The following is a 57,671-nucleotide window of genomic DNA, read 5'->3' on the forward strand; positions in this document are numbered from 1 at the left end:
CTCGCATGTCCACGAGCAGGCCGTTTCGGTTCTCCATCAGCGCGTGCAATGCGAAGGACAGCCGGGCCTCTTTGCCCACGCCCTTGCGCATCAGCTTGGCCTCGGGGTCTGTCTTGGACTCGTGGGTCTTGTTGCTGCGCTTGCTTCCCTTGAAGTCCGCGAAGCCGTTGTTGTCGTTGTCGCTGTCGTCTTCGTCCTTGGGCCGGAAGCTCTTCATCGAGGCCCACGCGTCGAGCAGCGTTCCATCGACCGAGAAGTGGTCCTTGCTCATCAGACGGCGCGCCTGCGCCTCGGCGACCACGTGCTCGAAGAACTTGCGCGTGGCCTGGTACTCGAGCAGTCGGTCTCGGTTGTCCGAGAACGCGCAGTGATCGAAGGGCGTCTCGACCATGTCCATGCCCAGAAACCAGCGAAACAGCATGTTGTAGCGCAGCTGCTCGCACAGCCGGACTTCGCTGGGGATCGAATACAGCGCCATCAGGAGCATCGACTTGAGCAGGCGCTCGGGCGGCACCGAACGCCGACCACGCTTCGAGTACATGCGGTCGAAGGTCCGATCCATCCGCTTGAGAGCGGCGTCCGCGACCTCCTTGATCTCGCGCAGCGGGTGATCCTCGGGGATCTGCTCCTCGATGTTCATCAAACACAGCATCGAGGCTTGCTTCGGCTGACGGCCACGCATGACTTCGATAGATCATGCGCGGTCGTTGATGTCGAGGTCTTTTTCCGATGTCCTGCTAGGGCTCCGACAGTAGAATCCGCGCGACTTTGAGCAGTGTCTGGATTTCCTCTTTATCGCGCCCAACCAGCAAGTCCGCCAACTCCCGCTCGACGGGGAGCATGCCGATCTCATAGCTCGCCAAGATGGTCGACAGCCGCAGCCCGAGGCCCGTCGCCAACCCGACGAGCGTGTTCAAACTCGGCGAGAACGTCCCATGCTCCAACCGGCGGATGGTGTCGTTCGACAAGCCCCCGCGTGTCGCCAAGGCCTCCTGCGACAGGCCCCTCGTCTTCCGGAGCCGACGCAGATGCTTGCCGAACCCCTTGGGATCGATCGCATAGCCCTCAGTCACGCGCTCGCCTCCGGCGCTGGGAGGCGGCACAGCTGCGCAGGAGCACACGGAAGAAGTGCAGGATGGTCATCATCCCCGGAGGACGGCCACCTTCTGAAACGTTCGGACTTTTTTCGTTTTTCTTGCCCCGGACGTCGCCAGCGCCCCCGCCCTGCTCGCCGTCGAGGGCTCCCAATCGCCGCAGAACGGCCGCAAACCGGGCATCAGGGGCCTCCCGGGTAGCATTCGCCCATGCAACGCCCCTTCTTCCTCTCCTCCCTTCTGGCGGGCTCGCTCCTGGTGCTCAGTGCCGCCCCTGCCCATGCGCAGTACCGCGATCTCTGCGACAGCTCGAAGGTCTGCGAGTACACGGGCCCGAACGCGCCGGTCCTCGACGCAGACGTCTGCCTGGATCCCACGGGAACCGTCCGGCTAAAGGGCTCGGCGGGCTGCAGCCACGCCGAGATCCCCTTCCACGCGCGCTTTGGCGAGGTCTATGAGCCGCTCCAGCAGCTCGTCGTCGCCTACATCCCGCTCCAGAGCGCTTGCACGGTCCCGGGGCTGTGCGAGGCCAAGGAGGAGTACAGCCCCAACACAGGCACCGCGCAGGCCCTGTGCTGCATCAACGGAGTCTGCTGGCCGGGCATCGACGGGTGCCAGGGGACCCTGATGTGGTGCGACGACGGGGTCTGCAACGAGGACGGGACCGTCACCTGCTTCGAGGGGACGGCACTGCCCTGACTCGCCCGAGCAGCGCCGAGACCTTGTCCGAGGCCGAGAGGAAGAGCTGGGAGTCCCCCGACTTCGCGGCCAGGTGGGAGACCAGCAGCCATGCCTCGGCGGCCTCGACGGGTTTGGCGGCGGCCTCGAGGTGCGTGGCGACGGCGACAGCGAAGCTGATGAAGTCTGTTTCTCGGTCCTGACGGGCAGCTTCGAGGTAGCTGTCTTGGAGCGCCTGGAGGGCTTCTTTGTGATCTCGAGCTCGGAGGGCCTCGACGAGCTCGAGCTTGGGGAGCTCGTCGGGCAAGACCACGGGCGCGCGCTCTCGTACGGACCACAGGTAGACGATGTTGAGGCTGAGCAAGCCGACGGTGACGATGCTCCCGAGCACCCACGGCCAGCGCCGGACCTTGCTCGCGCCGCCGAGGACGTCCAGTAGCCCGCCCATCGTTGGCCACCTGTCGCCCGGGAGCGGGGACATCCCGCGTTCCAGCGCCTGGCGAACCCGACGAGGGAGGCGCTCACCGCCTCGCGGAGGCGCCTGGATTGCGTGGAAGCGGGCCTCCAAGTCCCGACCGTCTAGCGCGAAGGGGTTGAGCCCGCTGAGTGCCTCCCACAGGCTCACGCAATAGGAGAACTGGTCTCCCTTCTCGCCTGTTCTCTGTCCTCGCAGAGCTTCTGGGGGAAGGTAGGCGAATGTGCCGTAGACCTGGTCGGGTGAGCCGGCCTCCCCTTGGAGCGACTCGAGGTTCCGGGCCAGGCCGAAGTCCAGGACGACAGCACGGCCCTGGTCGTCCAGGCGGACGTTCCCAGGCTTGAAGTCCCGGTGGGCCATCCCATGACGGTGGGCGGCTTCGAGGCCCTTACCCGCCTCGAGGTAGCGCTCGAGGATCGCCTTCGTACTCTTGCCTCGGCACCACTCGCCGAGGGTCGGCCCCTCGAGGAGCTCGAGGACGAGCCAGCGATAGTCGTCCTTGGTCCCGTGGTCGTGGATACGCACGATGTTGGGGTGTCGCAGCTGGGCGAGGAGCTTGCCCTCCCGCTCGGCGACATGGGGATCGCCCAGGGGCATGACCTTGACGGCTACTTTGCGCTCCAGCTCGTGATCCTGGGCCAGGAAGACGGTGCCGTAGCTGCCCTTGCCGATGCGCTCGAGGAGCTCGAAGCGGTCCGCGATGCTGACGGACTGCGGGTACTGGTCCGCCCCGAAGGCCTTGAACATGCGGGCCTCGTAGAAAGCATCCTCGATCGAGAGGATCGCATCGGGGGAGCTGTCTTCCATGCGGACGCGTGGCCATGGTAAACGACCGACCACCCGCATGCAGAGCGACGCCGAACTCTTCGCCGCGGCCAGCCAGGGCGACCAGCATGCCTTCGCCGTGCTGGTTCATCGGCATCGCCGCTGGGCGGAGCTCTACGCGATCAAGTGTGGGGCTGGGTCTGAGGCTGCTGATGTCGCGCAGGAGGCCTTTCTCAAGCTGCTTCGATCGAAAGACAAGGAGCTGCGGAGTGACTCGCTGCGTTCGCTGTTGAGCGTGGACATCCACTTCCAGGTGCTGCGGTTGCTTCAGAAGCAGGCCAGGCAGATGCAGCTCGAGGGGGGATCGGCGATCCCCGACCAGGAGACTGGCCTGAGCCAGGTTGCCCGTCGGCGGCGGTTGGCGGCTCGGGTGGTCGAGGCGATGGAGCGTCTGCGGAGCACGGAGCGGCGGTTGCTCGAGCTTCGGCATGTGGAGGGGCTGCGTCCGGTGGAGATCGCGGAGCGAACTGGGCGGACGGACGCGGCGATCCGGGCGGCGCTGTTTCGGGCGCGGCGAGCGTTGCGGCTGGAGCTGGGGCTCAGTAGCTAGCCTATTCGTTCATAGAGCGTGTCCAAATGCTGACCGCCAAGGAGCGAGGAAGTGTGCTCCGTGTAAACTCTGGGCAAGTGGCACTTGAGCAAAGTATCAGCAGAAAGGCTCCTGCTCGTCATCAAGATTGGGATCGAGGGACTCGATAAAGTCGTCGTCTTCCAGGTAGTCAAGCATGCGATCGTGCAGTACAGCATCATCTCCTGATGACGGGCGCTCCGAAAATTTATCGCTTTGACGCACCGCCAGTTCGGCCCCCTCGCGTGACATCTTCCCGAAATCGATAAGGGACTTGATGCACACTGCCGTAGACATCTTTGTGCCTGCCAAGAATTCTACGAGCTCGTCGGTGCTGGCTCCTGCGGCAGTCATTTGGGAGAGGTTTTCTCGGATGCGTTGGGTGGTGTGCTCGCCCATGAAATCAGGTGGCTTGATGGTATAAGAAGTGAATCGAGATTTTCGAGGGTGCAGCACGCTCTCCAATGAATTTATAGTTGGCAGCCTGGGCTGGCCCTTAGTGTTGGGTCAATTATCCTCACGATTGTTCCGTGAGCAATTTCGGCATGGCCTTGACGCACGGTGAAGTATTGACCGACGTACATTCTTTGGGCGTGCTGCTCCGGTGCAAGCAGTGTTAAATGTGCCTGTGCGGACTCGCCAGGGTTGATCTGAGACTTTCCAATGTAGGTGTGCACTGCGTCGTGTAAGGTCGTGCCACCATAGAAGTCGTGGGGCACACGAAAGCCTGACTGGACGGGGAACTGTCGACCTCCATCTTTAGTAGAGGTGAAGGTCAGCGTGACTTCGATGTGGGGAGACATGGCGCTTACAGGAGAGGAGTGTAGTTTAGGATGGACGGAGGGGACAATAACTGTAGGAGATCCGTCGGCAATACGACGGTGGGCACCGCGCCGTCGACCAGAAGGGTGTTGCCCTGGGGTATCATGTCGAGGCTACTTCGGGGTATCGATGTCTCAACGATTGTCATTGGTTCCTTCGAGAAACGGTGCAAAAGCTTGGCCTCTTCTGCTGCACCATCCAGCGTCGTTGAGAAGTACTTGACCTCTATCCCGTAGGGGTTTCGAAACTCTCCTGTTGCCTGGATATCGGCCAGTTCGGCGGGCTCCACAGCCCGGTAGAGCGGTACTGAGTCTTCTCCCCCTACAGCACTTGCAACTTCCGTTGAGCCACGAGCGCCCGCACTCGATGCTGATTGAGCTGAGAGCTCAGTTTGAGACTGGAGGACAGGGACTTCACTCGCAGATGGCTTTGTGCCCCACAGCCCAGGCCCTGTTGAACCAACCGACCTCGCAGTTGCCTGAAAACCAAGGCCAAGCCGAACGAGAGTTGCCATCTCATCAGGGTCTGCCCCGGCCAAGTTGTTTTCCATCGATGCGCGTAACATGACGTGGATTCCGTCCTCGACATGTTTTCCTCGAACTGACTGGGTCGCCCCCTGAACGACGAGTGCCCAGCCCTCGATGATTCCGACGGTTGAAGCTCCTCCAGTGGGGGCCTCCGCAAATGCTGAAATCGTGATCATTGCGATTCCCGCTGTGACTTGCGACATCGCCTCGATCTGGAACCCAGACCGAAGGATTATGTTTGCGGCATTCGCGTCTCGGCGGGCAGCGTGGATGTCCTGCCAGAGTTCTTGGCGTCGAATAGCGATATCTCGCTCGGCGTATTCGATGGTGGCGAGAAAATCGAGAGTGTCGCGCGCGGCCTGAGAGTGTTTGCCTCCCGACAAGAGTTGTACGGCGAGCAGTGACTCACGAGCAGCTGCCTCTTCGCGCCACTGGTCGAGTTGTTGTTCGCTGCGACCGATTTGATAGGCGCGCTCGGCGAAGTTGCCCCACTGGTCCGAGTAGATATGGTTTTCTGATTCTCCTGCGAACCCAGTAGGGTCGACAAAGTTGGTCGGGTTGCCACGGACGTAAGCGAAGCGGTTGACGCCATCCCCAAGCCCGATGGGGTCGGCCGCGGTCCACCGCCCGAGCCAAGGCGCGTAGTAGCGCGCCGAGTGGTAGCTGAGCCCCGTCTCCTCATCCCGCTCCATGCCCGTGAAGCGGTAGCGCTTGGGCGGGACGTCGAGCTGACTGTCCACCATGCGGTACGCGCTCGTGCCGTAGGGGTGGTACTCCTCGTGCGAGATGATGGCGCCGGTCTCGGAGACCTCCGTGGTCGCCGAGCCGAGGTGGTTGCTGAGCTGAAAGCGCCAGCTGGGGGTCGGGTCGTTCGCGGCCGCGCCGTCGAGGACGGTGCGGGTCTCGACGAGGGCGCCGCCGACGTGGAGGGTCTGCCACTCCTCCTCGAGCTGGCCGTTGACACGCTTGCGGTAGCGCTCGATGGCCCCGACGTAGACGCGCTCTTCGGTCGTGCTGCCGGAGTGCACGACGAATTTCCGCACGCGCTGGCCCCCGGCGTACTGGCAGTAGACGGTCTGGGAGCCGACCTCGACGCGGTGGAGCTGCTCGAGCTCGTCCCAGGCCATCGCCTGGAGGTGGGGCATGGTGGCGAGGTTGCCGTGGGCGTCGTGGGCGTAGCTGTGGCTGTAGGTGGGGGTGTCGCTGTAGAGGGGGCCCTGGGAGTCACCAGGGGCTGAGGTGGCGACGAGGCGGTTGCCGGTGGTGGCGTACTGGTAGTGCCGCGTCCAGCCCGAGCCCGTGCTGGGGAGGTGCTGGACCTTGGTCAGGTTGCCGACGCCGTCGTAGCTGTAGCGCTGGGTGTAGCGGCGTAGCGCGTTGGGGTCATTGGCCATGGGCGCGGCGGCGCCGTCCGGGGGGAGCTGAGCGTGGGTGCGCTGGCTGGTGCCCTGGGAGGCGTGCTCGCGGCCGGTGGCCTCGACGAGGCGGTAGAGGGGGTCGTAGACGTAGGAGTTGGCGGCGTGGACGACCTGATTTTGGAAAAAGACGGTCTGCTGGGCGTGGTCGCGGATGTCGGTGATGTTGCCGACGGGGTCGTAGTGGTAGCGGAGGTCCTGGAGACGCTCGCCGTCGCTGGTCCGGGTGGTCAGGATGTGGCGCAGACGGAAGGTCAGCGGGTCATAGTCGTGGGTGGTGACGGTGGCGTTGGCGGCCCGGGCGACGCGGGTTTGACGGCCGTGGACGTCGTAGGTGAGGTCGGAGAGGACGGGGCTAGCCGTGGCCGCGCCGCGGTGGTGGCAGTCGACAGAGGCGAGCAGGCCGCGCTGGTTGTAGGCGTAGGTGACGGTAGAGCCGTCGGGAGACAGCGCGGTGAGCAGCCGGCCGAGGGCGTCGTGGGTGCTCTCGCTGGCGAGGAGCTCGTCCTCGCCCTCGAGCGAGAGCGCTGCCGCGGCGGCCATGGCTTCGATGGTGGTGTGCGGGGCGAGGGCTGTCCAGTCGTTTTTGGCCTGGGGGTCGGCGAGCAGGCGCTGCTCGACGCGGGTGGGGAGGCCCTTGAAGTCGTAGGCGACGACGGTGGATTGACCACCGCCGCCGTAGCTTCGGTAGACGCGGCCGCGGTGGTGGGCAGCGTCGGGGTTGGGGAGGGCGTCGCCGTAGAGGGTGCGGGAGAGCAGGACTTCGGTGCCGGACGCGAGGTGGACGTAGCTGTCGACGGGTCGGCGCAAGGCGTCGAAGGTCGAGCGGAAGCACTGGCCGCGCTGATCCCAGCTGCGCAGGGGCTCTCCGGCGATGGTGGTCAAGCCCCAGCGCGAACCGGCGTCGACGCTCGACTCGGAGAGCAGCTGGCCGAGGAAGCCGTAGGTGCGCTGTTCGGCGATGTTGCCCCGGGCGTCGATGATCTTCGTGGGCAGGCCGCGGATGTCGAGCTCGGCGCGGGTCTCGAGGAGTGCTCCGTCGCCGAGGTCATCGATCGCGAGGAAGGGCCGACCGAGGCTGTCGAGGACGGCGCGGCTCGGGGTGTCGCGGTGCTCGAAGGCGAGCTGAGCCGCGCGCTTTTCCTTTTGCTCGTCTTCGGTCGCGCCGGGGAGGGCGATGCGCTCGGCGTACCAGCTGCTGTCCGCGACGGTGTCGTTGGGGTCGTAGCTGACGAGGGTCCAGGGGGTGGTCTCGACCTTGGAGAAGGTCCCGTTGGGGAGGTCCGTGCGGACGACGCGGCCGATCGGGTCGTAGTGCATGAGCGGGCTGACGCCCTGCTCGACGAGCTCGGCCTCGTCCTCGTACTCGTGGGTCGAGGAGAAGTAGGGCTCGTACTGGCGAAGGACCTGGCCCTTGTTGTCGAGGATCGCGCGACCGTTGCCGATCCACCGGAGGTTCGGGGCGGTGTCCTCGAGGATCGGCAGGCCGTCGCCGCCGAGGATCAGCTGGCCGTCCGCGTCGCGCTTGGGAGCGGGTCCGGGCTCGGCCTGGGCCTTGACGAGGATGGTCTGTCCCGCGCCGCCGAAGTAGGCGTAGCTGTGCTGCCAGGCGGTGTTTGGATCGCCGTGGGTCTCGCGGGCGCGGGCGTGGGCGCGGTTGGGCAGGCCCTGGTCGCGGAAGCGAAACAGCTCGTATTCGAAGACCGCGGTGGGCTCGTCGAGGGTGTCGCCCTCGCCGTTCGGCCCGAGGATCGCGGACTTGACGACCACGCCGCGGGTGTCGAAGGCGACCTGACTGCGGGTTCCGTTGATGTCGGTCTGCTCCCAGGGGCTCAGCAGGCGGTAGTCGTTTTGAACGTGGACGGTGTGCCCGAGGGGGGAGCTCGCGCTGACGGGGAGCAGCGCGTGGGCGTCGACGGTGGTCGTGTACTGGTTCCCGAAGGGGTCGACGAAGGTCGTCCCGGCGTAAAAGAGGGCGGGATCGGGGATGGTGTGGCCGGAGACGAGCCACAGGCCCCCGTTGTCGGCCTCGTAGCGGTAGCCGCCCTCGGACTCGAGCAAGGCGAGGCTGGGCGCGTGGTCGAGGGCGCCGAACACTGCGGTGAACTGCGACTCGTCGAGGGCGCGGGTGAGGCTGTCGTAGGGCAGCGCGCGCACGCCGTGCTGACCCTCGGGCAAGGGGCCGGAGAGGTCGTCGGCGTAGTAGCGGACCCGCCCGTGGCCCAGCAGGCGCTTGTGGACGGTGTCGGCGGGCGGCGGCTGGTCCTGGGTGTAGGGGACCTCGAGCGCGCTCGCGCATGCGCTGCGGAGCGCCTCGAACTCGACACGGGCCGAGGCCGAGGGAGCGACGCCGAGCAGCTCGAAGGACTTCGACTCCAGGCCGATGCCCAGCCGGAGGCGGTCGGGGTCACCGTGGTCGTGGGCGACGCTCGCCTCGCTGAGGGTGACGTGGGCCTTGCTCTGCTCGGGGTGGAGGTCTGGGGCTCCTGGGCGACGCGGGTAGACGAGGGCGGCGCTGCGCAGCACCGTGCCGAAGTCGTCGACCTCCAGGGTCATGCCGTGGCTGACGCGTGGATCGGTCGGCTCGCGGTCGTAGTGCGTCGTCAGGGTCTCCCTCGAGTGGACCAGGAACACGCCGTGGTCCCGATCCCGCGGGCCCTTGGGTTGCAGGCAGGACAGGGCGAAGTTGGCCTCGCTGACCGTGTAGGGGTGCGGCTCCTTGATGGGATCGCCGTCGAGGGCGTAGACCTCGCTGCGGAGCACGCGGCCGCGAAGGGCACGCGCTGCTTCCCGGGCTTCTCGAGGCGTGAGTCCGTCGGGCCAGACCGAGTCGGGGAGGACGAACGCGCTTGGATCGCCGGCGTAGTACTCCTGGGAAAAGATCGCCGAGACGCGCTGCCAGCCCGCGAAGGCTCCGGTGTGCATCCACGTCTTGGTGTGCACGGGCGGCTGGTGGAGCTTCTCCTCGACGGTGTTCGAGGGGGCGTGCTCGAAGCTGAACAAGCTCGCGTCGGCGTCGGAGAAGGCCTCGAAGGACTCGGTGTCCCAGGTCTCGACCATGCCAAAGCCACGGAACTCGCGCTCGTACGCGTCGTGGTAGCCGTGGTGGTAGGCGTAGTGGCGGACGGCCTTTTGCTGGCTGATCTGGTCGTGGGTCTCGACCCGCGCGACGAGCTGCACCGGGTAGGGCAAGGAGGTGGCCCAGGGTCTCCCGGCGGCGCGGTCACGCAGGTAAAAGGTCGTCGAGGGCTCGTAGTGGGTGCGCGTGACGAGGCCCCGGTTGTTGTCGACCTCGACGAGGAGGTTGGGCTTTTGGGGGCCGTTGAGGTCGAGGTAGCGGAGTTGAAGGCCGCGCTCTGCCCCGAGGGGGCTCGACCACACCAGGCAGGCGGTCCCTCGGCCTTCGAGGTCGATGACGTCGACGGTGCCAGCGGCGTGGGCCAGGGGGAAGGCGTTGAGGCGCTGCGCCGAGGAAAAGGTGTTGCCGGACAAGTTCTTGCGGACGAAGCAGCCGCGCGCGCCGAGGTAGATCAGATCGCTGGGCCCCGTGCCGTCGAGATCGACGAGCTTGACCCGCGCGGGCGAGAACTGGTCCGGGTGGTCGAGGAGGGTGTCGCCGCCCATGGCCGTGCGCACGCCGAAGCGGCCGTAGCCGAGGTTGGGCCAGTAGTGGACGCCGCCGCTGCTGATGCACACCAGATCCGCGAGGCCGTCGCCGCTCATGTCGGCGAACAGCACGGCGCGCTGGGGGTCGCGGAAGATCAGGCGGGGGGAGCCGTGCTGATCGCGGGGCAAGGGGACGCGCTGGGCGGCCTCGAAGCCCCGCTTGCCGGCGCTGCGGTACCAGTCGAGGTGCTCGCCTCGGGGGATCAGCAGGTCGGGGAGACCGTCGCCGGCCAGATCGAGGCGCTGGGCCTCGGGGTGGCTGAGATCCGCGGTCGGGAGCTGGGCGAAGGGGACGAACTCTCCCCACTCTCGCCCGGTGCCGTCGGGGTGCAAGGTCGCGCTGCCATCTCGGCGGTCGACGTAGCCCGCGAGGGGCGAGCGCATGTCCACGACGAGCTTGGGCCCGGCTCCTTCGAGGGCCGAGAGGCCGGCTCCAGCGGACAGCTGGGCGGCCGTGGGCTTGGGGAGGACCTCGGGGGGACCGAAGCGGCCCGAGCCGAGGTTGCGCTTGTAGAACCACGCGCCGCCGTGCTCGGCGAGGATGCCCGGGAGGCCTTCGCCGTGCAGATCCACGAAGCGGAGCGCGGCGCCGTCGATGCCGGTGGGCAGTCCCTCGAGGGCGCTCGCTTCGAGCGTTTTTGGGGCCCGCTCGGGGACAGACTCGGAGTAGCGAAAGCGCAGCGCCGGGAACTCGGCGGCCACGAAGCGGCCCGTGTCGGGGTTCTTCTCGTAGGCGACGTGGGCGATCGCGTCCACGCGGGTGACGCTCGGGGCCTCGCGGTGGCTCAGCACCGTCGCCGCGACGAGGTAGGGCTCGGCGTCGAGTTCGGGGATGCGGTGGAACATGAGCACGCGCCGGCACAGTCGACGGGTGCGCAGGTCGAAGCCTGGGCGGAAGCTGGAGAAGGCGTCGGGGCGCAGCGCCCAGGGGCGGACCGCTTGGGGCGAGATGGCGAGCTCGCCGTCGATCTCCTCGCCGTGGCCGCCGTAGTCGAACACGACCTCGAACAGCCAGTCTCCTGCGACGTGGGGGGTGCCGTTGCCGTAGAAGATGCGCGCGGGGTAGCGCTGGGCCGTCGAAGCTCCGCGCGTGGCCTCGGCCGGGCTCGAGCCGTCAACGCCTGCTCGGTCCTCGGGGGCGTACTCGTAGACGACGACGTGGCCTCGGTCGTCGCGGACCTCGTCGAGGAGCCAGCGGAACACCCGCTCGGGGCGCTCGGGGTCGTGGACGGTGCTGTTGCGGCTGGGGTCGCGGCCGTAGAGGCTGTGCACGTTGTCGCGGGAGAGGGTCCGCCAGTGCGTACGTCCGGTGCCGTGCTCGACCCAGCGCTCGATCCGGGCGAAGGCGCCCTCGACTCGCGGGCGATAGCGGTGAACCCGAAAGCCCTCGCGCTCGAGGATGACCCGCTCGCCCTGGGCGTCGCGCTCGGGGACGAGGTCCTCCGCGCCAGCGAGCACGAACACGTCGGCTTCGGACTCCGAGTCGTCGCGGTAGCGAGGGAGGCCTCGCTCGGTCTTGCGGGCGATCACCGGTAGCCCGAGGCTCCACCCGTGGCCGAAGGGGCCGTTGCCCGAGCCGGAGCTGTAGGACAACGCGAGCGAGGGGGCCAGGCCACCCGCGCGCCCGGGGCTGAGCGCGAGGGGGACGGATAGACCCGCCGAGCCGGTGAACATGTCGGCCTCGAAGGTCTCGCCCATGCCCCGCACGGCGCCGCCGCCCTTGGGGAGCTCGAGCTGGGTTCCGAACTGGCTCTTGTCGACGAAGGGGCTGTCTTCACCGGACCCGTCCGCGCCGGGGGCCGAGCTGGCTCCCCAAGGAGAGGGGCGCTGCTGTCCACCAGGCCGAGGCGCTTGGGGGTCCCCGTCGCCACTACCGGCACCGAAGATGTCGTAGTCGCTCATCGACTCACCCTTGGGTTCGGAAGAACACGACCACGAGCAGCTCGCGGGTCGCCTCGCCGTCAAAGCGCGTGTGCGCGGGGTCGCCGTAGCTCTGCGCGAGGCCCTCGGGGATGTCCGCCTCCGCGACGCTCAAGCTCCATGTCCCGGGGGCCTGGGCGCTCGCCTCGGCCCAGCTCGTGCTCATGTGCCCGTTGAGCTCGGGGTTTGCGTTGAAACTACACGGGGTCGACGATCCGTCAGGGGCGGTCACCGTCGCGTTCATGCTCGCGGGAGCGTCTCCGGTGAGCACCAGGCGAAGCCCCGTCACCTCGAGGCCGCTGGCCTTGGCGAAGACGTAGGGGAAGCGCTCGGGCTCGAGGTCGAAGCTGAACACGCGCGCGCTCTGGCCGTGCTCTTGGCTCGTGAACGCGTACCAGGCGTCCGCGAAGTCCACGGACGCGCGCAGGATCATCGCCGCCCCTTGCCCGCCGCTTTGGTGACCGAGGTAGGTCTGCGCCGCGACGGCGCTCGACAGGCTCGCCTGCGCGGCCTGGGCCTGGGTGGCCCCGCCCTCGCGCGCGGTGTAGCGGATCGTCAGGAGCACGTCGCCGATCGACTCGTAGTCGAACTGCCGGTGCTCGGCTGGCAGGTCGACCCGCCAGGTGCTGATCGCTCCGGCCCCTTCGAAGGGGAGGTAGCGCGGACCTTGGAGCGAGGGCTCGAACAGCCCCGCGCTGTCTTGGCCCGAGCTGGTGGCGATGCGCTCGACCTGACCATAGCGGTAGACGAAGCGGGCGTCCTCGGGACCCTCGGGGTAATCGCCTCCGGCGTTCACGCGCATGCGGCTGGACTCGAGGGCCAAGGTGCAGCCTCCGCCGACGTGGGGGCCGGCCACCGCTGGCATCGCCACGCTCACCGACTTGATGCGCCGGGACAGGTGCCCGGGGTGGTCCAGGTCGTAGAGCCACTCGGGCACGGAGAAGTAGCAGCTGCCGGTCTGGCGCAGGACCGCGAGGGCGTAGGGGTCGACGCGGGCCAGCGACACGACCTTGGTCAGCTCGTACTCGCGCTCGTGGTTGTCGAGGTAGGCCGCGTCCATGCGGCGCAGGTCCTGGACGAGGAGCTCGCCCGCGAGCAGCCCGGCGCGCTCTTGGTCCCAGTAGCCGTAGGCGATGAAGCTGTCGTCGCGCTGGAGCTCGAAGCGGTAGGCCTGCTCGGCCGAGAGCGCCATGCGGTAGGCGAGGTTGTAGGCCTGCTTGTAGACCTGCTGGATCGACTCGGCCATCCACGAGTAGAGCTCCTCGTCGGTGTAGCGGCCGTGCATGAAGGAGGCGACGGCCTCGGCGTTCTCGATGCGGCGCTCGTGGGCGTGCAGCTCGGCCTTGGCGGCCTCGTGCTGGGCCGCTGCCGCCTCGAGCTGACGATCGATCTGCTCGAGCTCTCGCTCCGCCACGTCGCGCTGGAGCGTCCAGTCCTCGCGCCGTCGCTGCTGTTGCGCGATGATCCCCATGGCCCCCGCGCGAGACCCGAGCTTGGCCGCTTCGATCTGGTAGCGGGAGGCTCGCTGCGAGGCGACCCGGGAGAACATCGTCCCGCCGATCGAGCTCTGGAGCACGGGGGAGCTCGCCGCCCCCTGCACGCCGAACTGGATGTCCGGGTACAGACCATAGATCGTCGCCACCAACAGAAGGTCGTCCGCGGCCGTGTTCGCGGCGTTGGACTGCTGGATGAGGGCGGTCTGCTCTTGCTCGTGGAAGTTGAGCCCGTCATCCAGCAGCTTCTGGAAGTGGTTGCGACGCTTGAGTGCGACCGTTCGAGCCCAGTCCAGGGCGCGGATCGAGGACAGAGCGCCTTCGATCTGGAGCTCGCGTACGGCTCGGACCCGGTGCAGGACGGCAGGCTCTTGGACTGCCCGGAGCTTGGCGAGGTGATTGGCGTCGCGCTTTTCGAAGCTCGACAACAGCGCGCCGCCGAGGCTGCGAACCTCCGCCGCGAGCTCGAGGGACTTGGCTACGAGTACGCGGAAGCGGTGCTTGGGTGCGCGGCCCGAGAGGCTCGTCAGCGCCGAGGCGAAGTCCCCCGTCTTGGCCGCGGCCGCGACCAGGGCCGCAGGATCGATCGCAGGCTGGAACAGCGCCAAGCGACGCTCGATGCCCTGGAGGTTCTGGCAGCAGCGGATCTTGGTCAGGCGGTCCTCCACCCGATCCCAGTATTCCAGGAGTTCCCCGTTGGGCGGCACGCAGAAGTACCACTGCACGGGGAGCGACTCGCTCTGGCTCCCGATGCCGGAGTTCGCGTCCTGCTCGAGCATGTTGGCGTGGGCCAGCGAACCCAGGGTGTAGTTCTCGAGGTTCACGAGGGCGTTGCTGAATGCGTCGAGGCCCTCGGATTCGAGGGCGGCGAAGCTCTTGCTGCTCGCTTCGGCGTCGTTCGTGGGCGAGATGCGCTCGGGTCGAGGTCCGAGCACGGTCCGCGCGAGGATGTACAGCTGCGTCGCCTCGTTGATCGACTCGATCGTGTCGCGGGCGAACAAGCTGTCGCCCCACGCGATCAGGTTGTCGAGGTACTGCATGATGACGGCGCGCTGGTAGACGCCGTCGCGGAGGCTAGCGAGCAAGTGCGGGTCGAAGGGCCGACGACGCCACCGCCAGACCTGGTCCTCGAAGGCCTCTCGTGCCGCGATCTGGTCAGCGGACTCGCCGTCGAGCTGAAGCAACAGCAAGAGCTCGTGGATCGTGTCGGGCTCGGCGCTGTCGAAGAAGGGGCGGATCTGCCAAAAGCGCTGGGGAGCTTCGCCCGCGCTGGCCGTGGGGTCGAAGATGCGACGGAGCCAGGTGTCGGCCTCTTCGAAGCGCTGGCTCGCCGTCAGGCGCTTGGCCAGCAGCACGGGCGCATGGAAGAAGAGCTCCCAGTTGTAGATCGAGTAGGCGCCCCCTGGGCTGAAGTCGACGTCGACGCGAGCGAGAGGCGCTTCGACGCGCTTGGGGGCGTAGCGTTGGTCGTCGAACAAGACCGCGTCGAGCTGCTGCCGTGCGAACGCGGGGTCGCCCTGGCCGGAGTGGGGCGCGAGCAAGCCCTGGACCCCGTGGGCGCGGGTTTGACCGAGGAACTCGCTGGCGTAGGGGTGCTCGAACAGCTGTACGGCGAAGCGCTTGCCTTCCCACGGAAGGGTGGAGAACGGCGCCGTCATGCTCGGGGTGATGGCGAAGGTCTCTTCGACGGTCTTCTCCTCTTGGGCGCCGAGGAGCTCGAGCTGGTCGGGGGCCCAGGGGGTCTGCGCGAGGCTTTGCTTGGTCTGGACGCCTGGAATGCCGGCGTCCCACTTGGTCTTGACCTGCAGTCCGTCGAACTTCAGGGTTGGCGTGACTGGGTCGAGCTTGGGCTCGACCAAGGTCACGACCACGGGCGTGTCGACGAGGCCGGCTTGCTCGAGCCAGGGCGCGGCTTCGATGTCGCCAGGGTCGACCACCTGGAGGGTGTCTTGGGCAGTGCCGAGCTTGGCGCGGTGGAGGTCGCGGGGCTCGAAGAACAGACCGTGCCAGCGGTCTTGGTAGAAAAAGCCCGTGCTTTGCACGAGGCCTGGCTGCTCGTCTTGAGCGAACATCAGCCGGAAGCCCGAGGGAGGCGCATCAAAGATGACCTGGGCCTGCTCGCGCCGCGGCCAGCGTTGCTCGCGGGTTTGAAGCTCGAAGTCAGGGGGAGAGCCTCCCTTCGAGCTCAGCGCTTGGCCCGAGCTCTTCAGCGTGGCTGCGTCGTAGCTCCACGCGTCGATGTCATGGTTTTCGATCGCCGAGACTCGGACCTCGCCTGCCGTAGGCTCGAGCACGAACACGCCAAACACGTGGAGCTTTGCGAACACGAGGCCCTCGGGCTGTCCCTCGAACTCGATGGGCTGGCGCACCGCGATCTCGAGCGCGGGGCTCCCCGTCGCTTGGCTGATGATCTCAGCTGTGGACAAGCGCAGGCGCCCTTGGAAGGACACAAAGCGGGATTGCGGCACGCGGTCGGGGAGGGTGAAGCCTGCACATGAACGGATCCCGCTCCATGTTCCAAAGCGTCGCTCGATCCAGCTCAGGCCGACCCGCACCACGCCCAAGCCGGCGTCGCCGGCCATGTCGTCGGTGACTTTCTGGATGTTCTCGGTCTCGAAGCGAAGCTGCGGCCAGAACACGTAGAGTCGTCCGCCAAACACGACTGGGACCGCGACATCCCCTTCGATGTCGACGCCGAGGTCGACCCACGGCGTCCAAAAGCGTCGGTCTTCGCGGGTGCGGTAGAGCCAGCGGTGCGGGGTGCCGCGGGTGCGCCCGAGGACGTGGAGTCGGTCGACCAACTCGCCTTGGGTGTGGGCGTCGAGCTCGCGTACGAGACCCATGACCTCCGGCCTGGCGATCGCCTCGAGCCCGACGAGGTAGTCGAGGAAGGCGCGCTCGGTCGACGCCTCGGTGGGCTCGTCTTGCATGAGCGCCGACTCGAGCTGCTCGAATAGGGGCGAGCGGTCGCGGCGTAGCTCGGGCTCGACCCAGTTCTCCGGGTAGAGGAAGACCTTTCGGTTGGCCTCCCAGACCCGGTAGTTCTTCATCCAGCGGTACTGGACGGCCGCGTCCGCGTCGAAGCTGAGCCCGGCTTCGAGGTTGAGGAACACGCGCTGGATGAACAGCTGGATCGAGCTCAGGGCGAGCTTGATGCGGCTGGTCGAGGCGCAGGCGCTCATCTCGACATCCAGGAGGTAGTGCGCGTAGAGCTCATCTTCGTCGGCGAAGCTGTGCTCGCCGTCGCCGTGGGCGATGAGGTAGGCGACCAAGGCGTCTCGCTGCATGGCGCGCAGGGAGTCTTGGAGCTGCTTGCCCGCGCTGGCCCAGCCGGCCTCGCCGTGGCGGGCACGCAAGGCGGCGCGCATGCCATCGGTTTCGCTCGTTGAGGGCTCGTCGGTCATCCAGGCGAGCCAGCGGGAGACAGGGACCCCTGTCTTGGAGACGAGCTCGACGGACTCGATGAGCTCGGTGAGGGCGACCTCATCGTCGAAGCTCGACGCGTTTGTCAGACCGAGGGCGATCCGAGTTTCCGTCACCGCCTCGGGCGTCCACCCGAGAGGCGCCCCCCGCTCGGAGAACAGGACATCGATCTCGGCGGTGTCCGTCGCGTCGCGGAGAAGCGATAGGGTGTCGGGGTGTGCGGAGAAGGACTGGCGCGCCTTGGCGACCGCGGCGAGACGTCGCCACTGGGCAAAGTTGACCGCCGAGGGACCGCTGGCGGTGAGCTCATCCAGGACGAGCCAGGGCTTCGGGTCAGGAGCGGCCGCGCCGTAGAGGTACTCGAGCGCGGCCGCATCGAGATCGTGGGCGAGCACGAGGGAGCCTGCCTTGTAGAGCCGCTCGAAGGCCTCACGGCTCGTCGTGGAGAGGGTGTCGTCCTCCGCCACGTTCGCGCCATCTTCGAAGGCAGCGACCAGCGGCTCGGCACCCGCGCGCATGTAGACCACCAGCAAGGCCTGCGTCAGCTCGACGGGCAGGCCCAGGAGCAGCGCGAGGTGTTGGATGGTCGCGGAGCGACGGCTGCGCGCCTCGAGGCGGGGGAGCAGCTGCGCCAGGACATGGTCCATGCAGGCCTCGGTCGTCGGCAGCCGTTGGGCTCCGACGAGCGCGCTCTGGGTCGTCGTGAGGTCGTCGACGAGATCGCCCAGCTCCGAGGCGATCATCGCCTGTTGCTCGGCCTCGGAGACCGTCGAGCTGCCAAGGATGATCGCCATCAAGGCGTCGAGGCGGTCGCTCGCGTCGGCGGGCTGTGCGGGGGCCAGCGCCTCGGCGAGCGCATCGCGCAAGCGCGGCGCCGTGGTGAAGTCGGGGAGCGCGTAGAGCTCGGAGATGCCGACGAGCTCGCGGTCGAGGGCCTTTAGCGCGTTGGTGACGGCGTCTTGATTGGGCCCGAGCTCGCTGGCGCCGTCGTTGTGGAGGATGTAGCGAAGGTGCTCCGCCCCAAGCGCAGAATCTGAGACCTCCCGCGCTTGCTCGATGAACTGGAGCGTCGCTTCGAGGTCTGCGAGGGCTGCCACACTGGAGGCCTCGTGGAAGGGGGAGCCGCCGAGTAGCGCGATCATGTGACGCAGCTGCGTCACCGTCAGCCCGAGCGCTCGGGCGAGCACGACGCGGCGGCGGGCGGCCGAGAGGATCGCCAGGGTGGTCGTCGCGTCTGCCGCGAGCCCTTCGGTGACCAGCCAGCTCGTGAGCGCGTCGAGTTCGACTTGGCCGAGCTGAAGCGCCGCCGAGACCGTCGAAGTACGCTCGGCGGAGCGTAGGCCTCCCGATGTGTCCGCGAGCTCCGTACCCTCGGCGTTCAGCTCGAAGGAGGCGATCTCCTGGGTCAGGAACAGCTGGGCGTAGGTGGACGGTGCGTCTATGTCGCGGGGATCCGCATGGGTGTCGAGTGGGGACCACAGCGACGAAGCGGTCAGAACATCGAGACCGAGGCGGCGGGCGATCGCGTAGGCCATCCCCAGGCGCTGGAGGTACTCGGCGTCGAGGCTGCCGGGCGTTGGCGCGAGGGCTCGCAAGCTGGCGTCGAGGGTGTGCGCCCCCCACCCGGTGTGGGCGTTGAGGCGAGCGAAACGGTGCCAGCGCTCGAGGTGCCCCTCGGTCAAACCCGAGATCGTCGCCTGGGTCAGGTCGCACACGTTGGGGAAGTCCGCGAGGACGAGGCTCAGCCCCGAGCCCACGAAGTCGGTGCGAAGCATGACCTCGAGCTCAGCGAAGCTGTGCCCCGAGATTTCGAGGAGCGTCGGGACGGCAACCAAGCTAGCCACGTCCTTGCCCGCCCACGAGTCCGACGTCGAAAAGCCTGGCGCGCCGGTCAAGGCCTCGAACATGGCGCGCGACAGTCCGAGCTGTGCGCGCGCGCGGACCTGGGGATCGAGGGAAGACGAGAAGCGCTCGAGCACGTCAGCCCGACTGAGCCCGTAGCCGTCGAAGTAGAGCTCGGCCTCAGCGCGGTGCAGATCAAAGGGGAGCCCCCACGGGTGCGCCGCGTTGCGCAGCTCGGTGTAGGCGCCCTCATCTCGGTGCTCTGGACCGAGCAGCAGCTCCGCTTCGGTCCAGGTCGTTTGCCAGTGCTCTTCCCCAACCGCGGGGCCCTTCGAGACCCGGGTCTCGAGTAGCTCGATCACCAGATCGATGTAGGGAAGCGTCGTGTTCGAGTTGGCGCAGTTGAGCAAGAGCGCCGTCAGGTCGGGCCGGCGGATGCTCAGCTCCGCGAGGGCATCTGGCGTCGTCGCCCCGGGTTGGTTGCGCAGGAACTGGAGGAGGTCGACCATGTAGGCCGCCGGGCTGAGAACCGAGCGGCAGTGCGTGCACGCGCAGTAGGACATGGCCCCAAACAGGCTCGCCAGATCGGGAGCCGCTTCGGCGCTTGGAGCCGCAGGTTGTGACAGCACGCCTTCGAGTCCCGGGCTCTGGAACGCAGGGGCGTACTTGGTGACCAGGGCCAAGGTCGTGCCGTGGACCTGGCCAGCTCGATCGTAGATCGCCCGCGCACGAACCTCGCCCACGCTCAGATCACCGCCTGGCCCCGCGAGTTGGGGGGCGAACTTGCGGGCAAACGCGGTCCATCCCATGGCCCGGACCTGCGCGGCAGAGCGGAGCCCGCCGAGGTAGAGCGGCTTGATCGTGTCGTAGGTCGACCCCCGCGGGGCCAGGTAGGCCAGGCGCTGAAGGCCCTCGACGTTTGCGCGGCATGCCTCGCGGCGCCCGTCGACGTCCGGGACTGCGTCGAGAGCTGAGGTGTTGGCGTCGAGGTAGCGCTGGACGATGTCCTTGCGGAGATCGAAGCCAGGGTTGGCCCCGAGGAAGGTCGTGAGGTCGTCGCCCCCGTCGAAGTTGGTGACGTCCCGCTCGATCCGCGCACGGACGACGGCGGTGGGAGCCGCGTCGGAGACGAGCCGAGCCAGGGTCTCGGCGTAGCGTTGCACACGTGCGGCTTGGTCCCACTGGGCCGGGATGACATCCGGCACGCCGACGCCTGCGTTGATCAGGGCCGTCCAGCCCGCGATGTCGATCGTCGCAAGGTCCTCGAAAGACTCGATCGGGTCCGTCGTGTCGTTGCGCCTGGCGTGTAGCGCGTCGATCAGCGGCTGGTGGCCGTGGGTCAGTGCCTGAAGTTGTAGGCTCCAGCGGTAGGTGTCGTGAACGGGTTGGCCGAGCCCGGGGTCGTCGAGGACCGACTGCCAGAAGCTGTCGAGGTCGCCCTCGTGGGCAGCGTACTTGGTGAGGAAGGCGCGCTGGAGGGCTTCGCTGCCTTCGTCGCGGTCCTGGCCGGCTGCGTCGATCGCCGCTCGGAATTTGGATCGCTCGCCAGTGCCCGGATCTGCAAACAACGAGGAGTCGATCGCCAACGCCTCGAGGGCAGCCACATGCGAGGCGAGCGCGCTCTCGCCAGGATCGTCGATCACGTTGCGGCTGATCGCGCGCGCGAGGGCGCGATGGTGTGCGGCCGGACCATGCGCCAGTAGCTCTGGGAGGCTTCTTGGCATCCCCTCGCGCAGGAGCGCGAAGTAGCAAGTCGCGGGTACGGTCGAGCCAACGGCGGCGAGCCGGTGAGCGTGGAGGAAGGTGGCGATGGCGGACGGCGCCCGTTGGGCCTTGTTGGCGAGGTAGTCGACGTCCTCGGGGCCGAGTTGCGCAAAGGGTAGAGGCGTGCCTCCCTGGCTCGCCAGGGGCTCGAGGGTGAGCTCCAGGCGGCGGAACTCCGACCGGCCGCGGTAGCCCTCACCGACGACGACATCAACTTGGTGCTCGCCACCGGAGAGCCCCCAGAGCGTCACCGAGCGACCGATCTCGAGACCTTGGCCGTCTTCAACGACAACCTCGAAGTCCCCCTGGTCGACATCTGACCACTCGAAACTCAACGAATAGCGACCTGCACTCGTGGACACGCCGCTGGGCTGTCTAGCGTCATAGTCGCGCAGCGTCGTCTTGCGCAGAATCTTGATGGTCTGCGCGGCGAGCGGCTCGCCAGAAGAGTCAACAATGGTGCCTTGGAAGGTGTACGTCGCCATGGGGGATCACGGCAGTAGAGCTGGCTCCACTCACCGATTGGTGGGCGGAGCAGAACTGCCGGGAGCCACCGTAGCAGTAGCCGGCGTACGCGCCAGTGATCTTTTTGTGGTGATTTCGCTTGGAGACCGCCGGACCCAACCTTCCGTGCCATACCTCCGGTGAGGTCATTTGAGTAATAAATAATGAATCGTTCTAGGATGGGACGGGTAGTCCCAGACGTACCTACGCCCCTTCGGCGTAGTAGGGGATCTGATAGAACGCGATGCGGCCCATGATGTAGGTCGCCGCGTAGCGGATCTGCGTGCTCACGGCCTCCTCGAAGGTCTCGCTGCGCAACACGGGCAAGATCGGGTCGAGCTCGAGCAGGGCCTCCCGCTCGTTCTCGGTGATCATCGCGGCGTTCAGCACCGTCAAGAAGGCCGACACCTGGTCGCGCTTGCCCTGGAAAATCTTCAGCAGCGTCGGCGTCTTGAGGCTGTGCGCGATGAAGCCGATCGCCTGCTGGGCTCGGTCGTACTGCGTGATCAGCCGGGCCTCGGGGTTGAGGTAGATCCGCGCGCCTTCTTGGATGACGGGCCCGGCCAGAGCGGCACCGATCTTCGCGACCTCGTGGAACAGCCCGACGACCTGCTCTCGCCGCTTCGTCTTGTGCTCCTCGCGGATCGCCTGCTCTTGGACCCGTGACTTCCCGTCCTGGAGGTCCCGGTAGCGGTCGAACATCTCGCGCTGCTCGTTGATGCTCTCCCGCATGATCTCGCGCGCGCCGCGAACGAGGTCGGGGGCCGCGGCGATCGAGCTCGTCGCCATGTCGAGGGCGCGCGAGACGTGGTCGAGCATCGCTTCGTTCGCGGCGGCGAGCCGGACGAGGTGGGCGTCGATCTTCGCGTCTGCCCGCTGCCGCTCGTACCACTCGGCCTCGCGGTTGGGCTCTCGCCGGGAGCGCGGCTCGATCCGCGGCCGGGAGGGCTCGACGCGCACGTTCGGCTGCTCGACTCGAGGCGGGGTCACGGGGATCTCGGGGTAGGTTGCGTCCTCCGTCTGGTCCACGAGGACGAGCCGGCGCCCGACGGCGATGACCTGCTCTCCATAGACGTCGTAACCAACGAGCCGGAAGTCGCACCACTCGCCGTCGGTTCGGGTCGTCGTCCACGCCGCGGCGACCTTCCACAGATCCTCGACGATCACGGAGACCTCGAGTCGTCGCTCCGCGGGGTCGATGGCGAGGTCGGGGAGCTTCCACTCGACGCTCGCACCCGGGAACTCTGTTGCTCCAGCAGCGAGTGGGTCGTCGCCAAAGCTGTACTCCTCTGGGTTCTCCAGCATGACCCGGTGGGCACCTCCGCCTCGCTTGCACATCAGTCGTACGATAGCGAGCTCTTCATCATGTGACTGGAGACCATTGACCCACGCCACAGGAATGGTGTCTACATTCTTCTTTTCACCTGCCATGTTCTTCGAGCCTCCTATCGGTGGATAATTCGACATGGGAGAGTCGGCAAGTGGTTTTTCGTATCGCTTGTCTCGCTTCAGGTCTGACGCGTTGTGAGCCACGAGATCGAGCCTTCAGTCAGTCGCGTTTAGAGCGCGCTCGAGCCATCTGCGAGCCTCGTTTGAGACGCGGCTGGTACTCGGCTAGGACACGATTGAGCCTCTCCCGAGCCCCTGTTGAGACTCGTCCGAGCCTCTCGTGAGTCAATTGGGGAGGAACCAAAAGCGGGCACATTTGCATGGTTCCAACCCATCGACTCGACCCGAGGGTGGCCTCGAACAATTGTCATTTAAATCAGTCGACGATCAGCCGGACCTGAGTCAGGCTCACCTCATGCGGTACGAGCAGGCGTCGAGCGCTTCGCGCCCCCATGGGAGGCCCGGATGACGGCGATGAAGACCATGGGCATCGTTGCGGCGACTCTCGCGGCGAGTGCCCTGATCGGCGGCGGAGCCTACTGGCTCTACCGCCGTTGGGGCGAAAAGAAGCAAGAGGCCGAGGTTGACCCAGAAGACCTCCCCAACGACCACGATGATGACGGCGTCACCGAGCCAGTCACACCGGACGAGGTTCGCCCTCGGGGAGGCTTCATGGACCGCACCACGCTCCCCGACGACGTGAAGCAAAAGTTCATCGACGCCTTCGGAGGCTACGCGCCGCCCAAAGACGAAATTCTCGACAACCTGACCCAGGAGGACGTCATCCTCTTCGGCGTGAAGTCGGAGCCCGTGCCCGGCTACCCCAGCGTGCGCGAGGAGATCCTCACCGCGAAGGTCCGCACGGTCGAAGACACGGTGATCCGCGCCCGGATCTCCGAACCCGCTCTGTACTCGGCCCACCTTGGGGCCCACGCTGGCCACGGCTTTCGCTTCGGCGAGATGGTCGAGGTCCCTCGAGGGGTGATCATCCTGGCCGCGCGGCCCAAGCCCAACGGCATCGAGAATTACGGCAAGTACGGCCGCCCCGCGGCGACCTTGAAGCCGAGCCACTCGACCAAGAAGACCTACGACGTCTACCCCGGGACCCCTTACGACCTGGTGATGCCCTACATCTCCGACGACATCGAGTTCCACGTCGACCGCGAGATGGTCCGCTTCGAGCTCGTCGGATCCAAGGGGCTCCACCAACAGATCGTGTTCAGCGAGGGCAGCATGCGCGGCGACGTGACGCTTCGGGCGCTCGACCGCGATCCCAAGACAGGCCTGGTCTTCGTCGCGCGCTGGGATCTCTTCATCGACCCCTGATGAGCGCCGTGGTGGCCTGCTCCTCGTAGGCCTGCGCGGCGCGCCTCCGACTAACTGAACCCCGCTTGGCGGCGCGACGCTCGAGGGCGGCGTTTCCTTCCACGCCCGCACCACGTTGAGGCACCCCGACCTCGGTGCTAGCCCAAAAATAAGCGCGTTCGGAGCAAAGCGAGCCCCCCGCACGAGTCCGAGTAGGTCGACGAGCTCGAGTTCGACCACCTTGACGTCGAGTTCGAGCCTCTCGAGCTCAATCAGCAGCACGATCAGCCGCGCGACCGACTCGGACTGGGCGTGAGGGCGCACGTGTCCCGAAGCCGACGCTCCTCGTAGCGCTGATGTCACTGAAGTTCAGACCTGCAGGCAGGCGTGGGCGGAGAGAAACTCGTTGATGTAGCGATGTGTCCCAAGCACCCGGACCCGCAGCTGGCGAGCTGTGCGTATGACCTGGGCTGGGATGTCGACGAAGGCTCGGCGAAAGCGCTTCCATTCCCACCGGGTGACTTCTTTGGGCAGCGCGAGCTGAGCTGTCCATTTGCCGAGGTTCCAAGCCAGTCGGGCGATCTCCAGCCACGCAGCGTTTCCCCGCAGCTGAGCGACCGGCATCCTCCACGCGGCGATCCCCGTGTGAAGACCAGCCATGATGTTCTCTTGATCACAGCGCTTGTAAGTCTCGTCGATCACATCTTCAGCCGACCAGCTGCTCGGGAGATTCGTGACCACGTAGCGATACCGGACCTCTTTCCACATCTCGCGCTGCGGCGACTTGCCCTTGGAGACGTCGAGTATTTGTCGGCGAATGATGATCCGTGTGCCGCCGGGACCTTCAGTCTCAGCGACCGCTTGCCTGGCAAGCTTCAGCTCCTTGTAGCCTCGCTGCCGAGCTCGGCGCTTGCGACGGTTTCGCTTCTTCTTTCGACGCTTGAAGCTTGGCTTGGCTTCGCGCTCGGCCGCTGCTCGCTTGGCTCGAGTTTGGAAGGAGCGCCACACTCGGGGTTGCTCGGCGATTGCTGGCCGATCAGGCGTCTCCCGCCCCACGAACGCGAAGTAGCAGCCATGTCCTTCGCAGGCATGACGAAGATCGGCGCGATCGTAGTCGCTGTCTGCGAGCACGAGGACGGTCTCGAATTGTTTGAGCAGACGCGGGAGTACGTCATCGAGGAGCTCGGCAGCCCCATCACTGGAGCGGACATTCCCGCCACGAAGCCGCAGCCCGACACACTCGCCATCGGCCAAAGATGCGACCAAGACGCTGTAGGACCACTTGCCCTTGTAGTTGAAATCTGCGCCCTCGCGGGTCGAAGACGTCTGCTCGAGATGACCATCGAGATGCAAGACCGCGAGCGGTTTGCGCTTGCGCTTGCGCGACCACGACCAGCGCTTCGGATTCTTCCACATCGTCTCTTGCACCTCATCGATGCCCGCACGCAGGCTCTCGAGTTTGCCCCTCGGGACGAAGCGCCTGAGGAAATCTCCCGAGGTCGTCGGGTCAGGCGTGCGTTCAGCGCCCAGGATCTTGAGCAACGCCTGGTCTTGCTGCAGCATCGCCATGTCTTCCAGACATGAGCCGCCTGCGTAGAGCATCAAGGCCTGACAGATGATGTGATCGGACTCGTGGTAGGGGAGGTAGCGCTTGAATACATCGACGTTGGCGTCCAAGGTCTGCGCCGCCTTCAAGCGCCGCAGCAATGCCAGCGGCAATGCCAGCCCGCCAAGGCTCGTGATATCGGGTCGAGCGTCATGCTCGAGGTGGATCTTGTGATGCCGCAGGACCGGCCCTGGGCGGCTGGGCCAGGGCAGCTCCTCGTGAGGAATCGACGTCCCGGAGTTGACGTGACTGGCGCGGGGGAGCGGTGTAGGCTTCTTCACTTGGAGTCCTCGAGGTTGGCTGTTGAGGTGGTTGGCACTTCCTCTGACAACTGCTCTCTGCGGGACTCCAGCTATGGTTTTGGATCTCACTCACGCGTCGGACTGACCAACGCGCTTACTTCAGGGCTAGCTTGGTCTCGCCCAACGGCGCGCCGTCCCAACTCCGAAAGGACAACAGGATGAGCGTCTACAAGAAGCGATGGACCGGCAAAGACGGCCGCGTCCGAACCAAGTGGATGGTCCACATCAAGCACACGGGCCCCGACGGCAAGCGCAAGGAGATCCGGCGAGTCTCGCCGGTCAACACACGCCGTGGCGCCGAGGCCTTTGAACGCGAGCTCCGGGACAAGCTTCTCCCGGGTGCGCGCGGGAAGGACAAGCGAACGCAACACATTCGGAGCGCGCCGACGCTCGAGGACTTCGCCCCGGAGTTCCTGGCTTTCCAAGCCAGCCCCGGGGCCTCGCGCAAAGGTCCCAACAAGCCCGGCGAGCTCCGCGAGAAGCGGCGCACCCTCGACAACCACCTCATCCCGGCCTTCGGCGAGCTCCGCCTCGACGAGATCCGGGCCCGCGACATCGATCGCTACATCACCCGCAAACACGCCGACGGCCTGAGCACCAGCACGATCTCCAACCACCTGATCGTGCTCAAGCGGCTGCTCAACGTCGCCCGGCGATGGGAGCTGCTCGATCGGATCCCGGAGATCCCCACGCCCAAGAAGCCCGCGCGCACGGACTTCTTGAGCAAGGACGAGGCTCGGGCCCTGCTCGTCGGGGCCGAGGAGCAGTGGCGATCGCTGGTGCTCCTGGGTCTGCGAACTGGGCTGCGGCTCGGGGAGCTGCGTGGGCTTCGGTGGCGAGATGTCGATCTCGAGGGTGGACAAGTCCGCGTCGAGCAAGCCGTCACCAACGCCGGGATCGGCACGCCCAAGTCCGGCAAGGGCCGGAGCGTGCCGTTGGCCCGGGACATCCGGGAGGCGCTCGCGGTTCGTCGAGGCCCTCGCCGGCGCAAGCCGGACACGCTGGTCTTCGCCCAGTCGGACGGTCGGCCGCTGGCCCACAACACGATCGGCCGGGCGCTGACCCGCGCGGCCGAGGCCGCGGGGATCGAGCGGCGCATCACCCCGCACGTGCTTCGGCACACCTTCGCGTCGCATGCGGTGCTCGCGGGGGTGCCGATCCGGATCGTTCAGGGGTGGCTCGGGCACGCCGACATCACGATGACGATGCGATACGCGCACCTGAGCCCGGAGGGGCACGGGGGCATGATCGACCGTCTGCTCGACTAGCTGCGGCTGGCTCGAGGGACGGCTCGAAATCCGCGCCAAGAGCGCGGAGCACAATGGGAGCACACGTTTGGGGAACCAACGGAAAACGGGCAGCTAGAGAGGTCTAGCTACCCGTCTGAAAGCTCCGGCAACAGGACTCGAAACGCTGTTGTACGGAAAAATCGACAACCTCAAAAACGGCGGTTAGACGCGCTCTCCTGGCTCAGACGGGCTCTCAGCGATAGCTGGGAGCCCGTCTGGCAATTCGGTGATCGAGTGGGGTTGAGTGGGGTTGAGTGGGTCTGAGCAGCAACTTTCTGGATGAATTCTGGATGAATTCTGGATGAGCCATGTCGACGAAAGAGGCGCGGTACTCGCTGACGCGGTCCAGTCAGTCGCCCTCGGGCGTGACCACGTCGGGCTTGGGCTCGGGGACCAACAAGTCGACGAGTCGCTTGCTCTGGTCGTTGCCGACGAGCGGAGCGCGGCCTTATGACCAGGGGGCTTCATCACCAGTACACGCGGGAAGCGGCCTGATCGCGGCAGGGAGTTTGGTAGCCTGCCCAGGATGAAACGGATACCGATTCTGCTCCTCACGCTTCTACCCCTTGCCTGTTCCGACGACCCTGCCACGAGAGACACTGCAGACGAGGCGGGCGACGCAGAGACCGTGGGCGAGGGTGCGACCGATGAGGAGCCAGGTAGCAGCGGTACGACCGACGATGGGACCAGCGAGGGAGCCAGCGACACCGACGACGCGACGACCAATGCTGAGACCGACGACACCGAGGGCGAAAATACTGACGTTGGCGAGACTGGAAGCGAAGCGGCGCCGACCAGTCTCGAAGTGGAGGCCGACGGCCAACGCATCGGCTATCTCATGTCTGTCGCCGAGTGGTCTATCTACGTTTGGGACGACGAGCAAGGTCTACTGTTCTCCGTGTTCGACGCGACCGGGAACGTTGGTGGGCCCAATACCTACTGGTACCCAACCGACGACTGCTCGGGGACGGCCTATGTACTCGCGTCCAGTGGTGGCGATTGTGGTGGTTCTGGGCCTAACCGTCGACGCGTCTGGGGAAACACCGATGGATGGGATGAGCCGAGCACATTGTTCACGACCACGGGAGCACCGACGGAAATCGATGTGCAGTCGTACGAGTCCGCGGGGCAGTGCATTCAAGGCGCGATCACGAGTTGTGTGATGCAAGTGGTCGAGACCAACGCGATCCCGACCAGCTTCCCGACGCCGATCACAATCGTCGAGTCGACGGGCTGAGCCACCGCACATGCTCACCGACGCTGCCACCTGTGGCATGAGAAGAAGCAGGTTACGTCTCGTGCGTGCTTCCTCGTGGCATCTGAAGTGGCATGCCGGACTCCCATCGCCTCACCCGCCTCGCTCAAGCCGCGACTGCTCCGCCCAAGAAGCCCGCGAGGTCATGTATTTCCAAAAAGTCGATTCAGCACTCCACTCTTCTCGCCTTGAGGAGGAAAGTACTCCCTCATTTTACTAAGTTGCTCGTCATTTGCCTCGAACTTGGCATCAGAGGCAAGATGCTGCTGGCCGAGGTCTTTTACCCATGTCGCACAAATGTCTTCTACATCCTTAATCCCTACGATCATCAATGCCTCCAACAACACTAGCGCTAATCCCTCCTTTTCTTCATGTGAATAAAATATCGAATCCAGCGTTCCGCGTGAGTCCTTGACTACACCCCACGCGGTCTCATCCATTAGCATGGTCTTGATCCGCGATGCCACCCAGTCAGCAGGCAACGACGCCATCACACCCAGGGACGCGTGCCACAGTGTGATCATCTGGTTGGAGTCAACCTCGGCGTCATCAAATATCGGCGCCAACACGTCTGCCGCCGATTCCAGGGTGCCTTGGACCGTCTTGACCCAGTCATGTAAAAGACGCGTCTCTTCCTCCGAGAGCGGTTGGCCGATGAACCATCGGGTGACGCTCTCGGCATACTCCGTTCCACCATTTTTCAAGAAGTGCCCCCAGATCCGACTTCGTGGGGAGTCTTTGTCACGCAAACCATCTTCTTGCCGAATGCTTGCGCAGTGCTCGGGGGCGGGGTTTGTGTTGAGACTTAGCAGCGCACCAATGACATCCTCGCTGCCCAAGTGACTGTTATACAAGAGCACGCCTTCATTCAGCCATATCGTCAGATCCAGATCCTCTGATTGGCTCAGGGCACTGGAGCCTGAGGCGAAAATTGATACCGCCCCTTTACTGCTCCTTTTTGATCGTACCCATGTCAGACCATGGCTCATGATTGCGCTGTAGTTTACCTGACCCTCCTGTGGCCAAAGTCCATTCATCGCCTGGTAGACGGAGGGTGTGGCTTGAGATCCCGAAGGAATACTAGCGACAAACTGTACCACATTTTGTGTAAATCCACGATCGCCCTCTGCGAATCGGTGCAGGTAGGGGAGCACGGGTGCAACAGCAGAGACGTATTGCGCAGAATTGCGATGTTTGGTTATGTGCGCAAGAAGTTGTTGCGCGGGACCTTTGGCGCCAGAGAATGCGGCGAGCCCCGAGGAACTCAACATCGTAGCTGCGGCCAGCGAGCCATTCTTGACCGCCTCCATCGCACCTGCGTCATTGACCTGGCCGGATATCAAACGTTGGAGGACGACATTCAATGATGAATGGCTCTTTTCATGGGCGATACGCGTCCCGAGCCATATGTGGACACTCCTCGGGTGGTCAGCTAGACTTGAGAGCCACTCACTTGCTAGCTGAGCCAACTGGTCAGACACATCGTCCTTGCCCTGGAGCCAAGGGAGGAGTTCGCCCAGATACAGATCCTCACCAGCTTTATCGGTGATACGGACAAGGTCCAACACGGAGTGACACAGTTCCAAGGTCGGAGACTTTGGAAGCAGGGTCGAAAGCGCTTTAGTGTACAGACCCGTCGCCTGAAGGGCCCAAGCTTCCGACTCTTGGGAGCGAGTTAGGCGTGGCATCAGTCCGTGAAGCAAGAACCCTTCGACAAACTGGCGATCATGCTCCTCTCCAAAAGACAGTGCCGACTCAACTGAGAAGGCTACCAACTCCTCCGGCAGACAAGTGGCGACAGTCGTCACGGTAGACCAGCATTGCTCAATGCCCTGTTGTCCGCCACTCTCCCTCGCCGTCGACACGATCCGCTGCAAAACAGAAAGAGACTTGGTAGCATCGATAGTCACGCCATCGGAATTCGCATGGGCGGACATTGTCTTGACAAATCCTTCCCCCCATTGGTCAGATATTACCTTCGCAAACTCGGGCAGCCAGCCTTCTATCATTGAGAATGGCAGTGTCGTCGACTCGCCTCCGGCACTAACGTTGCGGCGCGAGAGCCATCCCCAAAAATCCTGTTGGGTTTGCGAGTCCAATTGCGAGATGCTCTCGATCGCTATGCGAGCGATCGAGTTTGCAAATAACTTCGAGTCGCTCAATGTGGGATCTCCGCCAAACGCTGTAGGAACGCTTGCTAGATCACTCGACAGAGATGAAACAATTCCCACGCGATCGAGAGGCGAGAACCGATCTAGGGACTTCTTAATCGTATCTAGACCAACTCGCCATCGGAGTTCGTGGTGGAGATAAACCTCTTGGGCTAAAGTTGACAGGACGGGCTCGATCTGCTGAGACATGCGTGGCAACAGTGACCACATTGCGTGGGTTGCGCTATGCCGTCGAAAGTCGGTTTCATCTGCAAGGTCCGCATATAGACTTGCCAAGAGACTTGTTGCATCAGATTGTATTTGAATGTTGCCATCAGGGGATGCTTGAATGGCGTCGAGTAGCCCATGGACGTCTCCTGAGATAAGATTTCGCCTAACGTCGGGTGCCCGGTCAGGGAAACGGCGAGATACTCGGTCCTCTGCCAAACTGAGAAATGGGCCGAGTGAGACGGGTTTTGGGATCGACGCGGTGAAGGCGATAAACCGCCGCAGGCTATAATGTTGAGGTGCGAGCGAACCATCTTTCGATTGGTATTTGCTGATCAGCTCCGACGTTCGACGCCTCAACGACTGCCTGTCAAATGATGTCAGATGTCGGGAGAAAATGTTAGTGAAGCCCTCGAGTAAACCAGGATCTCGCTCAAGGTCAGCATAGAAGTCGGGGTAACTTACACGTAGGACGCACAGCGTTGCCATAACTTTCCAGTGCTCAGTTACAGTTCCTTTCCGTAGAACGCCAGTTTTGTTCGTGCCCAAGCCATCTGCCTCCTTCTTCCTTGCGAGCCACCATAGGTGTGAGAAAGAGTTGACGTGCTGTATTACTGCACGCGGACTCTGGATGTCTACATGTACAAGGATGTCGATCAACGTCGACAGAGAGACGCCCCGTGACATGAGGTCACTTGTTGTTTTCTGAAGTCGCTCAGAGAACAACCGGAGTGCATATTGACGCATGTCCGGTGTTTCTGTCGGCGGTATATCAATGCGGAACTGGAAGACCCGGTCAAGAAAGCGACGAGCCTCAATGCGATGTTGAACTTGGCCTGACTTTGTAACCTCAAGAGCTTGTGCAATACGCTCTTCGTCACAAGACAGAACGAAGACGAGACCTATACCTTTCTCAAGTTGGTCGTCCGGTATGTCTGTGAAGACTCGAATAGCTTCCAGGCAGGCAACCGTTTGCTCAGCCGGAATTCGGTCGAGATCGTCGACAAAGATAACAATTTTCGTGAAGTGGCGGGTCTTGCGAATAGTTTTAAACTTGCTAATTTGACCAATTAGGCGTTGCTGGTATTGTTCATCAACCACCTCCGGCCGGCGATGAGTCGTGTCGATTACCTCTAGGTCAGAGACCTTGAAGCCTCCAGCCAGTAACTTCGATGCGAAGGGAGATGCGACGAGTGCGAGCGACACCAGTGTGTAGGTGAGGCTAGCGTTATCCGTGAGTAAAATGGCGATCAGAGCAGGGGCGGCCAGAATCACGAATACTGCAAATATAAGGGGTAGGTAAGCTCCCGCGCGCTTAAATGTGTCCCTGACCTGCCGCCAGTAGCCTGCTGATTGAACTTCCGCACGCGACTGCTCTTGGAACAGGAATAGATCGAGCTCCGATACAGAACCGTTCAACCCTCGGTAGGTTTCGCGGAGCAAGGCTCGTTTGATGTCCTCTGCGGCATGTCGCCACGCGTTGAAAGTAATCGTATGAACAGTGTTTGAGTCTTTTTTTGCGACTCTCTCCTGATACATCGATTTGATAGTGGATTTTCCGCTACCCCAAGGCCCCAAAATGCCGACAGTGAAGGGGGGGCTATGTGACTCGACTACGGAGTCCAACGCCTCGGCGAGATAGCGGTGTCCGAACGCATCGTCAGAGGCAGAAACGACTTCGACATCATGGACAGTCTCTAGAGGGAAAGGGGGAGTGCTCATCAGAGATGCTCTTGGGAGATGTTCGTGCGAACGAGAAGTAGAGCCTGGAGTGTCGCTTTGGTAGCAAGGATGATGCAAGCGTCCAAAGGCACGCTGCCACTGAACCTCTGCGCCCTTCTGAACCTCCGTGGCCCCAGCACATCCACCTCTACGACGGCAACTACATCTGACTCACCCACACCAAGAGCGACAACCACTTCCACCGGGACAGCTTCGTCGACGCGGCGTGGACTGAGGCCCACGCCTGCCGCCACGAGGAGAGCTACAACGTCGTCCGCACCCACGGGCGGCCAACTCTTGCTCGACTCGACGACCACTGGCTGTGGTTGCTGTGGTCGAAGACGAGGACTGACGCGAGCGCCTGGGCGAGTCCTTCGAGCGGATTTACCGGCGCATCACCTTTCACAACAACGTGTGGGTCGACCCCAAGGTCGTCGAGCGCATCCGGGATCTGATGGTGATGAGCGCCAAGGGGCGCTTTGGGGGGAAGAAGACGCCGCGACTGGTGCAGTGGCTGTCAGACAACAGGCCACAGCACACCGCGAGGGAGACCCGCTCTCGGCCGCGTCTTCGGGCTGCAGGCCCCTTGTGGGGATGATTCTCGTTGTAGTCATCAAACCATTAGTCGAGCTTGGGGACGGGCTTACTCGTCGATGGGCGAGTAGCCTGGGCGCATGTACCGGAGCATCGCCCTCTTCATCCCGACTCTCCTTTTTCTCAGCACGCAGGCCAGTGCGGCTGAGTATCGAGATCTCTGTTATAGTAACCCTTCCGCCTGCACCTACACCGGCCCGACGGCTCCACGCCTTGACGCAGATGTCTGCCTTGATCCCTTGGGAACCATCCGGCTCAAGGGAAGCACAGCTTGCGGCCCGACGGAGTGGCCCTACTACGTCCAGTTTGGCGAGCTCCTCGATCCCGTCGAGATGACCGTGGTCGCGTACATCCCCCTCGAGGACGCGTGCTCGAAGCCGGGTGTTTGCCTGGACGCGCCGGCTCCGAACAACTCCGAGGAGTTCGCCATGTGCTGTACGACGGTCAACGGCGAGGAGGTTTGCGTCCACGGTGGCGGTTGCGGCGGGACTCTCTACTTCTGCCACGACGGCGTGTGCAACGAGGACGGGACCGTCACTTGCTTTGAGTCGGAACAGCTGTGAAGCCCGGTTCGTGCGAGGCTTTCTTGGCCCTGTTGAACTTCGTGTCGAGGGCGAGGATCGCCGCGCGCGCGTTGAGCAACTCGGCTTCTCGGCCAAGCCGCCGATCCAGCGTGATGGCGTAGGCCCAGATCATGAGCGCGTCTTCGAGCAGTCCGTGCTTCTCGAGGGCGGTGGCGGCATCATGGGCCGCGATGGCGAGCACCTCGAGCTGGTCGGGGTCACCGTCGGTGGAGAGCGTGAAGGCCCGGTCCATCGCCGACACGGCCGCCCCTCCGTTGGCGCGTTCGGCGGCGTCGCGGGCTTGTCCCGCCAAGGCGACGACGCGTGCCCGCCGGACCTCCGCGCGCGGAGGTGGCTCGACACATGCTCCTTGCGCTGAGTGCGCGACGGAAGCAAGCATCAGTGCGCCAAGCACGCCGCCGATCCATGTCCGGTAGGATCGGGGCCTCGGTGGTTGAAGCTGAGGCCGGCGCAGGGCCTCGAGTGCATCCAACCATGAGCTGAGCCTTGGACGCAGCGAGGGATCCGCATGCAGCCCGGTGGCGATGTGCTCGAGCAACTCGGGCGGGCAGCCCGGTGGTCTCCGAGCCGGCTCCGCTGGGGGTCCTTCGAGGGCGTGCTCCCACATGGCGATCGTTGTCCGCCCCGAGTAGGGCAGCGCCTCGAACAGACAGAACCAGGCCGTGGCCGCGAGCGCGTAGACGTCGGCGGCCGGGGTTCGCTGGCCCAGTCCGAGCTCGGGCGCCATGTAGCCCAAGGTGCCGCCGACCTCCTCGACACTTGCGGGGCGGTCGGCCAGGCCAAAGTCTGCAAGGTGAGCGCGACCCTCGGAGATCAAGACGTTCGCTGGCTTGACGTCGCCATGGACGACATCCATCGCATGGCAGTGCTCGAGTGCGCGGCCAACCTCCACAATACGCTCGACTATCTCGCGCCAGCTTTGGTCTCGGGACCACGTAGCAAGGTCACCTTCTTCGCACCATTCGAGCACCATGTACGCGTGGCCCTGGTAGGTACCGACATCGTGGACCTCGACGATGTGTTCATGCTTGACCTCGGCGATCCACCGGGCCTCGCCGAAGTCCTGCTCATCACGAAAGACTTTGACCACAACAGCGCGCAACAGCAGCCGATCGATGGCCCGAAAGACCACCGCCCAGCGCGAGCGGCCGAGCTCTTCATGCAGCAAGTAGCGCCCCGCCGCCGGTCCGCGGAGTGCATCAGCGACAGGAACCACCGCCCGCCCCTCGACGAGCCAAGCAAGTTGCTCGACCTCGAGCGCGGGGAGCTGCTCCGGCTCCGGTCGGGGACCCCACCACGCCGGCAATGCACCCGGGGCGGGGATCAATTCACCGGCGACCACGACCAGTAGGCTACTCCATGGGTCGGCGCCAAACCTGCCCGAAGGACCAACCGCAGAACACAACAGGATTGGCAGCTATCCCCCCATGAGCACCGCCTCTTCGATCCGACACATCGGCAGCAGCTCCTTTCGCGGACTGCAAGATGTCCTCGCTCGCTTTGTCGCGCGCTACATCCGGCCCGACGACGCTCACGACATCGTCCAAGACACATGGCTCGCGGCCATGAACTACCGTGGGGAGAGCTCACGCAAGACCTACCTGATCGCCATCGCGCGTCGAAAGGTGGCGGAGTACTTCCGCGGCCGATATCGACGGCGCACGTTGGTGGATATGGACGTCGCGGAGTTGGAGGTCATGGACATCACGATGTCCTTCACGGACATCGTCGCAGAGCGACGAGCGGCGCGGGAGCTACATGAGGCGGTTCGAGAGCTGCCGCCAGAGTTCAGGGTTGTCGTGGAGCTCTACCTCGAGGGGAAAGGGGCGTTGGAGATCTCGGCGGAGTTGGGGGTGAACTACAACACTGTCCGATCGCGGCTTTCGCGTTCTCGCGGGTTGTTGCGAAAACGACTGGGCGCAGGCCTGGTGGAGCGCGCGACGGGGGGCGTCCATGAAGATGGTTGAAGCTTCGCCCAGGGGTCTCAGAGCTGTACCGAGGGCTTCGGAGCAAGTCGACCTCTACCGTGGCGGGAGCGGCCGGACGCGGGTGCAGATCGGGCAGCGGGCTGTCTTGGACGTGTCAGACACCTTCCCCGTCGGACACCTCCGGCTCGTGCTCGAGGCTCTTCGAGATCGGGAGGGCTGAACGCCCAGGCGCCTGTCAGGCGTCTTCCTCGGTGTCGGCTCGCATCTGGTCCAAGCGCCCAAACAGCAGCCGGATCATGGTGGTCGCCATCTCGATGTCCTCGGGGTCTCGGCGACCGCTGACGATGTCGATCAGCTCTCGGGCTTCATCCCGCTCCCCGAGTTCGTAGCTGATGAAGAAGGTGCTCAGTAGGAGGTCGAACCCGAGGCACAGCTTGAACAAGGTGTCGAGGGAGGGGGAGAAGCCGGCATGCTCGAGGCGGCGGATCGTGTCCGCAGACAACCCGGCTCGCTCGGCGAGCTGCTCCTGGGTCATTCCCCGAGCCATGCGCAGGCTCTTGACGTGCTTGCCGAAGCGGTGACGATCCGGCTCGCCTTCTCGATAGCGTGGGTTGAGAGCCACGGCGGAAGGCTAGGCCAGCTCGGCTCGACACGTGTGCGCTCGAGAGCCGCGCGGATGCGGGTCGCTGGCCTGAGAGCGCGTCAGCTTGCGGTTCTTGGCAGGCAAAACTGAGGTTGTGAATCCGCACTGGCTTGCTCGGGCTCTGGCTGCCCAAACTCGGCGAGCCCGCGGCTGGCATGCCGACAATTACGACGCATCGATCGCCCTCGGCTCGCATCCTTGTCGAGCCCCTCGAGAGGTCTCGCCCCCTCAGTTCGACGACTTGCCAGCAGAGACGTCGCGGACGAGCTCGGACACCTTCACGCCGAGACCATCGGCGAGCTTGTTGAGCCAGTCGAGGTCGGGATCGATCTCGCCGGCCATCGCAGCGAAGAGCTCGGCGCGGTCGATGCCCGCGAGGTCGGCGACGCTCGCCAGCGAGATCGACTTCTCCTCGGTCAGCCGCCGAAGGTTCTCGGTGAGGAGGATGTAGCCGGGACGCGAGGGCACGACGGCGCCGAGTATAGACGCACCGGAGCGAGGTCGGCGCCGGGCATCGCGGCCTTGAGCCAAACCCCGAGCTTGTCGCGGTGGGCACCCTCGGCTACGCTGAGATCGGCCCCGTAGGAAGGGCTGCACCCACAATCAGGTTCTCGTCTCCGCTGGTCAGTGCAGGCTGGCGGATGACCTCGCGGGCGAAGTCGGGTCCGGGAGTAGCGGAGTGGTTTCCTACCCGCTTCGCAGCCGCATGCGCGCGTCCATGCCCAAGCTTCGTCGCCAAGCGTCCTCGTCCCAGGTACAGCCCGAACTTCTGCGCGAGTCACGGAGTGCGACCCGATGAACGGGGAGCTCTTCGGCGCGAGGGTTCGGCTGCTCCGGGAGGGGCGCGGCCTGACTCAGGCTCGGCTGGCGAGGATGGCCGGGGTCGCGTCGGACACGATCAGCCGGGTCGAGTCGGCGCGGTTCAGCCCGTCGCTGGACACGATGATCAAGATCGCCGACGGGCTGAAGCTCCCGCTCGAGGCTCTGCTCGGGGAGAAGTTCGACCAGGCCGATGAGCTGGCGGCGTTGATTCGAGGGCTCCCGGAGCGGGACCGGCAGTTGGCGGCGACTCTGGTTGGTGCGATGTATGGGACCGCCGTGAGCTCCCAGCCCCAGGGCTAACGCGTTCGTCAAGACGGCTTCGAGCAAGACTCGACGCGACCGCGGAGCTGGGACATTCCGCAAGCGTCGAGCTTGGTCTCCATGTCTTGGACGCACAGCTCCAAGAAGCTCATGTCGCAGTTCTCGTTGTCGGCGAGGCAGTCGGCGTAGTCTCGCAACGCGACGGTCGCGCAGCTGAGGTACTCCTCGCCCTCCTGCTCATCACCCGCGAGCGCGTCGGCGATGCAGGCCTCTTCCTCGTCCTTGCCCGCGCCCTGGCCGAGGGCGTCCTTGCACTCGCCGATCGTGTCGTGCCCCTGGAGCGCAGCGCAGTCGCACAGGCGCTCGAGGCTGCCGTCCACGGCCTCCACGTAGTCTGAGATGGACTCGGAGATGTCGGGGGCGCCACAGCCAGCGACGAGGACGGAGAGGCCAGCGAGGAGGACGCAGGAGGCGGGGCGCAGGGCCATGGGCGCATCCTACCCCCGCGAGTCTCGGGGGTCATCCTTGCTGAGTTGGTGGAAGGCCCAGGCTGCGGCGGCGCTGAGAGCTGTGGAGCCGGCGATGACGCCCCAGGCGACTCCTGGTGTCTGGGCCGAGCGTGAGCCCTCCTCTTCGTCTGCGGATGTTTGCCGGTCAGGCTTGAGGAGGAGCGCGGTCGCTTGGAGTGGAGGCTGCCGGGCGACCTTGGGTGGTCGAGGGGCGCGGGGCGGCTTGAGCGTGGGCCGGAGCAGCTCGCCCTCGATCCCCGGGCTGCCCCACAGCTTGGAGTTGACCGTCGTCGCCTTGACTCCAGAAGCCTCGAGGGCCTTGCGGTACACGGGGTCGCTGACGCGGCGTAGGTCCACGGCCATGCGCTTGGAGCTGGCGAGGAGCTCGCGGCGGGCGGTGTCGAAGCGGTCCGCGAGCTTGGTCTGACGCAGCTTGCCGTTCGCGTGGTAGAGGGCGCCCGCGCCGGGCGGCACGTAGGCGACCGCGATCGTGTCCAGCTGCTGGAGCTGGATCCTGATCAGGTCGGTGCAGTAGGGCGCGATGAGCCGCGAGAAGATCGAGGCCTTGAAGGGGACCGTGAACTCGGGGTCCCGTGCTGACGCGATCAAGGTCGAGGGCATGCGCGGGTCTCGGCCGCCGGGCAGCGGTTCGCCCTCGTGGTCAAAAGCGGTCATGAGCGTGGCCAGCCTCGAGATCTGTCCACGCCACCCTTGCCCGCTGTGGCGCCGCCACTGGTCATGGGCAAACTCCCAGAACCGCTCGAAGGTCGACTTCCACATCTCGAAGACGAGCTCCGTGTTGACCGTGTACAGCAAGGGCCCGGGCCGGCTGATGCTGTCGAGCAGGTTGAGCAGGAACTTGTTCGTGGACAGGTAGAACTCGCCGACGTTCTCGCCCGGGGTGGTCACGTTGAGGGGGCTCCCGCCATAGGCCCACCCCACACCCTCGACAGGCCAGACGGACTCGGGGTCAACGCACTGCCGGCAGTCGCGGCTCCCGTCGAAGGTCTTGACGCTCTTGTAGCAGGGGCGGTCGACGCCCTTGCAGCGCAGGGTGTAGCGGTCGACGGGGGTACCACGGACGGAGTGATAGAAGCGGTAGGAGGCTTGGAGCACACGAAGCGTCGTCGTGGTCCCGGGCATGAAGCCGAAGGTGTCGCCGTCGCCGGGGTCGAAGCGGTACTGGGTCTCACCACGGGGCCCGCGCGCTGTCTGGGGCTGGCCCTGCTGGGCGCCGATGCCATGTTCGCGGTACTGGACCTCCCACGGGCCGTTGCTGCGGTAGGCCGGGAGGAAGAAGTTCGTGTAGTCCGCGTTCGAGGCCGCCGCGGTGCCGCCGTCTGGGAAGACAACGCCGCCCGTCCCGCGACTGCGGAACACCTCGAACACCCGGTTCATCTGCCACGTGTCCGTCGCCGGGTCCTCGGTCTGCAAGGGCGGCAGCGGCACATCCTTGGCGAGGTCGGCCTGCACCTTGGCGCGGCCGACGTTGACGGCCCACACCGCCGCCGCCACGACCTGGCCCACCGTCTGCGAGACCATCCCGGCCTGCCCCGTGATCTGCTGGACCACCTGCATGCCCGTGTTCTGGATGAGCTCGGGGATCATCTGCGCCGGATCGTCGTAGGCCTGGATGGTGTTCAGCGTGCTCCCGAGATGCGAGTAGACCGTGGACATCCCCTGGGCGAGCGAGCTCCCCTGGAGCTTGGGCAGGCCGATGCGCGTCCCGATCTCGTAGAGCCCGATCTGCGCCGAAGACACCCAGTTCTTCCAGTCCGCGGACGCGAAGGTCTTGAGCGCGAGCTCGCCACCCACGCCGATCGCGGGATCCAAGATCGAGTTCTTGAACACCTCGTCATCGGGCAGGTGGCTCCGAAAGGTGGTCCACTCCGACCCCCGCGGAAACACCCGCTCGGCGCGGTTGGTGACCTCGTCGATGAAGGTCTCGTCCGGTCGCAACAGCATCGCTCACCCTTCCCCGTCCTTGGGCACTCGCTGAAGCGGGAGCCCTTGCTTGATGCGCATCCTGGCGATCGCGTCGAGCAGCTCGAGGTCGAGCCCCGCGAGCAACTCGCGCTCGAGCTCCTCCGCGCTCGGTACCTCGACCTCGAGCTCCGCCCGCAGCTTGGCGAGGCCCGCCTCATCCACCCCGAGGGCCTTCTTGGGATCAGCCATAGTAGGGAATCTTGTAGATGGACACGCGCCCGAGGATGAACAGGCGCGCCACGTTCTGCTCGTCGCTGATCTCATCGCGGAGCTGCTCGCTGCGGATCACGGGGAGCATGGGCCGAAGGATCTTGATCGCGGCGAGCTCGGTGTTCGCCTGGCCGGCCTCGTCCATGACGCCGATGAAGGCCCCGGCCATCTGCATGTCGCCGTCGAAGATGCGCTTGACCATGGGGGTGTCCATGCCCTGGACGAGGTAGACGATGCCTTGCTGGATGACCTCGAATTCCGGGACGGTCTGCGCCTTCCGGTCGGTGAGGTACTTGAGGCCGGCTTGAAACACCGGGCCCATGAAGGTCGAGGCCGCCCGGATACCCTCGACGACGACCTTGCCGGCGTTCTCTCGGCGTTTGGTCTTCTCCATCTCTCGGATCGCTGCGGCCTGCGCTTGGGCTTGGGCGGTGAACTGCGAGCGAGCCACGTCGCGCTCGACTCGGTGCTCGTCCATGACCTGCTTGAGCACCCTGCTGGTGTCTCCCATGAGCTCCGGGAAGACCTTCATGCCGTCCAAGAGGGCCTGGTGGGCTGCGTGGGCCTGTCCGAACATCTTGTCGCGCTCGTCGGCGGCTTTGTCTCGCTCTTCCGAGACCCGATCGTAGAGCCAGCGGGTTCCCTCGCCCACTCGGACGTTCTGGACATCGCTGACCGGGAGTCGGGGCTCGACTGGAGGATCGGTCGAAACCCGACCCGAGTTGCCGGGGGGGTCGAGGTGGTAGCGCTTGCCCACTTCAAAGAGGGTCTGTCCGTCCTCGTCGAGGCCGCATAGCTGGAAGTCGCACCACCGACCTTGCATCCGGGTCCACCTCGCCGCCACGCGCCAGGTCTCCTCGGCGATGACGTAGATCTCGCGGTGGCGGTCTGCGGGTGGAGCGTCACCAGGTCCTTGCCAGTCGAAATGCGCCCCCTCGAGCTCGACTCCCTCCCACTGATCGGGGCTGTCGAGCGCCTCCTTTGGCATCGACTCGGAGGTCATCGGCCGGTAGTCGCCGCCTCCTCGTCGCCAGAGCATGCGCACGCGAAAAAGCCTGTCGTCGTACTCCTCGAGACTGCTTACCCAGTCCTCGGGAGGGACTTGATAGTTGCGCTTGGGCCGGGGCACGTGCGTGGTTTAGTCGGATTCAAGATCTGTGCAATGTTAAATATCTGCGAGGGGCAAATGAGGCACTTGGGAACGCTGCCCTGGCTGTGCCCGGGCACTGCCAGGGCATTGCCCTTTTGCATAATTCGACCTGCCGGGGCACTGTGGGGGCACTGCCCCGAACATCCCGGAACGCTGCCCCTTTGGCTCGCACCAGAACACGCCAGATCGGAGGACGAGCAGTCACCCTATTCGACCGATCTGGAAAGCACTCACCTACGGGCCAAGTAGACAGAAACGAATTCTTGCCTCACGGTGGTTCCATGGCGTTTGAGACGGTCCCGAAAGACATCAGCCCGGCGGCGCTGGCGAAGTTCGACACCGAGCTGGCACACCGCGAAGTCGACGAAGCCACCCTCTTGCAGGAGAAGATCGAGGCCAGCGAGTTTGGCCGTCGGTGCCGTCACGAGTGGGCCGCTGAGAAGCGCAAGCAAAAGACCGAGGACCTGGTCACCGAGGTCCTCGAAGTCACCCTCGCCCCCGGTGCGGGGGCGCTCGCCACGTGGAAGACCAAGGGCGGCTTCCCGGTGGGGGCGGTGCTCAACGGCGTGGTCGGGCTCGGGGCCAAAGCTCTGAGTCTGTCCGGGCCCGAGAGTCGCACCCTCCGCGTAGTCGGGAAGGCCGGGAAGGTCCTGCTCCACTCGCAGATCTCCATCACCACCCACAACTTCATCGAGGACCACGATCAATGACCCAGACCGCCTCCAAACCCTCGGAGCAGCGCACGCTCCAACGACGCCAGGCCAAGCAACAAGGCCGCACCCGCCGCGCCGAGCTGATGCTCGACAAGCAGGCCAAGGAGAAGGCCCGCCAGGACCATCTCGACGACCGCCAGACCCAGCTCGAGGCCCGCGTGGTCGAGCTCGAGGGGCTCGTCGCCGGGCTCAACGAGCGCGTGCAGAAGATCGAGCAAGACCTGACCTGACAACCCCAACCCCGAGCTAGCCCCAACCCAGCCACGACAAGACGATGTTCAACACCACTCTCAACAGCCTGCTCCCGTGCGCCGCACCGGGAGCTCCATACGGGCTCGAGGCCGCCCAGCAAGCGATGAAGCAGGAGATTACCTGTCCCAGCGAATTCGCCTTCGGCTGCCTCGTGCCCTTCGAGGTCGAGGTGCCCGTGCCCGCTGGCGGCCGCGTCCGCCACGAGGTCAAGCCCTACGAGCGCTTGATGCCCGTGGCCATGGTCGCGTACCTGTCGGGTCCGGACATTCGGATCGAGGCCATCTCCCGTCGTGACGACCGCGACGCGGGCATGACCGGCACCGGCATCACGACTACGCGCGACCCCGACACCTTCGACTGGGAGGCCCTCAAGACTCCCTTCAACCCCTTCCCGCCGGATATCGGGCCCGTCGACAGCTCCAAGGGCTTCACGATCGAGGTCTCGAACCTGACGGGGTCGGACAGCCAGATGTTCCAGGCGACCTTCTTTGGGGCGATCGGCGGCTACGCGGGCCTTCGCTACCTCAAGGAGCACATCGGCCTGTCCGACAAGCTCTACGGCCTGCTGAGCAACTGGCTCAGCGAGTCCGGCATCAACCCGACGAGCGCCGGCAAGAAGGGATGATCCGCTTCCCGACAGAGCTCGTGGGCGAGGAGCTCGCCCGCGAGGCGTCGGTGTTCTTCACCGAGGCGCTGGCGAAGCTCAACGCCCGCCAGTTTCGGCGCGAGGCAGGGCAGGACTTGCCCTGCTGCGCGCGCTGTGGAGGCTGCTCCCTCGACGAGGGGGCGGCGCTTCAAGATGCCCGGCGGCTGCTCGAGACCGGCGCCGGGCATCCCGTGAGCATCGTGGCCTACTCGATGGGCAAGGAGCTGGCCGCCGGGCGAGCGTGTCGGCCCGTGCTGATCGACGGCCAGCGCCTGGCCTACCAGGTCGAGGGCGGCGAGGTGCTCGATCCGGTCTCGAAGTTCAACACCGAGGAGAGCTGTTGCTGTGGACAACACGACAACCACGACGGGCCCGGTTGAGGTCCTCGACGCCAACGAGGCGGCCGAGACCCTGACCGACGCCAACTACCCCGACGAGAGCGAAGGGCTGAGCCCGGGCGCCAAGGTGGGCATTGGCCTGGGCGCGACCGCGGCCCTGGGCCTCGCGGGCTTTGGGCTCTACAAGCTCGGGCAGCGCAACGGCTGGTGGACGCCGGTGTCGCCGATCGTCATCGACGACGAGACCTCGCCGAGCGACGGCGGGACGACGCCCAAGGCCCCGTCGAAGCCCAAGGCCAGCGGGCGCGCGAGCGGGAAGCCGCCGAACATCAGCCTGGACCCGGCGGGCTACAACACGATCTTGTGGCCGCGCTCGGCCCCGGTGCGCATGGCCATGCTGAGCCAGGGCTACAAGGTCGAGGTCAACGAGGAGGCGCTGAGCTCCAAGGACAACCCGCACCCGCAGGTCACTCGCTTTCAGCGCGACTGGAACGACGTGATCCGCGGGCTGGACAAGAAGCAGGTCCGGCTCCCCAGCGACGTCAAGAAGTCGAGCTTGCTCCGCCACTACCGCGGGATCCTGCAGGTCGACGGCATCGCCGGGAAGAACACGCTCAACGCCCTCGAGGTGGTGCTGAGCAACTACACCGACAACGCGATCCGCTGGTCGAGCCTCACGGAGCAGACGCGATGACGCCGCAGCAAAAGCTCCGCGAGCTCGGCTACACGACGGCGCCGGCCGGCGTGGCCGACTTCCAGCGCGACTTCAACCTGCTCGGGAGCAAGCCCGTGCTCGTCACCAGCGAGCTCGATGTGGACACGCTCAACGCGATCACGCTGGCCTTCGAGTCGCGCGTGGCCTTCAAGGCCCTGCGCGAGCGCAAGCGGGGCGGCCATGCCTGACCTGAAGATGGCCTTCATCAAGCCCGAGGTCATCGACGCCGAGGTCGTGGGCGTGGTGACCAAGGGCCTCGGGCAGGGGCCGACCTACACGCCGGACCTCGATCTCGGACCCAGCCCGCCCCACGCCTTCGACGAGGAGGACCCGATCCCCGCCGCGACGCCGATCTTCGTGGGCGCTCCGCTCTCGCCCGGGAGCCCGCCGCCCGTGGCCCGGCCCCACTACACCCAGGTCCTCGATGAGATCTGGCCGGAGTTCGACACCCGAGCCGACCGCACGGCGGCGCGGCTCCAGGCCCTGCTCGACGAGGTCAAGGACGAGGCCCAGCGGGTTCACCTGCTCGCCCAGTCGGTGTGGGAGAAGCTGCCCAGCTACAAGGTCCCGGACTCGGAGCGCAAGCGCTACCAGGCGGAGTTCCTGGCCTACCTCAAGCGCTTGCGCGAGTACGGCGAGGTACTCGACGAACTCGAGCCTGAGGACACCAACACCGAGTCGGTCTATGTGGGCCTGGTTCGCCGGCGCGAGTCGGCCGGCCCCGTGCCCGACGCGATCATGCACATGTACTTCGCGCAGCAGCTCGGCATCTTGTCCGACCACGCCGAGGACATGGGCGAGGGCTTCGTGGGGCGGTTCATGGACGGCCTGGCCCAGACCGGCGAGGCGATCGACGACGCCCGGGACGACTTCGAAGAGACCAAGAAGATGGCCGAGGAGCGCTTCGACAAGCTCTTCGCCGAGCTCAGCGAGGCCGCCAAGCGCGGGATGCTGTGGGGCGGGGTCATCCTGGGCACGGGCTTGCTGATCGGCGGGACCATTGCCGTGGTCCGCATCGCCAACCGCCGGGAGCCCGATGAGGTCTGAGCCCGACGCGCTCGAGGCCGGGGTGCCGACCTGGGCCTGGTACACGCTCGCGGGCGTGGCCACGGCCACGGTGGTGGGCGCGGCGATCTACTCGGCGCGTCGGCCCAGCTTCGATCGGATGATCCGGCGGACCGGCGCGCCGCCGGAGGTCGCGGTCCTCGGCAAGCTCCAGCGCCACACCGAGAGCCGCGGCAACCCGCGCACGGGCCTGGGGCGGGTCGAGCTCTTCCCCGACTTCACCGAGCCCCGCAACGCCCCGCGCGAGCAACAGATCGCCGAGTCCAACGCCGCGGCGGCCGGTTATGACCGCAACGCTGCGGCCTACGGCCAATCGCCCTATCCGCGCAAAATGTGGATCTTCGGCAGCGGCGGCGCCTACGGGCTGCTCCCGAGCTCGGCGCTGGCGCCCTACCGCAACACCGAGGCCCTGCGCCGCGGCAAGGTCACCCCCTACGACGTCTTCAACCCCTGGCGTGCGACGGTCTTCTTTGTCGACTACGTCCATCGCCTGGTCCAGCGCGCGAGCTTCCGCGAGCTCCCGCCCGAGCATCGGACCGTGTTGGCGATCAAGCGCGGCATGGCTTCGCCCGCGCTGATCGGCGACTACGCCGAAGCCCAGGGCCGCTCGAAGGTCACCCGCAACAACGCCGAGAAGGCCGCCCTCGCCGTGGGCCTCGAGCTCTCGGCGCTCGACCGGCGCATCCCCCTCGAGTGGCCGCGCTACCCCGGCGCGCTGGAGCTGGTCCCGTGATCTGCCGGTCGACGATCCGCCGCTTCGACGGCGACGAGGGCCCGTCCTTCCACACGGCCGTGCTGCCCCGGGACTCGAGCGCGCTGCGCTTTTTCTCGTGGGTGACCCTCAACAAGTCCACCGGGCGCTACGCGGGCAAGAACCGCGCCCCGGCGGTGACGCTGGCGTGGATCCCCGCCGAGCGCATCGCCGACGAGAGCCCCGCCCCCGCCGAAGTCGACGCAGCCCTGGCCGACCCCGACCAGATCCCGCTCGTCGTCCAGGCGGCCCGCCGCGTCCCCGTCGCCTACCGCAGCGACGCCGGGGCAGGCTTTCCCACCGTGAACATCAAGGGCCAGGCCATGGCCCTCGCCGTGCGAGTCGGGCGCATCCTGCCCGGCACGCACGGCCAACTGACCTTTGGATGGAGGATCGGATGACCGCGATGAAGACCGTGGGCATCGTGGCGGCGACGGTCGCCGCGACGGCCCTGATCGGCGGGGGAGCCTACTGGTTCTACCGTCGCCGCCAAAAGAAGAAGGACGCCGAGGCCGAGGAAGCCGACGCTCCAGCTGACGCCGACGACGACGGCTCAGACCCCGTCACCCCCGAAGAGCGACGCGCCCGGGGGCACTACGTTCCGCGCACCGAGATCGACGCGGACGTGATGAAGAAGTTCGAGGAGGCCTTCGGTGGCGGCTACGCCCCGCCCAAGGACGAGGTGATCGATCACCTCACGCAAGAAGACGTCGTGCTCTTCGGCGTCGAGTCCGAGCCCGTGCCCGGCTACCCCGAGACGCGCGAGGAGGTCCTCACCGCCAAGGTCCGCACGGTGGAGCGCTCGGTGGTCCGCGCCCGAGTCATCGGCCCCGTCGTGCACGCCGAGCACCACGGCTCCCACGCCGGCCACGGCTTCCGTGTGGGGGACATGGTCGAGGTCCCGCGCGGCGTGATCTTGCTGGCGGCGCGGCCCAAGCCCACCGAGGCCAAGGGCTACGACAGCCAGGGCAAGTCGGCAGCGACCTTCCAGCCGAGCCACAAGACCAAGAAGACCTACGAGATCCACCCGGGTACGCCCTACGACCTGGTCATGCCCTACATCACCGAGGACATCGAGTGGTACGTGGATCGGGAGCTCGTGAAGTTCGAGCTGATCGGGACCAAGGGGCTGCACCAGCAGATCGTGTTCAGCGAGGGCAGCATGCGCGGCGGGGTCACGCTGCGGGCGCTGGATCGAGACCCGGAGACGGGGCTCGTGTTCGTGGCGCGCTGGGAGCTCGACATCCAGCCCTAGGGACCAGCGACGGTCCGCGCGTAGGGGCCGGGACAATCAGGAGGTGAGTCATGAAGATCGAGGCGCGTGAGCTTCGGGTCGCGGATGTCGTGCGCATCCCCGGGGACGGGGAGCGGGAGATTCGTGGGCTGAGGATGTTCTCTGACAAGGTGCAGGTCTGGTTTCGGCAGGCGGATGGGTCGACACGGGAGAAGCCGGATGTGAGCTGGGAGCCTGGGCGGGAGCTGGAGATCCAGCGGCCTGGGAGTTTGTTTGGGGAGCCGGAGGTGACGAAGCTGGTTGTGCGGTACAGCCTCGAGGGGGGCGTGCTGCTTTGCGGGGAGACCAAGGCGCACAAGGAGGCGATCAAGGCGTTGCGGTCGCCGTATCGGTTTCGGTTCTCGCGGAACTTACCGGCGGGCTGTGCTTGGTACGCCCCGCGGACGCGAGGGAAGGAGCAGTCGCGGGACAAGATCGAGGCTGTCGCCACGCAGCTGCGGGCCAAGGGGGTCCCCATCGTCGTCGAGTACGACGCCACAGCACCCGCAAAGGTCGACGTTTCGCTCGACATCGCGGCATTGGCCAAGTCGCATGGGATCAAGCCGGGTGATCGACATCCCGACTGGCCCAAGCTGCGCGCGGCCTTCGAGGACGCAGAGCGCAAAGGCCAGGGGGCCAAGCTCCGTGCGTGGCTCAACAAGCACCGCTTGCTTCGGCCCGGGGAGGGGACGGAGGAACTCGCCCGCGTTCGGGGCAAGTTCGCCTTCGAGGCCGGCAACTGGCCGCCAGCGCCCGAGCGCGGGGAGACCTACGGGCGCGCGGAGTTTGGCGGCGTGCTGCGAAGCATCGACCAGGATCCCCGGGTCCAGGCGATCTCCGAGTTCGCGCGGACGTGGAAGAGCCAGCTCGAGGCGGTGACCAAGGGGCAAGCGAGCTTCTGGTTCCGGGACGCGACCCTCGACGCTCGGGTGCGAGACTCGCCCTGGCAAACGCGGCGCAGCTACGAGATGCGTGCCTTCGAGGCGCTGCTCGGCAAGAACGAGCCCGCGACGCCCGAGCTCGCCAAGAAGGCCCAAGCCGAGGTGCTCGCGCGCCTCGAGGACTGGAACCAGCGGATGCGCCTGGCCCTGCAGCCGGAGCTCTACGACGGGTCGAAGCCGGCGGACCAGGTCTACACGCAGCTGTGTCGCATCGAGACCAACGTCGCGCAGCGGGTACTCGGGGATGTCTACGACGTCCGTTTCCCCGAGCGGGACGACGCCTCGCGGCTGTGTACGGGCGTGCTGAGCCTCGACAAGCTCAACGCCAAAGCCGACGCCGACGACTGCGAGCGGGCCGAGCGAGAGGCTGCGCGGAAGGTCGCCCGCCAAGCCGACGCCCGCGCGCTGCTCGAGGTCGTGCGCGAGGCGAAGCGTAAGGGCGAGCTCACCGAGCGACGGTTCAACCTCGCGTATTGGCGGCTGCATCCGAAGCTCAGCAACTACGAGCGAGAGAGCCGACGGCTGAAGGTCTACTGGGTCGAGGGCTTCTCCTCCTCTCGCCGTGGCGTCGCTCCTGCTGGCCGCAAGACCAAGGTGAAGCTTCGCGGGCCCAAGGACCACGGCTTCTTTGCCGAGGGGGTCTACGCCGACGAGGGCGAGGCGATCGCCGCCGTCCTGGTCGACGTCGACAAGGCCGCCGGCGAACTCGAGCCTCAGACCCCCAGCAAACCCAAGGCCCCCAAGCGCCCACGAAATCCCAAGCGAGCAAAGATCATGGCCAAGACCACCGAGAGCAAGCTCCCCAAGCAGATCCAGGAGATCAAGACCGCCTGGGCGGCCTTCGAAGCCGAGCGCAAGAAGGGCCGCGTCACGGGCTGGAAGAACGTCCCAGGCACGTCTTGCTTCACCCACGTCCACGACGACTCGCTGACGCTGTGCACGACCTACCAGAGCAAGAGCGTCGGCAGCTGCCCGCCGTCGCAAGAGGGCCTCAAGAGCCCGTCGCGGCAGTTCATGCTCTGCCACCCCGAGCACTCGCCGATGTTCTACCCGGGCAAGGCCGCGGGCATCGAGCAGGTCAAGGCCGAGGCCGACAACGCCGTCGCCCGCCGACGAAGCCGCAAGCAGAGCTCGAAGCTTGACAAGCCGCCCAAGATCACCGACTTCGAGGACCAGCAGCGCGCCCTCGAGGCCCTCGTGCCGACGCGGGTGGTCTTCCGCGACAACGACCCCTTGTCGCCGATAGAGCTCTCCGTGGGTGTCCCCTGGGTCGAGCTCGAAGACGGACGGCGGCAAGTAGCGACGACGTGGCGGGAGCCCAAGTTGCCCAAGGGGGCCAAGCTGATCCCCCAGATCTTCCCCATTGGAGTGTCCTTCGATGAGCTCGTGGCCGAGCTCGGCAAGAAGTACCTCCGCTATCGCGGACCGATCTCACCCGAGACCCTGCGCAAGCTGACCAAGCTCGTGAACGCGGCCAAGCTCCGGCCCGCGCTGAAGAAGGCGAAGATCACCCTCAACGACTACCGGACGAGCATCGTCGGCAACAAGAGCGTCTACTGGGTGCCCGGGCCGGACGGGGGCATCGCGGTGGGTCCGCTGACGGCCTCCGGAAATCCGGTCAAGAGCAAGAAGGTGCTCGAGGCCCTCGCCAAGCGCACCCAGTCCGGCCTCCCGCTGCCCGAGTTGCCCAAGGGCTGGAGCCTCGAGGACACGATCGTCATCGCGCTGCTCCGCAACGGGGTACCGATGTGGGGAGCCTGGCGGCCGAACACGCTCGAGTACCGCGTCAAGAACGGGAGCAGCGAGTGGAGCGATGTCAAGACCATGCCCGCGACCTCGGAGCGGGATCCCAAGAAGGGCTTCACGGACTTCCCCAACGTAGCGACCTTCACGATCCGCAAGTTCCTCGACACAGCGCCCGCGGGTGTCCGCTACCGTGTCGCGGGGCCGTGGCTCGGATACCTCTACCCGACCGACTTCGGGACCAAGGTCCAGTTCGATCCATCGACGGGCGGCGAGCTCGACGTTGCAAAGCTCGAGGCTGAGTTCGCCGAGGTCACGGCGAAGGTCTCCAGCTACGGGCAGCCGACGGGCTCGGAGAAGGCCGCCGTGAGCCAGGCGAAGCGGCGCCTCACCTGGGCGGCGAAGGAGCTGAAGCGGGAGGAAAAGGCGGCAAAACGGGCTGCGCGAGATGCGGAGCGAGCAGCAAAGAAGGCGAGCAAGAAGGGTAAGAGCGTGAATAAGAAGCCCCAAACGGATAAAGAGCGCGCCAATGAGGCCGCGGGAGCTGACTCCAAGCAGCCTGAGCTAAAGGGAGCAGCGAGGAGCGGTAAGGGAACTACTGAGTCTCATAAGAGGGCCAAGAAGAAGACCGCGGCCAAGAAGAAGACCGTGGCCAAGAAGAAGACCGCGGCCAAGAAGAAGACCGCGGCCAAGAAGAAGACCGTGGCCAAGAAGAAGACCGCGGCCAAGAAGAAGACCGCGGCCAAGAAGAAGACCGCGGCCAAGAAGAAGACCGTGGCCAAGAAGAAGACCGTGGCCAAGAAGAAGACCGCGGCCAAGAAGAAGACCGCAGCCAAGAAGAAGACCGCAGCCAAGAAGAAGACCGCAGCCAAGAAGAAGACCGCAGCCAAGAAGAAGACCGCAGCCAAGAAGAAGACCGCAGCCAAGAAGAAGACCGCGGCCAAGGCCTCATCACAACCGAGCCCGACAGCCTCGAGCAAGACGAACTCTCGCCGCCTCAAGTTCAACCGTCACGACGTCGTTCGGTTCCGCAAGCGCTCTCAGATCGCGGAGGGCCTCGGCCTCCGCCCCGATGCCCGCTACGCGGTCGAGATGACGACCACCCACAACGAGCGCCCTGTGGTCGTCATCCGCTACAGAAGTGGCAAGCACTCCGTCCTCCTCAAGGTGCCTCCTGGTCACCTAGCCGTCGTCCAGCGCCACGAGGAGATCCCCAGTGACGTCCGAGCTTGTGCTGCCAAGCTCGCCAACTACAAGGGCCCGATCAACGCCAAGACCCGGCGCATCATGATCGAGCTCTCAAAGAGGTCGTGATGAGCGCACTCGTCATCGGCCTCGCCCCTGTTGCGGTCTTCGGCGTGGCCGCGCTGTGGGCTCATGCTCGCTCGAGTCGGATCCAGATCGTCGATCTGACTGCTCAAGCGCCAGCGAGTAAGCGTAGCAAGCGGACACGTGAGGTCGATGCAGTGGTGCTCCACCAGATGTCATTCTCGCGAGGTAACGACCTCCAGCGCTATCTGAAGGTGACAGCCCACTTCATCATCGTCCCTGACGGCACGATCGCACAGCTACACCCGATATCTGCGCGACTCTCGGCCTCCGACGGCTTCAATGGCCGATCGGTAGCGATCGAGTTCGCAGGTAACCTACGCTCGATTAAAGGCGGTTGGTACCGGCCGGATGACTACGGTCGCGATGTCCTCACGGCGGCCCAGATCATGACAGGGCGAAAACTTCTTCGTCAGCTTCGGAGTGCGGGAGTCCACCACGTCTTTGCCCATCGACAGAGCTCTTCCAAGCGGGGTAACGATCCTGGCCCCGAGATCTGGTCCTCTGTCGGCCAGTGGGCCGTCGAGACTCTGGGGTTCTATGATGGCGGCGAAAGCTACGCGATCGCTGATGGCAGGCCGATCCCCAAGAGTTGGAGAACCTAGACCCTTAGCAGGGCTTGGGGTCAGTGTAGGATTGGGTTGTTAGAGAGGTGTAGGGTTGGGAATTCGGAGGGGTCCGAATTTCGTGGGTGATCAGTGTGCTGTAGGTCTGCAGGTGGCTGTGGAGCGAGGCGACGGATCATCTCGTCGCCCAGGCCGCGGGCCAGGTGCGCGTACCTCATGGTCACGACGATTGAGCCGTGGCCGAGCCACTCTTGGACCTGGCAGATCGGGATGCCGCACACTCCGGCATGCTTGGCCTCACTGCCCGGATGCCAGTTCGATTTGTCGATGGCACGCCGCGAGTGAGGCTCGTGCAGTGTTGACGGAGTCATGGTTGACGCGGCCCTCGACATCGCCTTTCTCCGCAGCTGAGACGGCACGTTCAAACCAAGGCAAGGCGAGGGCAAATTGCCCCTGTCCAGCGAGGCTGTGACCAAGTAAGTGTAGGCTGCTGCCGAGAGAATCGTGATTGACACGACCGTACAGGTTACCCTTTACTTTGGCATCCACGGCGCGTTCAAACCACTTCTGGGCGTGTGTGAGCTTCCCCGTCTCAACGAGGCATAGCCCAACCCGATCGAGACTACAGCCGAGGGATTCATGATCGACACGGCTGTTGATGTCGCCTTTTTCTTTCGCCACAACAGATCGCTCATACCAAGGAAGGGCAACCGCGGGCTCCCCTTGCTCAAGAAGGCAGTCTCCGATCAAGTGAAGGTTGAGGCCGATGGAATTGTGGTCAACTCGGCCATGATGGTCTCCTTTCTCCGATTCACCGACAGCGCGCTCGAACCAGGGCTGGGCTAGCGTGTACATCCCTTGGCGAAAGAGACAATGCCCAACCAGGTGGAGGCTGGCACCGAGCGCGTTGTGGTTGACACGACTGTGAACGTTCCCCTTCTCCATAGAGACGACAGCTTGCTCGAACAGGGGCTGGGCTAGTGCGAACTTCCCCTCCTGAAACCAACAGGATCCAACCTGGTGGAGGCGCTCTCCTAAGGCGCCATGATCAACGCGGCCGATGATATCCCCCTTCTCTGTAGCAACCACAGCTCGTTCAAACCAAGAGCGGGCGACTGTGAACTTTCCTTGCAGAAAAAAGCCATTCCCGACCTGGTGGAGACTGCTACCAAGCGATGAGAAATTGACGCGACCGTGAACATCGCCTTTTTCTTTCGCAGCGACAGCCCGCTCGTACCATGGCTGGGCGATTGAGTGCTTCCCCTGCTGGGAAAGACAGGATCCAACCTGATGGAGGCTGCTACCCAGGTTAGTATGGTCTACGCGGGTGTGAACGTCCCCCCTTTCTTTGGCATCGACTGCTCGCTCGAACCATGGCTGGGCGAGTGCGAACTTGCCCTGCGCGAAGAGGCATTCCCCTACCTCATGGAGGCTCAGGCCCAAGGCTCCGTGATCGACGCGGCCGTAGATGTCTCCCACTTCTTTTGCGGCGACCGCGCGCTTGAGCCAGGGTAAGGCGAGAGTAAAGTCCCCCTGGTCAGTCAGACACTTCCCTGCCCGATAGAGACTCACCCCTAAAGAAATATGATCGACGCGACCGTGGACATCTCCTTTCTCTATTGCGGCGACAGCTCGCTGGAACCAAAACATAGCTATACCAGACTTGCCTTGCTCGGCAAGGCAAGCGCCAACATTGTTGAGAGCCTTACCCAAAAATAAGTGATCGATACGACCGTGGACGTCCCCTTTCTCGATGGCGGAAACAGCGCGCTCAAGCCAGGGCAATGCGAGCGTAAACTGCCCTTGTTGAATCAGACAAAAACCGGCTTGCAAGAGGCTGCTACCAAGGCTCTCGTACTTGAGACGGCCGTAGGCGTCCCCCTTTTCTGCCATGGCAACAGCTCGCTTGTACCAAGGTAGGGCGAGCGCGAACTGGCCCTGTTCCGAGAGGCAATATCCGACCTGGTGAAGGCTAATGCCGAGGGAAGAGTGGTCGACGCGACCATGGACATTCCCTTTCTCCTTTGCAGCGACAGCCCGCTCAAACCACCGTATGGGGCGGGTGTGTTCCGACCCCTCTTGTTGAAGGCAATACCCGGCTTGATGAAGGCTACTGCCGAGCGACTCATGGTCAACGCGACCGTGGACGTCTCCCTTCTCTTTTGCAGTGGCCGCGCGCTCGAACCGTCGGTGGGCGAGCGCGAAGTTCCCGAGTTCAGAGAGACAAGAACCAGCGTGGTGGAGGCTGTAGCCGAGAGACTCATGATCGATGCGCCCGTTTGTGTCGCCCACTTGCTTGGCAACGACTGCGCGCTCGTACCAAGACAAGGCCTCAGTAAACTGCCCTAGCTGCTGCAGCGCTCGCCCTACCCAGTCCAACTCTTCGTTGAGGTCATCTGCCAGGCCCATCTCGACCCATGCCGCCGATTCTGCAGGGAAGCTACTGAAGTCTGTTACTGCCTCCACATCGGCAGGACACTCACTAACTCGCTTGGCGGCCTCAAGAAAGGTCTCGACATGCGGCTTTTGGTCTGCGTGAGGAGCAGGGTGGAAGCGACGGACAAACGATGAGAGTAACCCGTGCATCCGTCCCTCGGCTGCGAGCAAGGACACGTCCATACATGCAGACACTCCATCTGCTGATGCCAACAACTTGCACAACTGAGAAACGGGAATACGAGACGGTTCGAACATCGCTGCCAGCTGCAGTGCTCGTTGCCCGTCGGGACCGAGCAGTTCCCAGGCTTGCGCGAAGCGAGTGTCTGTGTCTCGATGCGGAGACGTTGGAAGAGGAAGCTGTCGGCGCCTTGCTACTCGCATGGCTGCGGCTGTAGTGACCAGCTCAAGGGGGAGGCCACCAGCAGACTCGACGAGTTCTTTCCCAACCTCCTCAAACAACTCGTCGTCACATAACACGCTGCGCACGACGGCCTCGGCGTCTTCGAACGAGAGCGGACGGACCTGATGCCTGGCCCAGGGGCCGGTGTAGTCTAGCGTCGTGGTCGCTAGGACGTGGATGGGTTGACCTACGCGAGGTCCCCATCGGCCGTAGTAGTCTGGAGAAACGACATTGTCGAAGATGACGAGAGTGGGTTGTTTTCCGAGTCGTTCCAAGACCCACTCCCAGCGTTCAACGGGAGGCAAAGCAGGTGCTGACCAGTGGGCAAGGTTGGTGGGGGGGCCCGAGTGACCGAGGTCGAAGAGGTAGACGCCACCGGGGTATTGGTTCTTGCGGTCAAGGGCGTAGCGAACGGCGAGGTGAGACTTACCATAACCGGGGCCACCCAAGAGCACGACCAGTTGAGCCTCAGTCTTATTGATGAGCAGTCGATCGATCTCCTCGAGGTCGACCTGGCGCCCTTCAAAGCGCTTCTTGTCCCACTCCGCGGGGATGTTCGTAGGCACGGTGGGCTCAGGTGGGCCAGGACTTTGGACAACAATGCCGGTCTCGGCCTCGATGCTACCGATGCGGATCGTTGTCGAGGCTTGTTTCTCGTCGCTTGGCACACGGACCCCACGCAACTCTACCAGCACTAGTCAGGCGAGCGAAGCCCAGTTCCTGGATGATTTTTTGGGGCCTACTGCTATCCTCTTGCTCTTGGTGGAAGTGCAAGCCGGTCCGCGCTGCGTAGCCGCGCAACGTCGACGCCCGCAACCAGGCCGCTGCGGGCTCGACCGGGCCCTAGGTAGCCGAAGTATAAGGTGCTAGTATCGCATCGGGGACACATGACCAAAGACGTACACATCGAAAATGTCGAGGTCCACGATGGAGTCGGGGTAGTCATCAACGTTGGGGGATCTGGCGGGCCCAATGACGCACTGACTACGCTGGACACTTACTTAGGATGCTGGTCCAGTGAGACCACACCGCCGCTACCACCTAAACTCGTGCTACTCGGACGTGCTGCGCAGCGGGAGCGACTGCTGGAGTGGTTGCAGCAGCCCTGTTCTGGACCCCTCTCGATCCAAGCTGCGAGCAAACGTGAGGCACTGCTGTTCGCAGCTGCAGCCATCGATTCGTCGCCAGAAGATCAGCGGCGTGAGCTGGTCTCGCGCGCATGGGTCGTCGAGAGCGCCGAAGCTTGGCGTTGGATACTCGCGCAGGAGTCTCCGCAACCGTTCATCCTACTACCCAGTTTCGCCGAATTTGATGTCCACGCGCGGACGGGACCACACTGGGTTGTTGTGGCTCGAGACCGTGAAACTGAGGTCGATGGACTCACCCTCGACCGACCTTTACCTTGGCAGGAGTTGGGTTGCGAACTATCCGCGGCTGGACTGAGCCTTCGCGAAGCCGAACGAGCGGCTATCGAGTCTAGGGGACACTTGCGCCCCCTCCAGCGTCTGCTCGGCGCGATAGATGCGCGACCGCCGAAGTGGATCCTACTCGATCAACGAGCCGAACTCGAGGTGATGCTGTTGCTCGGCGCCTGGGAGCCTAACCATGAGGGGGATGCCGAAGTGGTGGGGAAACTCGGTGTTGATCCCGACAACCTTGAGCGCTTGTGCGTCCGACTGTCTAATATCGAAGATACACCGATTACCCGAGATGGATCGAGTTATTGCTGGTCCTCTCCGGAGGACGCTTGGGCACTACTATCCTCGACCTTAACTAAACGTATGCTTCGCCACTTCGAGACGGTTGCTATTGATGTCCTAGGGGTCAATGATCTGACCTATGACTTGCCGCCCAACGATCGGTGCTGGGCTGCTGTCGCTGGCCCGACCCTCAATCATTCAAAGACGCTGCGGGAGGGATTGTCGCAATCGTTGTTGCGCTTGCGGCACCATGCTCCGACTATTGAGCGCCGTCGTGGTGCGGGCACGGTAATCGCACTGGTTGACTCGATCGTCCGGCAGGTACTCACGCCTAGCTGGAAACGCTGGGCTTCGTTCGAGCAGGCTTTGTGGTGGCTCGCTGAGGCTTCACCCCGGGTGTTTCTAATGCAGTTGGACACCAGCTTCGCTACCGATGGTGGCATCGCCAGGGTCTTCGAGGAGGAAGGCGATCCTGGCCTTCATGGTGCGGCTCCTCATTTGCCTCTGCAACGTGCGCTGGGCCTACTGTGCTGGCTACCGGAGTGGATGTCAGGGGCCGTTGAAGCACTGATGCGACTCGCTGAACTCGACCCTCCTGACCCTCCGACGCCCCGTGTTCATCCTCGTCCGCTTGCAGCCCTTGAATCTGTCTTTCATATAGGCGACCCACAGACTGGGGTCGATGAAGAGGAGCGGCTGACAACACTCGCTAACTTGACTCGGCGGCATCCCGCGCGAGGTTTTCAGCTGTTGCTACAATTGACCCACCAGCTTTCCGGAGGCTTCCGGCCGGAGAGTGTGCAGCCTCTATACCGGACCCGGTTGCCGGCACGATCGGTGGCCAGTGACGAGGTCCAGCGCACCCGTGCAGTGCGTTGTCTCGTGCTCGCCGTGGAACGTGCTGACCAGGCTCCAGAACGATGGATGCAACTGATCAGAGAGCCTGTCAACCAGCGGTTCGACGATGGGCTTGCGGAAGAGGTGTTCGACCATCTGATTGCTCATCGTGATCACTTTGACGATGTAGCCCGCGAGGAGCTTTCTTCCACGATTCGGAGTGAATTGGTGCGACTGTACGCTACTTCTCTTCACCAAAAGCTCGATACACGCCGACTGCAGCTCCACCGTATTCTTGAGACCCTAGAGCCCACTGATCCCGTATTGCGTGAAGGCTGGCGTTTCAGGCCTCAGAACATCCTGCTGGAACCCCATTCACGGAGTGACTATAGGAGCATACAAGTCCGACTCGACGATCAGCGGGATGAAGCCTTCATGCGGCTGATTGGACCCACGCCGAGTTCGGGGGTGGCTGAACTTTCGCGTCTTGTGAGGTTGTTCGTAGATCGGGATACCGATATGCGAGAACTCGGTCGGGTGATCGCTCGCAGTCAATTTAGTGATGATTTTGATGCTGTCTTACTTCGGCAGCGTCCTCCGGTAGGTCTGGAACCTCTTGTTGCGCCCTTCGCACGTGCCCGGAGCCATCTTGTCGGCCAGGGCTTGTCATGGCTACGCGAAATTGTGCACACTTGGAGCAGCGAGGGACGTACGCAAGATGTTCTTGATACGCTCCTACTTCGTTGGCCCGAGCCTCAAATTTGGGATATCGTCGATAGGCTCGAGGAGCCTCTAAAGACGAGCTACTGGAGGGGTCTCGATACCGTTGGAAACCACGATGAGCAGCAGTGGGGGCGTGCGATCACGAATTTGCTTGAAGCGGAGAACGTCCGCACGGCACTCAGCACAGCGAGCCACCGATGCAAGCAGCTCCCTCTCGAGCTACTCATCCAAGTCCTTGAGGCGGTCTCCCTACATACTCCCCAGGAGCGCTCTCATGGCCCGCATATTGGC

38 protein-coding genes (1 of these 38 running past the window's edge) are annotated in these 57,671 nt (G+C 64.7%); 21 read left to right on the forward strand and 17 right to left on the reverse strand.

Features of this window, described 5'->3' with window-relative positions; genetic code table 11:
* Both PPSIR1_RS25850 and PPSIR1_RS25855 read right to left on the reverse strand, forming a co-directional pair.
* Positions 1 to 640: IS5 family transposase (locus PPSIR1_RS25850; protein ID WP_006974138.1), on the reverse strand; the 640-nt coding region annotated here is incomplete at its 3' end.
* A 97-nt stretch (positions 641 to 737) separates the two neighbouring features.
* Complete coding sequence (locus PPSIR1_RS25855; RefSeq protein ID WP_006974139.1) at positions 738 to 1,073, reverse strand: helix-turn-helix domain-containing protein; 336 nt, start codon at positions 1,071 to 1,073, stop codon at positions 738 to 740.
* 231 nt (positions 1,074 to 1,304) lie between these two features.
* Here PPSIR1_RS25855 and PPSIR1_RS25860 point away from each other — a divergent pair, with 231 nt between their 5' ends.
* Positions 1,305 to 1,793, forward strand: coding sequence for a hypothetical protein (locus tag PPSIR1_RS25860; protein ID WP_006974140.1), 489 nt, complete (start codon positions 1,305 to 1,307; stop codon positions 1,791 to 1,793).
* Here PPSIR1_RS25860 and PPSIR1_RS25865 read toward each other — a convergent pair.
* A complete protein-coding gene (locus PPSIR1_RS25865) occupies positions 1,762 to 3,054 on the reverse strand; it encodes a serine/threonine protein kinase (RefSeq protein ID WP_006974141.1) in 1,293 nt (430 codons plus the stop codon). The genes PPSIR1_RS25860 and PPSIR1_RS25865 overlap by 32 nt on opposite strands.
* 37 nt (positions 3,055 to 3,091) lie before the next feature.
* Between PPSIR1_RS25865 and PPSIR1_RS25870 the strand changes: the two genes are divergently transcribed.
* Positions 3,092 to 3,622, forward strand: a complete 531-nt coding sequence (locus PPSIR1_RS25870) for an RNA polymerase sigma factor (protein WP_006974142.1) — start codon at positions 3,092 to 3,094, stop codon at positions 3,620 to 3,622.
* Positions 3,623 to 3,718: 96 nt separating this feature from the next.
* Here the strand turns inward: PPSIR1_RS25870 and PPSIR1_RS25875 are convergent, their stop codons facing one another.
* From PPSIR1_RS25875 to PPSIR1_RS25890, 4 genes are all read right to left on the reverse strand, one after another.
* Positions 3,719 to 4,096 carry a hypothetical protein gene (locus PPSIR1_RS25875; protein ID WP_157595989.1) on the reverse strand — a complete coding sequence of 126 codons (378 nt, stop codon included), beginning with the start codon at positions 4,094 to 4,096 and terminating at the stop codon, positions 3,719 to 3,721.
* 352 nt (positions 4,097 to 4,448) lie between these two features.
* A complete protein-coding gene (locus PPSIR1_RS25880) occupies positions 4,449 to 11,972 on the reverse strand; it encodes a SpvB/TcaC N-terminal domain-containing protein (RefSeq protein WP_006974144.1) in 7,524 nt (2,507 codons plus the stop codon).
* A gap of 4 nt (positions 11,973 to 11,976) precedes the next feature.
* Positions 11,977 to 20,391: a Tc toxin subunit A-related protein gene (locus tag PPSIR1_RS25885; protein WP_198154610.1), complete on the reverse strand. Its 8,415-nt coding sequence runs from the start codon at positions 20,389 to 20,391 to the stop codon at positions 11,977 to 11,979.
* 829 nt (positions 20,392 to 21,220) lie between these two features.
* Complete coding sequence (locus PPSIR1_RS25890; RefSeq protein ID WP_045116758.1) at positions 21,221 to 22,354, reverse strand: hypothetical protein; 1,134 nt, start codon at positions 22,352 to 22,354, stop codon at positions 21,221 to 21,223.
* A 516-nt stretch (positions 22,355 to 22,870) separates the two neighbouring features.
* Here PPSIR1_RS25890 and PPSIR1_RS25895 point away from each other — a divergent pair.
* Positions 22,871 to 23,731 carry a hypothetical protein gene (locus tag PPSIR1_RS25895; RefSeq protein WP_006974147.1) on the forward strand — a complete coding sequence of 287 codons (861 nt, stop codon included), beginning with the start codon at positions 22,871 to 22,873 and terminating at the stop codon, positions 23,729 to 23,731.
* A gap of 348 nt (positions 23,732 to 24,079) precedes the next feature.
* Here PPSIR1_RS25895 and PPSIR1_RS25900 read toward each other — a convergent pair whose 3' ends face one another.
* Complete coding sequence (locus tag PPSIR1_RS25900) at positions 24,080 to 25,597, reverse strand: IS1380-like element ISPlpa1 family transposase (RefSeq protein WP_232296551.1); 1,518 nt, start codon at positions 25,595 to 25,597, stop codon at positions 24,080 to 24,082.
* A 179-nt stretch (positions 25,598 to 25,776) separates the two neighbouring features.
* Here PPSIR1_RS25900 and PPSIR1_RS25905 point away from each other — a divergent pair, with 179 nt between their 5' ends.
* Positions 25,777 to 26,886 (forward strand): tyrosine-type recombinase/integrase, encoded by a 1,110-nt coding sequence (locus tag PPSIR1_RS25905; protein WP_006974149.1) that lies wholly within the window; start codon positions 25,777 to 25,779, stop codon positions 26,884 to 26,886.
* 547 nt (positions 26,887 to 27,433) lie between these two features.
* The gene (locus PPSIR1_RS25910) at positions 27,434 to 28,144 is read left to right on the forward strand and encodes a hypothetical protein (RefSeq protein ID WP_006974151.1); all 711 of its coding nucleotides are present in this window, start codon (positions 27,434 to 27,436) and stop codon (positions 28,142 to 28,144) included.
* A gap of 161 nt (positions 28,145 to 28,305) precedes the next feature.
* Here PPSIR1_RS25910 and PPSIR1_RS46535 read toward each other — a convergent pair whose 3' ends face one another.
* Positions 28,306 to 32,262, reverse strand: coding sequence for a KAP family P-loop NTPase fold protein (locus tag PPSIR1_RS46535; protein ID WP_086001708.1), 3,957 nt, complete (start codon positions 32,260 to 32,262; stop codon positions 28,306 to 28,308).
* Positions 32,263 to 32,936: 674 nt separating this feature from the next.
* Between PPSIR1_RS46535 and PPSIR1_RS25915 the strand changes: the two genes are divergently transcribed.
* Positions 32,937 to 33,419: a hypothetical protein gene (locus PPSIR1_RS25915; RefSeq protein WP_086001703.1), complete on the forward strand. Its 483-nt coding sequence runs from the start codon at positions 32,937 to 32,939 to the stop codon at positions 33,417 to 33,419.
* Here PPSIR1_RS25915 and PPSIR1_RS46540 read toward each other — a convergent pair.
* On the reverse strand, positions 33,391 to 34,782 hold the full coding sequence (locus PPSIR1_RS46540; RefSeq protein WP_157595990.1) for a serine/threonine-protein kinase: 1,392 nt from the start codon (positions 34,780 to 34,782) through the stop codon (positions 33,391 to 33,393). The genes PPSIR1_RS25915 and PPSIR1_RS46540 overlap by 29 nt on opposite strands.
* Before the next feature lie 85 nt (positions 34,783 to 34,867).
* Between PPSIR1_RS46540 and PPSIR1_RS25930 the strand changes: the two genes are divergently transcribed.
* The gene (locus PPSIR1_RS25930; RefSeq protein ID WP_006974155.1) at positions 34,868 to 35,407 is read left to right on the forward strand and encodes an RNA polymerase sigma factor; all 540 of its coding nucleotides are present in this window, start codon (positions 34,868 to 34,870) and stop codon (positions 35,405 to 35,407) included.
* Between the two features lie 196 nt (positions 35,408 to 35,603).
* Here PPSIR1_RS25930 and PPSIR1_RS25935 read toward each other — a convergent pair whose 3' ends face one another.
* On the reverse strand, positions 35,604 to 35,990 hold the full coding sequence (locus PPSIR1_RS25935; protein WP_006974157.1) for a helix-turn-helix domain-containing protein: 387 nt from the start codon (positions 35,988 to 35,990) through the stop codon (positions 35,604 to 35,606).
* A gap of 249 nt (positions 35,991 to 36,239) precedes the next feature.
* Positions 36,240 to 36,479 carry a helix-turn-helix domain-containing protein gene (locus PPSIR1_RS25940; RefSeq protein ID WP_006974158.1) on the reverse strand — a complete coding sequence of 80 codons (240 nt, stop codon included), beginning with the start codon at positions 36,477 to 36,479 and terminating at the stop codon, positions 36,240 to 36,242.
* Positions 36,480 to 36,806: 327 nt separating this feature from the next.
* Between PPSIR1_RS25940 and PPSIR1_RS43830 the strand changes: the two genes are divergently transcribed.
* Complete coding sequence (locus PPSIR1_RS43830) at positions 36,807 to 37,133, forward strand: helix-turn-helix transcriptional regulator (RefSeq protein ID WP_006974159.1); 327 nt, start codon at positions 36,807 to 36,809, stop codon at positions 37,131 to 37,133.
* An 8-nt stretch (positions 37,134 to 37,141) separates the two neighbouring features.
* Here the strand turns inward: PPSIR1_RS43830 and PPSIR1_RS25950 are convergent, their stop codons facing one another.
* The 4 genes from PPSIR1_RS25950 to PPSIR1_RS25965 are packed head-to-tail and all read right to left on the reverse strand — an operon-like array spanning position 37,142 to position 40,838.
* Positions 37,142 to 37,582, reverse strand: a complete 441-nt coding sequence (locus tag PPSIR1_RS25950) for a hypothetical protein (RefSeq protein ID WP_006974160.1) — start codon at positions 37,580 to 37,582, stop codon at positions 37,142 to 37,144.
* Positions 37,583 to 37,591: 9 nt separating this feature from the next.
* The gene (locus tag PPSIR1_RS25955) at positions 37,592 to 39,568 is read right to left on the reverse strand and encodes a hypothetical protein (RefSeq protein ID WP_006974161.1); all 1,977 of its coding nucleotides are present in this window, start codon (positions 39,566 to 39,568) and stop codon (positions 37,592 to 37,594) included.
* Between the two features lie 3 nt (positions 39,569 to 39,571).
* Complete coding sequence (locus tag PPSIR1_RS25960) at positions 39,572 to 39,778, reverse strand: hypothetical protein (RefSeq protein ID WP_006974162.1); 207 nt, start codon at positions 39,776 to 39,778, stop codon at positions 39,572 to 39,574.
* On the reverse strand, positions 39,771 to 40,838 hold the full coding sequence (locus tag PPSIR1_RS25965) for a hypothetical protein (protein ID WP_006974163.1): 1,068 nt from the start codon (positions 40,836 to 40,838) through the stop codon (positions 39,771 to 39,773). Before PPSIR1_RS25965 ends, PPSIR1_RS25960 begins: the two co-directional genes overlap by 8 nt.
* 392 nt (positions 40,839 to 41,230) lie before the next feature.
* Here PPSIR1_RS25965 and PPSIR1_RS25970 point away from each other — a divergent pair, with 392 nt between their 5' ends.
* The 12 genes from PPSIR1_RS25970 to PPSIR1_RS46550 all read left to right on the forward strand — a co-directional run bounded on the left by PPSIR1_RS25970 (position 41,231) and on the right by PPSIR1_RS46550 (position 51,320).
* Positions 41,231 to 41,659, forward strand: coding sequence for a hypothetical protein (locus tag PPSIR1_RS25970; RefSeq protein WP_006974164.1), 429 nt, complete (start codon positions 41,231 to 41,233; stop codon positions 41,657 to 41,659).
* Positions 41,656 to 41,892, forward strand: coding sequence for a hypothetical protein (locus tag PPSIR1_RS25975; protein ID WP_006974165.1), 237 nt, complete (start codon positions 41,656 to 41,658; stop codon positions 41,890 to 41,892). The genes PPSIR1_RS25970 and PPSIR1_RS25975 overlap by 4 nt, the downstream gene beginning before the upstream one ends.
* Positions 41,893 to 41,936: 44 nt before the next feature.
* A complete protein-coding gene (locus tag PPSIR1_RS25980) occupies positions 41,937 to 42,539 on the forward strand; it encodes a hypothetical protein (RefSeq protein ID WP_232296552.1) in 603 nt (200 codons plus the stop codon).
* A complete protein-coding gene (locus tag PPSIR1_RS25985) occupies positions 42,536 to 42,940 on the forward strand; it encodes a hypothetical protein (RefSeq protein ID WP_006974167.1) in 405 nt (134 codons plus the stop codon). Before PPSIR1_RS25980 ends, PPSIR1_RS25985 begins: the two co-directional genes overlap by 4 nt.
* Complete coding sequence (locus tag PPSIR1_RS25990; protein WP_006974168.1) at positions 42,906 to 43,592, forward strand: hypothetical protein; 687 nt, start codon at positions 42,906 to 42,908, stop codon at positions 43,590 to 43,592. The genes PPSIR1_RS25985 and PPSIR1_RS25990 overlap by 35 nt, the downstream gene beginning before the upstream one ends.
* Positions 43,589 to 43,801 (forward strand): hypothetical protein, encoded by a 213-nt coding sequence (locus tag PPSIR1_RS25995; protein WP_006974169.1) that lies wholly within the window; start codon positions 43,589 to 43,591, stop codon positions 43,799 to 43,801. Before PPSIR1_RS25990 ends, PPSIR1_RS25995 begins: the two co-directional genes overlap by 4 nt.
* On the forward strand, positions 43,794 to 44,660 hold the full coding sequence (locus PPSIR1_RS26000) for a hypothetical protein (protein ID WP_006974170.1): 867 nt from the start codon (positions 43,794 to 43,796) through the stop codon (positions 44,658 to 44,660). The genes PPSIR1_RS25995 and PPSIR1_RS26000 overlap by 8 nt, the downstream gene beginning before the upstream one ends.
* The gene (locus tag PPSIR1_RS26005; protein WP_006974171.1) at positions 44,650 to 45,411 is read left to right on the forward strand and encodes a hypothetical protein; all 762 of its coding nucleotides are present in this window, start codon (positions 44,650 to 44,652) and stop codon (positions 45,409 to 45,411) included. The genes PPSIR1_RS26000 and PPSIR1_RS26005 overlap by 11 nt, the downstream gene beginning before the upstream one ends.
* Positions 45,408 to 45,830 carry a hypothetical protein gene (locus tag PPSIR1_RS26010; RefSeq protein ID WP_006974172.1) on the forward strand — a complete coding sequence of 141 codons (423 nt, stop codon included), beginning with the start codon at positions 45,408 to 45,410 and terminating at the stop codon, positions 45,828 to 45,830. Before PPSIR1_RS26005 ends, PPSIR1_RS26010 begins: the two co-directional genes overlap by 4 nt.
* Positions 45,827 to 46,684: a hypothetical protein gene (locus tag PPSIR1_RS26015; RefSeq protein ID WP_045116762.1), complete on the forward strand. Its 858-nt coding sequence runs from the start codon at positions 45,827 to 45,829 to the stop codon at positions 46,682 to 46,684. The genes PPSIR1_RS26010 and PPSIR1_RS26015 overlap by 4 nt, the downstream gene beginning before the upstream one ends.
* Positions 46,685 to 47,241: 557 nt before the next feature.
* Entirely contained in the window at positions 47,242 to 50,700 is a 3,459-nt protein-coding gene (locus PPSIR1_RS48280) for a hypothetical protein (RefSeq protein ID WP_157595991.1), read from the forward strand.
* Positions 50,700 to 51,320 carry an N-acetylmuramoyl-L-alanine amidase gene (locus PPSIR1_RS46550; RefSeq protein ID WP_086001705.1) on the forward strand — a complete coding sequence of 207 codons (621 nt, stop codon included), beginning with the start codon at positions 50,700 to 50,702 and terminating at the stop codon, positions 51,318 to 51,320. The genes PPSIR1_RS48280 and PPSIR1_RS46550 overlap by 1 nt, the downstream gene beginning before the upstream one ends.
* 258 nt (positions 51,321 to 51,578) lie before the next feature.
* On the opposite strand, the gene PPSIR1_RS46560 is transcribed toward PPSIR1_RS46550, so the two are convergent.
* The gene (locus PPSIR1_RS46560; protein WP_157595992.1) at positions 51,579 to 54,788 is read right to left on the reverse strand and encodes a tetratricopeptide repeat protein; all 3,210 of its coding nucleotides are present in this window, start codon (positions 54,786 to 54,788) and stop codon (positions 51,579 to 51,581) included.
* A gap of 819 nt (positions 54,789 to 55,607) precedes the next feature.
* On the opposite strand from PPSIR1_RS46560, the gene PPSIR1_RS48285 reads away from it, so the two are divergent.
* Positions 55,608 to 57,671: the 5' portion of a hypothetical protein gene (locus PPSIR1_RS48285; RefSeq protein WP_157595993.1), read on the forward strand. The gene runs 738 nt beyond the window's last position; only the first 2,064 of its 2,802 coding nucleotides appear in the window; the start codon lies at positions 55,608 to 55,610; its stop codon lies off the right edge, out of view.

Origin of the sequence: Plesiocystis pacifica SIR-1, assembly GCF_000170895.1 — a bacterium.
GTDB lineage: Bacteria > Myxococcota_A > Polyangia > Nannocystales > Nannocystaceae > Plesiocystis > Plesiocystis pacifica.

Coding starts and splice junctions, on each gene's coding strand:
- PPSIR1_RS25860 (WP_006974140.1), top strand. CDS start 1,305: ATGCAACGCCCCTTCTTCCTCTCCTCCCTTCTGGCGGGCTCGCTCCTG.
- PPSIR1_RS25865 (WP_006974141.1), bottom strand. CDS start 3,054: ATGGAAGACAGCTCCCCCGATGCGATCCTCTCGATCGAGGATGCTTTC.
- PPSIR1_RS25870 (WP_006974142.1), top strand. CDS start 3,092: ATGCAGAGCGACGCCGAACTCTTCGCCGCGGCCAGCCAGGGCGACCAG.
- PPSIR1_RS25880 (WP_006974144.1), bottom strand. CDS start 11,972: ATGAGCGACTACGACATCTTCGGTGCCGGTAGTGGCGACGGGGACCCC.
- PPSIR1_RS25890 (WP_045116758.1), bottom strand. CDS start 22,354: ATGTGCAAGCGAGGCGGAGGTGCCCACCGGGTCATGCTGGAGAACCCA.
- PPSIR1_RS25895 (WP_006974147.1), top strand. CDS start 22,871: ATGACGGCGATGAAGACCATGGGCATCGTTGCGGCGACTCTCGCGGCG.
- PPSIR1_RS25905 (WP_006974149.1), top strand. CDS start 25,777: ATGAGCGTCTACAAGAAGCGATGGACCGGCAAAGACGGCCGCGTCCGA.
- PPSIR1_RS25910 (WP_006974151.1), top strand. CDS start 27,434: ATGAAACGGATACCGATTCTGCTCCTCACGCTTCTACCCCTTGCCTGT.
- PPSIR1_RS46535 (WP_086001708.1), bottom strand. CDS start 32,262: ATGAGCACTCCCCCTTTCCCTCTAGAGACTGTCCATGATGTCGAAGTC.
- PPSIR1_RS25915 (WP_086001703.1), top strand. CDS start 32,937: ATGTACCGGAGCATCGCCCTCTTCATCCCGACTCTCCTTTTTCTCAGC.
- PPSIR1_RS25930 (WP_006974155.1), top strand. CDS start 34,868: ATGAGCACCGCCTCTTCGATCCGACACATCGGCAGCAGCTCCTTTCGC.
- PPSIR1_RS43830 (WP_006974159.1), top strand. CDS start 36,807: ATGAACGGGGAGCTCTTCGGCGCGAGGGTTCGGCTGCTCCGGGAGGGG.
- PPSIR1_RS25950 (WP_006974160.1), bottom strand. CDS start 37,582: ATGGCCCTGCGCCCCGCCTCCTGCGTCCTCCTCGCTGGCCTCTCCGTC.
- PPSIR1_RS25955 (WP_006974161.1), bottom strand. CDS start 39,568: ATGCTGTTGCGACCGGACGAGACCTTCATCGACGAGGTCACCAACCGC.
- PPSIR1_RS25960 (WP_006974162.1), bottom strand. CDS start 39,778: ATGGCTGATCCCAAGAAGGCCCTCGGGGTGGATGAGGCGGGCCTCGCC.
- PPSIR1_RS25965 (WP_006974163.1), bottom strand. CDS start 40,838: ATGCTCTGGCGACGAGGAGGCGGCGACTACCGGCCGATGACCTCCGAG.
- PPSIR1_RS25970 (WP_006974164.1), top strand. CDS start 41,231: ATGGCGTTTGAGACGGTCCCGAAAGACATCAGCCCGGCGGCGCTGGCG.
- PPSIR1_RS25975 (WP_006974165.1), top strand. CDS start 41,656: ATGACCCAGACCGCCTCCAAACCCTCGGAGCAGCGCACGCTCCAACGA.
- PPSIR1_RS25980 (WP_232296552.1), top strand. CDS start 41,937: ATGTTCAACACCACTCTCAACAGCCTGCTCCCGTGCGCCGCACCGGGA.
- PPSIR1_RS25985 (WP_006974167.1), top strand. CDS start 42,536: ATGATCCGCTTCCCGACAGAGCTCGTGGGCGAGGAGCTCGCCCGCGAG.
- PPSIR1_RS25995 (WP_006974169.1), top strand. CDS start 43,589: ATGACGCCGCAGCAAAAGCTCCGCGAGCTCGGCTACACGACGGCGCCG.
- PPSIR1_RS26000 (WP_006974170.1), top strand. CDS start 43,794: ATGCCTGACCTGAAGATGGCCTTCATCAAGCCCGAGGTCATCGACGCC.
- PPSIR1_RS26005 (WP_006974171.1), top strand. CDS start 44,650: ATGAGGTCTGAGCCCGACGCGCTCGAGGCCGGGGTGCCGACCTGGGCC.
- PPSIR1_RS26015 (WP_045116762.1), top strand. CDS start 45,827: ATGACCGCGATGAAGACCGTGGGCATCGTGGCGGCGACGGTCGCCGCG.
- PPSIR1_RS46550 (WP_086001705.1), top strand. CDS start 50,700: ATGAGCGCACTCGTCATCGGCCTCGCCCCTGTTGCGGTCTTCGGCGTG.